This is a genomic window from Cyanobium sp. WAJ14-Wanaka, assembly GCF_024345375.1.
Lineage (GTDB): Bacteria > Cyanobacteriota > Cyanobacteriia > PCC-6307 > Cyanobiaceae > Cyanobium_A.
This window is the reverse complement of the sequence record NZ_JAGQAZ010000001.1, coordinates 106,398-160,971: the sequence shown is the minus strand read 5'-3', so window position 1 is coordinate 160,971 and position 54,574 is coordinate 106,398. Positions and strand designations below refer to the sequence as shown.

Annotated in this window: 61 protein-coding genes and 1 tRNA gene (2 of these 62 only partly in view); 31 read left to right on the top strand and 31 right to left on the bottom strand. The window is 63.7% G+C overall.

The window, feature by feature from the left end; all coding sequences use genetic code 11:
* Positions 1–442: the 3' portion of a twin-arginine translocase subunit TatC gene (tatC, locus tag KBY49_RS01000; RefSeq protein WP_396099137.1), read on the top strand. The gene continues 371 nt to the left of window position 1, outside the view; only the last 442 of its 813 coding nucleotides appear in the window; its start codon lies beyond the left edge, outside the window; the stop codon is at positions 440–442.
* A gap of 31 nt (positions 443–473) precedes the next feature.
* Here tatC and KBY49_RS00995 read toward each other — a convergent pair whose 3' ends face one another.
* Positions 474–884, bottom strand: coding sequence for a DUF3067 family protein (locus KBY49_RS00995; protein WP_254932916.1), 411 nt, complete (start codon positions 882–884; stop codon positions 474–476).
* Between the two features lie 98 nt (positions 885–982).
* Between KBY49_RS00995 and petC the strand changes: the two genes are divergently transcribed.
* From petC to cobM, 4 genes are read left to right on the top strand one after another with little or no spacing between them, the layout of a single operon-like run.
* Complete coding sequence (gene petC / locus KBY49_RS00990; RefSeq protein ID WP_254932915.1) at positions 983–1,531, top strand: cytochrome b6-f complex iron-sulfur subunit; 549 nt, start codon at positions 983–985, stop codon at positions 1,529–1,531.
* 38 nt (positions 1,532–1,569) lie between these two features.
* Complete coding sequence (gene petA / locus KBY49_RS00985; protein WP_254933963.1) at positions 1,570–2,502, top strand: cytochrome f; 933 nt, start codon at positions 1,570–1,572, stop codon at positions 2,500–2,502.
* Positions 2,502–3,359, top strand: coding sequence for a prolipoprotein diacylglyceryl transferase (gene lgt, locus KBY49_RS00980; protein WP_396099521.1), 858 nt, complete (start codon positions 2,502–2,504; stop codon positions 3,357–3,359). The genes petA and lgt overlap by 1 nt, the downstream gene beginning before the upstream one ends.
* Entirely contained in the window at positions 3,356–4,120 is a 765-nt protein-coding gene (gene cobM / locus KBY49_RS00975; RefSeq protein ID WP_254932913.1) for a precorrin-4 C(11)-methyltransferase, read from the top strand. Before lgt ends, cobM begins: the two co-directional genes overlap by 4 nt.
* Here cobM and KBY49_RS00970 read toward each other — a convergent pair.
* Positions 4,117–5,571: an FAD-dependent oxidoreductase gene (locus KBY49_RS00970; protein WP_254932912.1), complete on the bottom strand. Its 1,455-nt coding sequence runs from the start codon at positions 5,569–5,571 to the stop codon at positions 4,117–4,119. The two genes, cobM and KBY49_RS00970, sit on opposite strands and share 4 nt — an antisense overlap.
* 66 nt (positions 5,572–5,637) lie before the next feature.
* On the opposite strand from KBY49_RS00970, the gene KBY49_RS00965 reads away from it, so the two are divergent.
* Together KBY49_RS00965 and KBY49_RS00960 are read left to right on the top strand one after the other, a co-directional pair.
* Positions 5,638–5,709: transfer RNA gene (locus KBY49_RS00965), tRNA-Val, on the top strand.
* A gap of 119 nt (positions 5,710–5,828) precedes the next feature.
* Positions 5,829–6,686, top strand: coding sequence for a helix-turn-helix domain-containing protein (locus tag KBY49_RS00960; protein WP_254932911.1), 858 nt, complete (start codon positions 5,829–5,831; stop codon positions 6,684–6,686).
* On the opposite strand, the gene KBY49_RS00955 is transcribed toward KBY49_RS00960, so the two are convergent.
* Positions 6,667–8,301, bottom strand: a complete 1,635-nt coding sequence (locus tag KBY49_RS00955) for a Ppx/GppA phosphatase family protein (RefSeq protein WP_254932910.1) — start codon at positions 8,299–8,301, stop codon at positions 6,667–6,669. The genes KBY49_RS00960 and KBY49_RS00955 overlap by 20 nt on opposite strands.
* A gap of 95 nt (positions 8,302–8,396) precedes the next feature.
* Between KBY49_RS00955 and KBY49_RS00950 the strand changes: the two genes are divergently transcribed.
* Together KBY49_RS00950 and KBY49_RS00945 are read left to right on the top strand one after the other, a co-directional pair.
* Complete coding sequence (locus tag KBY49_RS00950; RefSeq protein WP_254932909.1) at positions 8,397–9,311, top strand: 4-hydroxybenzoate polyprenyltransferase; 915 nt, start codon at positions 8,397–8,399, stop codon at positions 9,309–9,311.
* Positions 9,311–10,231, top strand: coding sequence for an LD-carboxypeptidase (locus tag KBY49_RS00945; protein WP_254932908.1), 921 nt, complete (start codon positions 9,311–9,313; stop codon positions 10,229–10,231). Before KBY49_RS00950 ends, KBY49_RS00945 begins: the two co-directional genes overlap by 1 nt.
* A 3-nt stretch (positions 10,232–10,234) precedes the next feature.
* Here the strand turns inward: KBY49_RS00945 and ispD are convergent, their stop codons facing one another.
* Positions 10,235–10,915, bottom strand: a complete 681-nt coding sequence (ispD, locus tag KBY49_RS00940; protein ID WP_254933962.1) for a 2-C-methyl-D-erythritol 4-phosphate cytidylyltransferase — start codon at positions 10,913–10,915, stop codon at positions 10,235–10,237.
* A gap of 71 nt (positions 10,916–10,986) precedes the next feature.
* Here ispD and KBY49_RS00935 point away from each other — a divergent pair, with 71 nt between their 5' ends.
* Positions 10,987–11,826: a glycosyltransferase family 9 protein gene (locus tag KBY49_RS00935; RefSeq protein ID WP_254932907.1), complete on the top strand. Its 840-nt coding sequence runs from the start codon at positions 10,987–10,989 to the stop codon at positions 11,824–11,826.
* Between the two features lie 50 nt (positions 11,827–11,876).
* Positions 11,877–12,629, top strand: coding sequence for a 3-oxoacyl-[acyl-carrier-protein] reductase (gene fabG / locus KBY49_RS00930; protein WP_254932906.1), 753 nt, complete (start codon positions 11,877–11,879; stop codon positions 12,627–12,629).
* Positions 12,630–12,644: 15 nt separating this feature from the next.
* On the opposite strand, the gene KBY49_RS00925 is transcribed toward fabG, so the two are convergent.
* A complete protein-coding gene (locus tag KBY49_RS00925) occupies positions 12,645–12,923 on the bottom strand; it encodes a hypothetical protein (RefSeq protein WP_254934060.1) in 279 nt (92 codons plus the stop codon).
* Between the two features lie 105 nt (positions 12,924–13,028).
* On the opposite strand from KBY49_RS00925, the gene groL reads away from it, so the two are divergent.
* Positions 13,029–14,708, top strand: a complete 1,680-nt coding sequence (gene groL / locus KBY49_RS00920) for a chaperonin GroEL (RefSeq protein WP_254932905.1) — start codon at positions 13,029–13,031, stop codon at positions 14,706–14,708.
* Positions 14,709–14,720: 12 nt separating this feature from the next.
* Here the strand turns inward: groL and KBY49_RS00915 are convergent, their stop codons facing one another.
* The 5 genes from KBY49_RS00915 to KBY49_RS00895 are packed head-to-tail and all read right to left on the bottom strand — an operon-like array spanning position 14,721 to position 19,289.
* Positions 14,721–15,398: an N-acetylmannosamine-6-phosphate 2-epimerase gene (locus tag KBY49_RS00915; protein WP_254932904.1), complete on the bottom strand. Its 678-nt coding sequence runs from the start codon at positions 15,396–15,398 to the stop codon at positions 14,721–14,723.
* Between the two features lie 42 nt (positions 15,399–15,440).
* Positions 15,441–16,307, bottom strand: coding sequence for an ABC transporter permease (locus KBY49_RS00910; RefSeq protein ID WP_254932903.1), 867 nt, complete (start codon positions 16,305–16,307; stop codon positions 15,441–15,443).
* Positions 16,307–17,326, bottom strand: coding sequence for an ATP-binding cassette domain-containing protein (locus tag KBY49_RS00905; protein ID WP_254932902.1), 1,020 nt, complete (start codon positions 17,324–17,326; stop codon positions 16,307–16,309). The genes KBY49_RS00910 and KBY49_RS00905 overlap by 1 nt, the downstream gene beginning before the upstream one ends.
* A gap of 57 nt (positions 17,327–17,383) precedes the next feature.
* Positions 17,384–18,373, bottom strand: coding sequence for a heme o synthase (locus KBY49_RS00900; RefSeq protein ID WP_254932901.1), 990 nt, complete (start codon positions 18,371–18,373; stop codon positions 17,384–17,386).
* Positions 18,366–19,289, bottom strand: a complete 924-nt coding sequence (locus tag KBY49_RS00895) for a heme A synthase (RefSeq protein WP_254932900.1) — start codon at positions 19,287–19,289, stop codon at positions 18,366–18,368. The genes KBY49_RS00900 and KBY49_RS00895 overlap by 8 nt, the downstream gene beginning before the upstream one ends.
* Before the next feature lie 188 nt (positions 19,290–19,477).
* Between KBY49_RS00895 and KBY49_RS00890 the strand changes: the two genes are divergently transcribed.
* Complete coding sequence (locus KBY49_RS00890) at positions 19,478–19,837, top strand: AbrB family transcriptional regulator (protein ID WP_254932899.1); 360 nt, start codon at positions 19,478–19,480, stop codon at positions 19,835–19,837.
* Here KBY49_RS00890 and KBY49_RS00885 read toward each other — a convergent pair.
* Both KBY49_RS00885 and KBY49_RS00880 read right to left on the bottom strand, forming a co-directional pair.
* Entirely contained in the window at positions 19,834–20,409 is a 576-nt protein-coding gene (locus tag KBY49_RS00885; RefSeq protein WP_254932898.1) for an HdeD family acid-resistance protein, read from the bottom strand. The two genes, KBY49_RS00890 and KBY49_RS00885, sit on opposite strands and share 4 nt — an antisense overlap.
* A gap of 49 nt (positions 20,410–20,458) precedes the next feature.
* Positions 20,459–21,142, bottom strand: coding sequence for a riboflavin synthase (locus tag KBY49_RS00880; RefSeq protein WP_254932897.1), 684 nt, complete (start codon positions 21,140–21,142; stop codon positions 20,459–20,461).
* Between the two features lie 67 nt (positions 21,143–21,209).
* Between KBY49_RS00880 and KBY49_RS00875 the strand changes: the two genes are divergently transcribed.
* Positions 21,210–21,803, top strand: a complete 594-nt coding sequence (locus KBY49_RS00875) for a bifunctional nuclease family protein (protein WP_254932896.1) — start codon at positions 21,210–21,212, stop codon at positions 21,801–21,803.
* Between the two features lie 85 nt (positions 21,804–21,888).
* Positions 21,889–22,965: an aldo/keto reductase gene (locus KBY49_RS00870; RefSeq protein ID WP_254933961.1), complete on the top strand. Its 1,077-nt coding sequence runs from the start codon at positions 21,889–21,891 to the stop codon at positions 22,963–22,965.
* Positions 22,966–22,978: 13 nt separating this feature from the next.
* Here KBY49_RS00870 and KBY49_RS00865 read toward each other — a convergent pair whose 3' ends face one another.
* Genes KBY49_RS00865 through topA form a run of 5 tightly spaced genes read right to left on the bottom strand, consistent with a single transcriptional unit; the run spans position 22,979 to position 28,975 of the window.
* Positions 22,979–23,980, bottom strand: a complete 1,002-nt coding sequence (locus KBY49_RS00865) for a twin-arginine translocation pathway signal (RefSeq protein WP_254932895.1) — start codon at positions 23,978–23,980, stop codon at positions 22,979–22,981.
* Positions 23,981–23,990: 10 nt separating this feature from the next.
* Positions 23,991–25,130, bottom strand: a complete 1,140-nt coding sequence (locus KBY49_RS00860) for a nicotinate-nucleotide--dimethylbenzimidazole phosphoribosyltransferase (protein ID WP_254932894.1) — start codon at positions 25,128–25,130, stop codon at positions 23,991–23,993.
* 4 nt (positions 25,131–25,134) lie between these two features.
* The gene (locus KBY49_RS00855; protein ID WP_254932893.1) at positions 25,135–25,785 is read right to left on the bottom strand and encodes a DUF2232 domain-containing protein; all 651 of its coding nucleotides are present in this window, start codon (positions 25,783–25,785) and stop codon (positions 25,135–25,137) included.
* Positions 25,785–26,237 (bottom strand): hypothetical protein, encoded by a 453-nt coding sequence (locus KBY49_RS00850; RefSeq protein ID WP_254932892.1) that lies wholly within the window; start codon positions 26,235–26,237, stop codon positions 25,785–25,787. Before KBY49_RS00850 ends, KBY49_RS00855 begins: the two co-directional genes overlap by 1 nt.
* Positions 26,237–28,975 (bottom strand): type I DNA topoisomerase, encoded by a 2,739-nt coding sequence (gene topA / locus KBY49_RS00845; protein WP_254932891.1) that lies wholly within the window; start codon positions 28,973–28,975, stop codon positions 26,237–26,239. Before topA ends, KBY49_RS00850 begins: the two co-directional genes overlap by 1 nt.
* A gap of 124 nt (positions 28,976–29,099) precedes the next feature.
* Between topA and KBY49_RS00840 the strand changes: the two genes are divergently transcribed.
* Both KBY49_RS00840 and KBY49_RS00835 read left to right on the top strand, forming a co-directional pair.
* Positions 29,100–30,680 (top strand): NAD(P)H-quinone oxidoreductase subunit N, encoded by a 1,581-nt coding sequence (locus KBY49_RS00840; protein WP_261346237.1) that lies wholly within the window; start codon positions 29,100–29,102, stop codon positions 30,678–30,680.
* Positions 30,673–31,365 carry an ABC transporter ATP-binding protein gene (locus tag KBY49_RS00835; protein ID WP_261346078.1) on the top strand — a complete coding sequence of 231 codons (693 nt, stop codon included), beginning with the start codon at positions 30,673–30,675 and terminating at the stop codon, positions 31,363–31,365. Before KBY49_RS00840 ends, KBY49_RS00835 begins: the two co-directional genes overlap by 8 nt.
* Here KBY49_RS00835 and KBY49_RS00830 read toward each other — a convergent pair.
* Genes KBY49_RS00830 through KBY49_RS00810 form a run of 5 tightly spaced genes read right to left on the bottom strand, consistent with a single transcriptional unit; the run spans position 31,333 to position 35,517 of the window.
* The gene (locus tag KBY49_RS00830; RefSeq protein ID WP_396099126.1) at positions 31,333–32,385 is read right to left on the bottom strand and encodes a M23 family metallopeptidase; all 1,053 of its coding nucleotides are present in this window, start codon (positions 32,383–32,385) and stop codon (positions 31,333–31,335) included. The genes KBY49_RS00835 and KBY49_RS00830 overlap by 33 nt on opposite strands.
* 9 nt (positions 32,386–32,394) lie before the next feature.
* On the bottom strand, positions 32,395–33,210 hold the full coding sequence (locus tag KBY49_RS00825) for a biotin--[acetyl-CoA-carboxylase] ligase (protein ID WP_254932890.1): 816 nt from the start codon (positions 33,208–33,210) through the stop codon (positions 32,395–32,397).
* The gene (locus KBY49_RS00820; protein ID WP_254932889.1) at positions 33,192–34,397 is read right to left on the bottom strand and encodes an aminotransferase class I/II-fold pyridoxal phosphate-dependent enzyme; all 1,206 of its coding nucleotides are present in this window, start codon (positions 34,395–34,397) and stop codon (positions 33,192–33,194) included. The genes KBY49_RS00825 and KBY49_RS00820 overlap by 19 nt, the downstream gene beginning before the upstream one ends.
* Entirely contained in the window at positions 34,384–34,704 is a 321-nt protein-coding gene (locus KBY49_RS00815; RefSeq protein ID WP_254932888.1) for a thioredoxin domain-containing protein, read from the bottom strand. Before KBY49_RS00815 ends, KBY49_RS00820 begins: the two co-directional genes overlap by 14 nt.
* 33 nt (positions 34,705–34,737) lie before the next feature.
* Entirely contained in the window at positions 34,738–35,517 is a 780-nt protein-coding gene (locus KBY49_RS00810; protein ID WP_254932887.1) for a PspA/IM30 family protein, read from the bottom strand.
* 67 nt (positions 35,518–35,584) lie between these two features.
* Between KBY49_RS00810 and KBY49_RS00805 the strand changes: the two genes are divergently transcribed.
* Positions 35,585–36,142, top strand: a complete 558-nt coding sequence (locus tag KBY49_RS00805) for a DUF721 domain-containing protein (RefSeq protein ID WP_254932886.1) — start codon at positions 35,585–35,587, stop codon at positions 36,140–36,142.
* On the opposite strand, the gene KBY49_RS00800 is transcribed toward KBY49_RS00805, so the two are convergent.
* The 3 genes from KBY49_RS00800 to KBY49_RS00790 form a co-directional block, all read right to left on the bottom strand.
* On the bottom strand, positions 36,139–37,938 hold the full coding sequence (locus tag KBY49_RS00800; RefSeq protein ID WP_261346077.1) for a glycosyltransferase family 39 protein: 1,800 nt from the start codon (positions 37,936–37,938) through the stop codon (positions 36,139–36,141). The genes KBY49_RS00805 and KBY49_RS00800 overlap by 4 nt on opposite strands.
* Positions 37,939–38,020: 82 nt before the next feature.
* Positions 38,021–39,094 carry a glycosyltransferase gene (locus tag KBY49_RS00795; RefSeq protein ID WP_254932885.1) on the bottom strand — a complete coding sequence of 358 codons (1,074 nt, stop codon included), beginning with the start codon at positions 39,092–39,094 and terminating at the stop codon, positions 38,021–38,023.
* Positions 39,094–40,011, bottom strand: a complete 918-nt coding sequence (locus KBY49_RS00790) for a DMT family transporter (protein ID WP_254933956.1) — start codon at positions 40,009–40,011, stop codon at positions 39,094–39,096. The genes KBY49_RS00795 and KBY49_RS00790 overlap by 1 nt, the downstream gene beginning before the upstream one ends.
* 68 nt (positions 40,012–40,079) lie before the next feature.
* On the opposite strand from KBY49_RS00790, the gene sppA reads away from it, so the two are divergent.
* The 10 genes from sppA to KBY49_RS00740 all read left to right on the top strand — a co-directional run bounded on the left by sppA (position 40,080) and on the right by KBY49_RS00740 (position 46,425).
* Complete coding sequence (sppA, locus tag KBY49_RS00785; RefSeq protein ID WP_254932884.1) at positions 40,080–40,892, top strand: signal peptide peptidase SppA; 813 nt, start codon at positions 40,080–40,082, stop codon at positions 40,890–40,892.
* Positions 40,889–41,263: a chorismate mutase gene (aroH, locus tag KBY49_RS00780; protein ID WP_254932883.1), complete on the top strand. Its 375-nt coding sequence runs from the start codon at positions 40,889–40,891 to the stop codon at positions 41,261–41,263. Before sppA ends, aroH begins: the two co-directional genes overlap by 4 nt.
* Before the next feature lie 71 nt (positions 41,264–41,334).
* Complete coding sequence (locus KBY49_RS00775; protein ID WP_254932882.1) at positions 41,335–41,922, top strand: DUF2808 domain-containing protein; 588 nt, start codon at positions 41,335–41,337, stop codon at positions 41,920–41,922.
* Positions 41,923–42,004: 82 nt separating this feature from the next.
* A complete protein-coding gene (gene rpmH / locus KBY49_RS00770) occupies positions 42,005–42,142 on the top strand; it encodes a 50S ribosomal protein L34 (RefSeq protein WP_006170261.1) in 138 nt (45 codons plus the stop codon).
* 4 nt (positions 42,143–42,146) lie between these two features.
* Positions 42,147–42,530, top strand: coding sequence for a ribonuclease P protein component (gene rnpA, locus KBY49_RS00765; RefSeq protein ID WP_254932881.1), 384 nt, complete (start codon positions 42,147–42,149; stop codon positions 42,528–42,530).
* Complete coding sequence (locus tag KBY49_RS00760) at positions 42,527–42,925, top strand: PH domain-containing protein (RefSeq protein ID WP_254932880.1); 399 nt, start codon at positions 42,527–42,529, stop codon at positions 42,923–42,925. Before rnpA ends, KBY49_RS00760 begins: the two co-directional genes overlap by 4 nt.
* A 68-nt stretch (positions 42,926–42,993) precedes the next feature.
* A complete protein-coding gene (gene yidC / locus KBY49_RS00755) occupies positions 42,994–44,124 on the top strand; it encodes a membrane protein insertase YidC (RefSeq protein ID WP_254932879.1) in 1,131 nt (376 codons plus the stop codon).
* Between the two features lie 17 nt (positions 44,125–44,141).
* Positions 44,142–44,654 carry a DUF177 domain-containing protein gene (locus KBY49_RS00750; protein WP_254932878.1) on the top strand — a complete coding sequence of 171 codons (513 nt, stop codon included), beginning with the start codon at positions 44,142–44,144 and terminating at the stop codon, positions 44,652–44,654.
* A gap of 13 nt (positions 44,655–44,667) precedes the next feature.
* Entirely contained in the window at positions 44,668–46,155 is a 1,488-nt protein-coding gene (locus KBY49_RS00745) for an AAA family ATPase (RefSeq protein ID WP_254932877.1), read from the top strand.
* Positions 46,156–46,245: 90 nt separating this feature from the next.
* Positions 46,246–46,425, top strand: a complete 180-nt coding sequence (locus KBY49_RS00740; protein ID WP_254932876.1) for a hypothetical protein — start codon at positions 46,246–46,248, stop codon at positions 46,423–46,425.
* Here KBY49_RS00740 and KBY49_RS00735 read toward each other — a convergent pair.
* Positions 46,422–47,258: a mechanosensitive ion channel family protein gene (locus KBY49_RS00735; RefSeq protein ID WP_254932875.1), complete on the bottom strand. Its 837-nt coding sequence runs from the start codon at positions 47,256–47,258 to the stop codon at positions 46,422–46,424. The genes KBY49_RS00740 and KBY49_RS00735 overlap by 4 nt on opposite strands.
* Before the next feature lie 69 nt (positions 47,259–47,327).
* Here KBY49_RS00735 and KBY49_RS00730 point away from each other — a divergent pair, with 69 nt between their 5' ends.
* The gene (locus KBY49_RS00730) at positions 47,328–48,539 is read left to right on the top strand and encodes an aminotransferase class V-fold PLP-dependent enzyme (protein WP_254932874.1); all 1,212 of its coding nucleotides are present in this window, start codon (positions 47,328–47,330) and stop codon (positions 48,537–48,539) included.
* On the opposite strand, the gene aqpZ is transcribed toward KBY49_RS00730, so the two are convergent.
* The 4 genes from aqpZ to yidD all read right to left on the bottom strand — a co-directional run bounded on the left by aqpZ (position 48,506) and on the right by yidD (position 51,526).
* The gene (aqpZ, locus tag KBY49_RS00725) at positions 48,506–49,246 is read right to left on the bottom strand and encodes an aquaporin Z (RefSeq protein WP_254932873.1); all 741 of its coding nucleotides are present in this window, start codon (positions 49,244–49,246) and stop codon (positions 48,506–48,508) included. The genes KBY49_RS00730 and aqpZ overlap by 34 nt on opposite strands.
* 125 nt (positions 49,247–49,371) lie before the next feature.
* The gene (locus tag KBY49_RS00720) at positions 49,372–50,925 is read right to left on the bottom strand and encodes a UDP-N-acetylmuramoyl-L-alanyl-D-glutamate--2,6-diaminopimelate ligase (RefSeq protein WP_254932872.1); all 1,554 of its coding nucleotides are present in this window, start codon (positions 50,923–50,925) and stop codon (positions 49,372–49,374) included.
* Between the two features lie 26 nt (positions 50,926–50,951).
* Positions 50,952–51,245 carry a glutaredoxin family protein gene (locus KBY49_RS00715; RefSeq protein WP_254932871.1) on the bottom strand — a complete coding sequence of 98 codons (294 nt, stop codon included), beginning with the start codon at positions 51,243–51,245 and terminating at the stop codon, positions 50,952–50,954.
* Positions 51,246–51,259: 14 nt separating this feature from the next.
* Positions 51,260–51,526: a membrane protein insertion efficiency factor YidD gene (yidD, locus tag KBY49_RS00710; protein ID WP_254933955.1), complete on the bottom strand. Its 267-nt coding sequence runs from the start codon at positions 51,524–51,526 to the stop codon at positions 51,260–51,262.
* 92 nt (positions 51,527–51,618) lie between these two features.
* On the opposite strand from yidD, the gene rpsD reads away from it, so the two are divergent.
* Positions 51,619–52,227 (top strand): 30S ribosomal protein S4, encoded by a 609-nt coding sequence (rpsD, locus tag KBY49_RS00705; protein ID WP_254932870.1) that lies wholly within the window; start codon positions 51,619–51,621, stop codon positions 52,225–52,227.
* Between the two features lie 231 nt (positions 52,228–52,458).
* Here the strand turns inward: rpsD and KBY49_RS00700 are convergent, their stop codons facing one another.
* Positions 52,459–53,664, bottom strand: coding sequence for a hypothetical protein (locus KBY49_RS00700; RefSeq protein ID WP_254932869.1), 1,206 nt, complete (start codon positions 53,662–53,664; stop codon positions 52,459–52,461).
* A 47-nt stretch (positions 53,665–53,711) separates the two neighbouring features.
* Here KBY49_RS00700 and KBY49_RS00695 point away from each other — a divergent pair, with 47 nt between their 5' ends.
* Positions 53,712–54,574 carry the 5' end (the start) of a DUF4114 domain-containing protein gene (locus KBY49_RS00695; protein ID WP_254932868.1) on the top strand. Its footprint extends 3,208 nt past the window's final position, so only the first 863 of its 4,071 coding nucleotides appear in the window; its start codon is at positions 53,712–53,714; its stop codon lies off the right edge, out of view.

Genomic DNA, 54,574 nt, shown 5'->3' with positions numbered 1-54,574 from the left:
GGAGCGGCGCCTGGTGGCGCCAGCAGTGGCCGGCTCAGCCCTGCTCTTTGCGGCAGGCCTGGCCTTTGCCTGGTGGGCCCTTGTGCCCGCGGCCCTGGCCTTTTTAGTCGAGTACGGGGCCGATGTGGTGGAGCCCAGTTGGTCAATTGAGCGCTATCTAGATTTTGTGCTGCTGCTGATGGTGGCCACCGCCCTGGCCTTTCAGTTGCCGGTGTTGCAGCTTTTGCTTGGGGCCCTGGGCCTGATCAAGGCGCGGGCGATGCTGGCGGCCTGGCGCTGGGTGGTGGTGGTGGCAGCCATTGCCGGAGCCGTACTGACCCCCTCGACCGATCCAGTCACAATGCTGCTGCTCTCGGGGGCAATCACGGCCCTCTTCCTGATCGGGGTGGGCCTCGTGGCGATGGCCGAGAGGTTCAAATCAAGCGCCAGCACCAGCAGCTGAGGGCAGGAGCTCCAGCAGCTGAGGCCAGTCCCTAAAGCACAAATTCACTGGCCCGCCCCGGGTCAATTTCCAGGGGCAGGTTCATGGCGCGACCCAATCGCGGCTTGTCTGAAGTGGTGCAGAGCCAATGGCGCACCTGGTCGGCCACCCCCAGGCCATTGAGCAGACCCACCAGCTCCTCGAGCTTGGCCAGGTAGGCCGCCTCGGCCATCGGAAACGACTGCTGCTCGAGGTAGGCCCACATCACCTGGAAGTAGAAGCGCCCCCGGCGCTGCACCAGCTGGAGGTCGTAGCTGCGCTGCCAGCGCTGGCGCAAAACGGCGAGAAGGTCAGCCACCGAGAGGGGGCTTTCGGACCGCTCTTGCGAACCCTCAAAGGGGATGGCTGGGCCAAATGGGGGCAAGGGGCTAGGGGCAATCGCCCGGCAATTGCACAACAGCATGTTTCAGCCATCAGCCCAACAGCTGTTTCAGCCGCCGGGGCCGCTGGGGCAAGGTTCATAATGGATACCACGTTGCTGTGGCCCCCAAGCCGCCCCGTATGACCCAGATGCCAGCGAGCGCTTCGAACGGTGATGTGCCCGGAATGGGTCGTCGCCAGTTCATGAACCTGCTGACCTTCGGGTCGGTCACTGGCGTTGCCCTTGGGGCGCTCTACCCAGTGGTCAACTACTTCATCCCCCCCAAGGCTGCTGGGGGTGGCGGTGGCACCACCGCCAAGGACGAACTCGGCAACAGCGTTACGGCCACCGGTTGGCTGAGCACCCACAAGGAGGGCGACCGCAATCTGGTGCAGGGCCTCAAGGGTGATCCCACCTACCTGATCGTGGAAGGCTCCGATGCCATCGGCAGCTACGGGATCAACGCCATCTGCACGCACCTGGGCTGCGTGGTGCCCTGGAACAGTGGGGCCAACAAGTTCATGTGCCCCTGCCATGGATCCCAATACGACGCCACCGGCAAGGTGGTGAGGGGGCCAGCTCCCCTATCCCTGGCCCTGGCCCATGTCTCGGTTGAGAACGACAACGTCTTTTTGAGCCAGTGGACAGAAACCGACTTCCGGACCGGTGACAAGCCCTGGTGGGCCTGATCCCTAGCCAATCCCCATCCGCCCGCCTGACCACCGTGATACGTCGCAACCTCTCTTTCCTGCTCGGCTCCCTGCTCGGCTTGGCCGTGCTCCTGACCGGCGCCACCCCCAGCTGGGCATACCCCTTCTGGGCCCAGCAGAACTACGACAGCCCCAGGGAAGCCACCGGCAAACTGGTCTGCGCCAACTGCCACCTGGCCAAGAAAGCCACCCATGTGGAAGTTCCCCAGGCCGTCTTCCCCGATACGGTCTTCAAGGCTGTGGTGGAGATCCCCTATGACACCTCCGTCCAGCAGGTCTCCGGTGATGGCAGCCTCGCCGGCCTAAACGTGGGCGCGGTGGTGATGCTCCCCGACGGATTCACCCTTGCTCCCCAGGACCGCCTTAGCGACGAGCTGAAGGAAGAAACCGCTGGGGTTTATTACACCCAATACTCCGACGACCAGCCCAACATCCTGCTGGTGGGCCCCCTGCCTGGGGACCAGCACCAGGAAATTGTCTTCCCGATCCTCTCTCCCGATCCCTCCACCAACAGCGCCATCAGCTTTGGTAAGTACCAACTGCACGTAGGCGGTAACCGGGGCCGGGGCCAGGTGTATCCCACCGGCGAGAAGTCCAACAACGGCGTCTTCACCGCCACTGCTGCCGGCAAGGTTTCGGCAATCACCGCTAGCGACAACGGTGCATCGGTTGTTGAGATCACCGCCGATGACGGCAGCAAGGCAACCGAAACGGTGCCCGCTGGCCCCTCCATCACCGTCGCCATCGGCGATGTGGTGGCGGCAGGAGCTCCCCTAACCAACGATCCGAACGTGGGTGGCTTCGGCCAACTAGATGCCGAGATCGTCCTGCAAAACCCCGTGCGCATCTACGGCCTACTGGCCTTCTTCGCCGCGATTGCCCTGGCCCAAATCATGCTGGTGCTCAAGAAACGCCAGGTGGAGAAAGTTCAAGCCGCTGAGGGCATTTGATCCCAGTCCTGGCTTTTACTTCCCCGGGGCCCCTGGTTTTCCAGCTGGGCCCCTTTGCCTTGCGCTGGTATGGCCTGCTAATTGCCCTGGCGGTGCTGGTGGGATTGGCAGTCGCTAGCCGCCTAGCGAAGCAGAGATCAATTGATCCCGCCCAAATTGCCGACCTATTGCCCCTACTGGTGTTGGGGGCTGTTTTAGGGGCAAGGATCTACTACGTGCTGCTGGAGTGGCGGCTCTATAGCGGCGACTGGCTTTCTGCCCTGGCCATTTGGCGCGGGGGCATTGCCATCCACGGTGCCCTGATCGGCGGCAGCTTGGCCACGGTCCTGTTTTGTCGCTGGCGCAAGTTGCCCTTTTGGTCTTTGCTAGATGTCTTACTGCCGGCGGTGGTGTTGGGCCAGGCAATTGGCCGCTGGGGAAATTTCTTCAATTCAGAGGCGTTTGGTCTGCCCACAAACCTGCCCTGGAAGCTGACCATCGCCCCAGCCATTGCCCGCAATGCTGGCTTCTGGAATAACAGCACCTTCCACCCCACCTTCCTCTACGAATCGATCTGGAATATCGGCGTTTTCCTGCTGCTCCTCCAACTATTTCGCCTGGCAAAAAAGGACCGGATTCAATTGCCGGCTGGGGCGGTGAGCTGCGTTTATTTGATTGCCTACAGCGCCGGCCGGGTCTGGATTGAGGGATTGCGCATCGATCCCCTTTGCCTTTTTTCCACCCCCCCCTTTTGCACCGGTGGGGTAAGGATGGCCCAACTGGTGAGCCTGGCCTTGATCGCCCTGGGCAGCCTGGGGCTCTGGCGGCTCTATGGCCAGAAGAGGCCCTTACCCGATCCCAGTGGAGTAACGAATTGAGCTCTTCCAAGGTATGGATTGTGGGCGCCGGCCCTGGCGCACCCGACCTACTCACCCTGCGGGCAGCGGCCGCCATCGCCCAAGCCGATGTATTGGTCTGGACCGACTCCCTGGTGAATCCCCAAATTGCCGGCATGGCCCCGGCAGGTTGCGAGCAAATCCGAACCAGCACCCTCACCCTGGAAGAGGTGATGGCCGCCGTGCTGGAGCGGGCAGCCGCCGGCAAAAACGTGGTGCGCCTGCACGACGGTGATCCCTGCCTATACGGCGCCATGGCCGAGCAAATTTGCCGTCTTGCCGATGCCGATATCGGCGTTGAGGTGGTGCCAGGCATCAGCGCCTATCAGGCAACCGCCGCATCCCTGCAGAGCGAACTAACCATCCCGGGGCTGGTCCAAACGATCGTGCTCAGCCGGGCGGGGGGCCGCACCGGCGTACCGGAAAGCGAATCCCTGGCCAGGCTGGCGGCCCTGCGCGCTTCCCTTTGCCTCTACCTAAGCGCCCGCCATGTGGAGGAGGTGCAGGCCGAACTGCTGCGCCACTACCCCGCCGAAACGCCCGTAGCAATCGGCTATCGGGTGAGCTGGCCCGACCAATGGCTCACGGTGGTGCCCCTAGCTGAGATGGCCCGGGTGAGCCAGGAACGCCAACTAATTCGCACCACGCTCTACGTGGTTAGTCCCGCCCTTAATCCCCCTGGGGAGGCCCGCTCCAAGCTCTACTCCGCCAGCCACAACCACCTGTTTCGAGGCGGGGCCTAGGCCCCGTAGAGCTCCTGGGCCAGGGCCTGCTGGTCGAAGGAGCAGCCCAAGCGCTCCGCAATCGCCTCCACATCGGTAGCCGCATTGCCCAGGCAACAGGTGCCACCCGGCGAGGGGGTCACATTGAAGACCAGCCCTGGCAGGGGGCGAATGCTGGCTTCGCCCAACATCAGTTGGCGGCTGGTCTTATTGATCAGCTGGGGGCGCACCCCTCCGTAGCCCTCCGCAAAGCTGAGGTCAGCAAGGGCCATGCCCGGCACAATTTTGCGGGCATCGGCCAGGAACAAAAAGCGCCTGAGCCAGGGCACTTCAAACAGCAGATTTTTAAAGATGTAGTTGCGGATATCGGCAATGCGAAAAAGCTGCCAAAAAACGCTTAAAACAGCCCAATCCAGGCGCAGCACCTTTAAAAATTCCCAGAAGGAGGCCGCCTTGTAGCGCTCGAGCTGGGGAAGTAAAAGGGCCGTGGGCCCAAAGCGGGTCTTGCCGGGTGCCCGCACATCCGGGTCGCCGTGGATGGCGGCAAAGGGCAGCTTGTCGTTTTGAACGGTGTAAACCTTGCCCTTGAGGAGGTCGGGGGTGAAGTAAAAACTGCCCGCCACCGGCAGACAGGAATACTCCAGGCCGTAGCCCATCTGCTGGGCCATCAACAGGCTGTGGGCGCCGGCGTTGACCACCACATGGCGGGCCAAAAGTTGGCGGGATGCTCCCCCCTTGGTGGGCCGAATCTGGACCCGAAAACCCTCGCCCTCCTGCTCAATTAGCTCCACCTTCGTGCCCATTTGAATGCGAAGCTGGCGATCGGCTCCCCCCTCCACCGATTTGGCCCCCTCCACCGATTGGGACACGGCCGCCTGGGCCTGTTCCACAAAGGATTCCGAAAGGGCTTCGTAATCCACGGCGGTGTAGGTGCGTCGAATCCCAATGGCCACCAGGGGCTCAGGCCGCAGGGCCCCATTCACCAGGGCAACCTGGGGCTCCCATTCGGCAATTTCCCCCTTCTCCAGCAGCTCCATGGCTGGGAAGTGGGGGGAAAAGTGGTTGAAGCGCTCCCGCAGGAAGCCGCATTCCTGCTCGCCCACACCGAGCACCATCTTGGGGGTGCGAAACACGCAGCGATCCCGGATCTCGGGTTCGAGCAGATCGGCGTAGTGCACGATCATTTCGGCGGTGCGCTTAACCCGCAGGGCCTTTTCCAGGGTGTAGTTGGTCTCGATGTCGCCGCAGTGGATCGTCTGGCTGTTGTTAGTGGCCTTGGAATTCACCTGGGCCAGTTGGTCGTAGCGCTCCACCAGGGCAATGCGGCCCAGGTCGGTGTAGCGGGCCAGCTCAAATAACAGGGCCGTGCCGCAGACCCCACCCCCCACAATCAACACATCAACCTGGTCCCCATCCGCGAGGGAGGCGGCGGGCACCGGGTCAGGGGCAGGGGCTGCGACGCTCAAATCCATCCGAGAATCTGACCCCATGGTCGCCGATCGGGGGCAGGGGGGTGGTGCCTTAAGCTGCCTAGGCAAGGGCGATTAGCACAGCGGTAGCGCACTTCCTTCACACGGAAGGGGTCACTGGTTCGAGTCCAGTATCGCCCATTTTTGACAATCCCTGCTGCCACAAGCCTGCTCAAGGCCTGGGCAACTGCTCCCCCATGGGGCACAATTGGCCTCGATAAATTCCAGCGAAACCCTCGCTTCCCTTAGAAATTTCCCCTGTGGATAGCCCAGTAATCCCTGTGCTTCAAGCCCTTGGCCAGCGGCTGAGCCAAGCCCGGGAAGCCCGGGGCCTCAGCCAGGCAGCCCTGGCATCGCAGCTGAACATGGGGGTGGAGCAACTTGGGGCCCTGGAAGCCGGTGATCTGGAGCATCTTCCGGAAGCTGTTTTTGTGATCGCCCAGGCCCGCCGGCTGGCCAGTCGCCTAGAAATTTCTATTGACGAGGAAGTAACTTCCCTGCGCCAATTTACTGAATTTAGCGCTCCAAAAATCAATCTCAACCAACTCAAATTCCAAGCGCGGGGCATCGAACAGGAGGAGCCCCCAACCAGCCCAGCCGAACCTGGCCCCAAAGCAAAAAGCCAAACCAAATCCAGTGGGAGCCTTTGGCCTGGCCTTCGCCCCATCGCCAGCCTGGCCCTGATCGCAGGGCTGGCAACCGGTGGCACCTTGCTTTGGCAGCAATGGCAAACCCATCAACAACTGCTGCGCCAGCAGGCCATTGCCCAGGAAGCGTCGCTTAAAAAAGCCCGGCTCGAGCAAGCCAAGCGGGCAGCCGCCCTGGCCATCGAGACCAGCCAAGCCAAGCAACTGGTGTTGATCAGCACTGAGGGCAGCTGGCTGGAGGTGAAAACCACCACGGGCAAGCGGCTGTTTAGGGGGGCCTTCCAGGGCCGGCGAGCTTTTCCCCTGGCCGCAGGAATTCGGGTGCTGGCCGGCCGGCCGGATTTGGTGCTGGTTCAGCGGGGCAACGGCCCGGCCAAGCCCCTTGGCACGGTCAAACAAATCCGGTGGCAAACCTTTGCCCCAACCCAGGCCAAGCTTCAGGCCACTCCAGCTAAGCCCCCAACACCCTGAGTTCCAGGCCACAGGCCTCCTGGACCACGGCGTGGCAAGAGAGCAGGCTCCAGCACTCCAGGCTTAGGTCGCCCTGGGGATCTGCGGCCAACTCTGCGCTTTCCTCCAGGGAAATGGTGAAGCCAGTGGGTGGCTCCTTGGGGCCCGCATCCCTATCCGCAGCAACGGTTATCCGCTCAATTACCTCTGCGGGACGCCTGTCTAGGGCAGCGGCCAAACGGAGCAGCAGTCCCATCGCCGCCACGCAGCGACGTTGATCCCGGCCCTCAATCACCAGCCAAGACTCATGGCGCTTTTTGGGCAGGCCCCGGCGGTGGTATCGGGCGATGGCCGCCACCATCAAATGCTCCATCTCGCTGTAGCCCAAAAGCTCCCCATGGCGGATCAAGTACCAGGTGTGTTTGTGATAAGCGGCGATGTTGATGCTCTTGCCACAGGTGTGCAGTTGGGCCGCAGCCCAAAGCAGCTGGCGGCCTTCACCGCCGTCCTCGTGGAGGAGACCCCGGGTTTGGTCGTAGAGGCTGAGGGCAAAGGCGGCCACCCGGTCGGCCCGGCTGCGATCCACCCCAAAACTTTGGGCCAGGTGGATCACCGTGCGCTCGCGAATGGTGCTCTGGAAGGAAAAGCGATCCCCCAGCAGCTGATTGCGCAGCATCCAATCCACAATCAACCCCTCGCGCAGGGCCCGATCACACACCACCAGCTCCTGCACCTGCAGCATCTCCATGGCGGTTTGGAGGATCAGGGCCCCTGGCACGATGATTTCGGCCCGCCGTTCGTTGATGGCGGTAAGCGCCTTGCGTTGCTCCGGGCCCATCTGCAGCAACCTGGCAAGTAACTGGTCGATGCGGGCCTTGCCGAGCCGGTAGCCCTGGAGTTTCAGGGGGGGCCTTTCATCCTCAGCCGCCGCCAGGGCCGCCAGGGCCATTGCCGTGCCACTGGTGGCCACCATTTTGGGCCGCTCCCCAGGCTTAAGGGCAGCTCGGGCCTGGGCCACGGCCGGATCCAGGGACCCTTGGATGTAGGCCTTTAAGAAAGACTGCTGGGCAGGGGGCAGGGGATCCTGGCGGCAGAACTCCCTCTGCAGGCGCACCGCACCGATGCGGGTGCTGGTCAGAACCCTGGCATCGCCGCCGTCGGCCAAGACCAATTCCGTGGAACCGCCGCCGATATCAAGAATCAGGTGGGGCTGATCCCCCAGGGTCATGCCGGAAAGCACCCCGAGATAGATCAGGCGCGCCTCCTCCGGACCGCTGACCAGATCCACATCCAGGTCGAGCTTTTCCTGGAGGGCCACTAGGAAATCACGGCCATTGGGGGCTTCGCGCACCGCACTGGTGGCGGCCGTGACGATCTGCTCCACCCCATGGCTGAGGGCCAGGTCGCGGTCGTGGCGCAGGGTGCGGAAGGCCCGCTCAATTGCATCGGCGCTCAATTCGCCACTCACGGGATCCCGCTCCCCCAGGCGGGTGGTGGCCTTCTCCGCCAGCACCACGGAAAAGCTGCGCAGCTCCAGGTCGACCTCAGCCACCAACAGGTGAATCGAGTTGGTACCGATATCAATGGCCGCGACGCGCCGCCGACCTGGCCATGGCTTGGATAGGTCCTGAACCATGGGGACGTGGCAAACCACGGGCCGGGCCAGTTTGCCACCTGTAGAACCATCCCCGAGCTGATTTCAATCCCCCAACAGATTTAAGGTGCGCCCCAATGGCTGTCTCCACCTTCTCCGCCCGACTGAAGGCCTGTCTTGAGCTGCTGCGCTGGCATAAGCCCAGTGGGCGGCTGATTTTGCTGATTCCTGCCGGTTGGAGCCTCTGGCTCACCCCAAACGCGCCACCGTCTGCGGGGCTGATGCTGTTGATCGTGCTGGGGGGCTTGGCCGTTAGTGGGGCCGGCTGCATCGCCAACGATCTCTGGGATCGACGCATTGACCCCCTGGTGGAGCGCACCAAGGGGCGCCCCCTGGCGGATGGCCGCCTTAAAAGCTCCGAGGCGGCGGCCCTACTGGTGATAGCCCTGGCCCTGGCCCTACTGGTGGTGCTGCTGCTGCCGTCCCAGCACCGCTGGCCCTGCCTTTGGCTGGCGGTGGCCAGCCTGCCGCCGGTATTGCTTTACCCATCGGCAAAACGCTGGTTCCCCTACCCCCAGGCCGTGCTGGCCCTGTGCTGGGGCTTTGCGGTGCTGATCCCTTGGGCGGCCTCCACCGGCTCGATTACAAGCTCAATCGCCAGCTCGATCACAGGCAGCTGGGTGTTGGCGCTCACCTGGCTTGCTGCAGCCCTATGGACCTTTGGCTTTGACACCGTCTATGCAATGGCCGACCGCCAAGACGACCAACGTCTGGGGGTGCGCAGCAGTGCCTTGAGCCTGGGGAGCCGGGCGCCCGGGGCCGTGGCCGCCTGCTACCTGCTTGCCTGCCTGGGCCTCGCCCTTGCCGCCTGGCTTGCCGGCGTGGGTTGGCCGTTCTGGCCCCTGTGGCTGCTGGCCACTGGGGCGATGCAAAAAGAGGCCTGGGCCCTGCGGCCAGCAGAGCTGCCGAGGAGCATTTACGGCCAGCATTTCAGCCGCCAGGTGCAGCTCGGCGGGCTACTGCTGCTAGCCCTGGTTGTAGGGAGGGCCTGATGCAAAACCTTGCCCTGCCAAAGCCCCTGCAGGCCGGCGATCGGGTCGACCTGGTGGCTGCCAGCTCCTGCCTGGAGGGGCAAGGGCCCATCGAGCGCCTCGAGGCCGGCATTGCCATCTTGGAAAGCTGGGGGCTCCTGGTAGAGCGCCGGCCCCTGCGGAGCTGGGGATACCTGGCGGGCCGCGATGACGAGCGCGCCAGCGACCTAAAAATTCCCTCTGCAAATGGGGCATCCCTGCTTGCCTGCATCCGGGGCGGCTGGGGTTCGGCCAGGCTGCTGGAGCAGCCCCTGGACCTTCCCCAAGCCTGGCTACTGGGCTTTTCAGATGTCACCTCCCTGCTCTGGGCCCAACTGTCCCAAGAACGCCGGGGCGCAATCCATGGCCCCCTGCTCACCACCCTGGCCGCGGAGCCAAGCTGGAGCCAGGAGCGGCTACGCCGCCTGCTCTTCGGTGAACCGCTCGAGGATCTGCAGGGGCAGGGCTGGCGGGGCGGCTGCGCCGCAGGCCCCCTCCTGGTGGCAAACCTGACGGTGGCCACCCACCTGCTTGGCACCGCCCACCTCCCCGAACTAAGGGGCGCAATCCTGGTGCTGGAGGACGTGGGCGAGGCCCCCTATCGGATCGATCGAATGCTGACCCACTGGCGCCTTACGGGAGCCCTGCATCAATTGGCCGGCATGGGCCTGGGCAGCTTTAGGGGCTGCGACGGGGAGGGAGATAGCGACGGTGCCGCCGTCTCCAGCTTCAGCCTGGAGGAGGTGTTGCGAGAACGCACCGCAGACCTGGCAATCCCAGTGGTGGCGGGCTTAAAGGTGGGCCATGGCGATGCCAACGCAGCCCTACCCCTGGGGGTACGGGCGGTTTTAGATGGCGACAGGGGCCTGCTGCAGCTGCCTGATTTTCAGCAGCACCCCTGAACCTCAGGGGCGCTCTGCCAACACGGCTTCGGCAATGGTTAGATCGAAGGGAGTGGTGAGTTTGATGTTGGAAGGGGGTGCCTCCAACACCTGCACCGGCAGGCCCAGGCGTTCAAATAGGGCCGCATCGTCGGTGACACTCCAGCCCTGGGCCGTTGCGGTGGCGTGGGCCTGGCGCAGTTCCTGCACCGGAAACCCCTGGGGCGTCTGGGCCGCCCAGAGCTGGCTGCGATCGGGGGTGGCCGTGATCGCGCCCTTCCCATCCACCTGCTTGATCGTGTCGGTGACGGGCGTAGCCGCAATCACCGAGAGGCCCTGCTGCACTGCCGCAGCGCAACGGGCCAGCAGCTCCGGATCCACCAGGCAGCGGGCCCCATCGTGGATAAGCACCCCCCCAGCCTCTGCGGGGAGGGCAGCCAAACCCCTGCTCACCGATTCCTGGCGGGTTGCACCGCCGACAATCCAGCGCACCGGTATGGCCGGCTCGGCCAGCTCCAAGATCGCCGTGATTTCAGCGGCATCGGCCGGTTGACCCACCAGGCCGATCCAACTAATCGCTGCGCAGGCCAGGGCCGCCTCCAGGGTCCAGGCCAGCACCGGTCGGCCCGCAACCGGCAGCAAAAGCTTGTTGCCGGCGGCCCCCATGCGGCGTCCACTCCCTGCGGCAACGATCAGCAAATGCACAAGCAACTCCGAGCTACGGGCTAAATCGAATGGCCTCCATACAATCAGGCCGCCGTGCCAATGCCACGACAATGCGTGCCCTGTTTCTAATTCCCGGGGGCAACGCCCAGCAACTGCAGGCCTTTGCCGCTGTTGCGGCCGTTGCCGAACAACTCAAGGCCCAGGTCCATGTGGTTTGTCAGGCGGCAAGCCTGGCCCTCTGGAAACTGCAGCCGGCGGTGGAAAAGGTCGTCGCCTTCCCGTTTGAAGAGGCCACCCTCGCCGACTGGGCCAACCTGCTGGGTACGGTGCGGGAGCCCGATTTTCAGCTCTGCGTTAACCGTGCCCAGGGCCGCCAGGTTGACTTGATGCTGTCGATGAGCCACATCCCCACCCGGGTGGCGCTCAAGGGTTTCTCAGCTACGGCCCAGGTCAAGCCCAGCGCCAACCCCTGGCCAAACCAGGCCTGGGAGGCCTTCCTCAAGCCAGTGGGGGTGCATCTGGATGCCCAGAGCTATCGACTAGCCCTGCCCAAGGCCGAGCTCCAAGCGGCTGCCAAAGCCCTGCCAGCCGGGGATGGCCCCGCCCTGCTGCTGGCCCCCGCCGGAGATGGCCAGGATTGGCCCCTGGACCAATGGCAAGCCTTGCCCCAACAGATCCGGGCCAAATTGGCGAACCTGCGGGTGCTCGAACCCACTGCCGCTGGCACCGGTGCCTTGCAGCGGGCCGCCCTGATGGCCAATGCGGATGTGGTGCTAGCCAGCGATCCAGCGGTGATCGAGTGGGCCCTGCTGCTCGGCCTACCCCTGGTCGCCCTGGGCCGGGCCGCCGAAACCCTGCCCCAACGGCCTGGGCTCCAGGCCCTGGGCCTGCCGGGCCAGCTCAAGGAGCTCGGGATCGCCGAGGTGATGGCGGCCCTGGGCTTGGGCTAGGGGCCAAATACGATCAGGCCATACCGCCAGGCCTGCGCCGAACCGCTTCGATGGGCACCTCCAACTCCCTTAACGGCCAAGTCGCCCTAGTAACCGGTGCCAGCCGCGGCATCGGCCGGGCCATTGCCATTGCCCTGGCCGCCGAGGGGGCCGAGGTGGTGGTCAACTACGCCAACTCGCCGGAGGCCGCCGATGCCGTGGTCGAGGCCATCGTTGGGGCCGGCGGCAAGGCCTGGAGTCACCGGGCCAATGTGGCCGACGAAGCCCAGGTGGAAGACCTGATCAAAACCTTGCTGGATCGGTCAGGCAGGCTCGATGTGTTGGTCAATAACGCCGGCATCACCCGAGACGGCCTGCTGATGCGCATGAAAACCGCGGACTGGCAGAGCGTGCTCGACCTTAATCTCACCGGCGTTTTCCTCTGCACCCGCGCCGTTAGCCGCTCGATGCTGAAGGCCCGTTCTGGCCGAATCATCAACATCACCTCCGTGGTGGCCTTGATGGGCAACCCTGGCCAGGCCAACTACAGCGCCAGCAAGGCCGGCCTAATCGGCTTCACCCGCAGTTGCGCTGCCGAGTTTTCCGGTCGTGGGGTAACCGTCAACGCCGTGGCACCGGGCTTCATCGAAAGCGACATGACCGCTGAACTCGATCGGGAACCCATCCTCAAGGCAATCCCGTTGGGCCGGATGGGCACGCCGCAAGAGGTGGCGAGCGCGGTGCGCTTCCTGGCCGCCGATCCAGCCGCCGCCTACATGACTGGCCAAGTGCTCCAGGTCGATGGCGGGATGGTGATGCGCTGATCAGGGGATCGGATCTCAGCTCGGGGCGGATTCACCTTTCACCGCCGGTTGGGCCAGGTCATCGCGCAGCCGCCTGATCCGCTGAAGCAATTTCAACCGCCGGCTTCTAGCCGTGATCGTGAGGAAGAGCCTGAGGGGCAGATAGACCAGGGCCATCACCGCGCCCAAGCCCGCAATCAATACGAATACAAAGGCGTTGGCGCCCGAAACCGTTGCCAAGCCAGCGGTTTCATCCGCACTTTGGATGGCGGTTTCCAAGGCCGACTCGAAGGCTGTTTGGAGCATGTCATCCATTGCCAGACCCTACCTTGATTCGGCTATCACCACCGGCTAAAGGATGCCTGGCAGCAGCCATTTGTGGGAGCCTGGAGAGATCGATCAGACCCTTTCGAATTCGTCATGGCCAAGTTGATCAGCTTCTCGGATGCCTCCCGCGCAGCCCTGGAGCGTGGCGTCAATGCCCTCGCCGACGCCGTGAAGGTCACCATTGGTCCGAAGGGCCGCAACGTGGTGCTGGAAAAAAAATTTGGCGCCCCTGAAATTGTCAATGACGGGGTGACGATCGCCAAGGAGATCGAGCTGGAGGATCCCTTTGAAAACCTCGGCGCCAAGTTGATCCAGCAGGTGGCCAGCCGCACCAAGGACAAGGCCGGGGACGGCACCACCACCGCCACCGTTTTGGCCCAGGCCCTGGTGCATGAGGGCATGAAAAACATTGCCGCCGGCGCCAACCCCGTAGGCGTGAAGCGGGGCATGGAAAAGGCCCTGGCCCAGGTGGTGGCTGGCATTGCTGAGCGCTCCCAGGCCGTGGCTGGCGACGCGATTCGCCAGGTGGCCTCGGTGAGCTCCGGCAACGATGAAGAAATTGGCCGGATGATCGCCGAGGCGATGGCCAAGGTGAGCGCCGACGGCGTAATCACTGTCGAGGAATCCAATTCCCTTGCCACCGAGCTGGAAATCACCGAGGGCATGGCCTTCGATCGGGGCTACAGCTCCCCCTATTTCGTGACGGACCAGGAGCGGCGCGAATGCATTTTTGACAATGCCCTACTGCTGTTAACCGATCGCAAGATCAGTGCGGTGGCTGATTTGGTGCCCGTTCTCGAAGCGGTCTCAAAGACCGGCAAACCATTACTGATCCTCTCGGAGGATGTGGAGGGCGAAGCCCTGGCCACCTTGGTGGTGAACAAGAACCGGGGGGTGTTGCAGGTTGCTGCTGTGCGGGCCCCAGGCTTTGGTGAGCGCCGCAAGGCCATGTTGGCCGACATCGCCATCCTCACCGGCGCCACCCTGGTCAGCGAAGACAAGGCGATGACCCTCGACAAAGTCGACCTAAACGACCTCGGCAAAGCCCGCCGGATCACGATCACCAAGGACAGCACCACCATCGTGGCCACCGGTGAACACCAGGCGGCCGTGGCTGATCGGGTGGCAGCGGTTCGCCGCGAACTCGAAAACACAGATTCCGACTACGACCGCGAAAAGTTGCAGGAGCGGATCGCCAAAATGGCCGGCGGTGTGGCCGTGATCAAGGTCGGTGCCCCCACCGAAACGGAACTAAAAAACCGCAAACTGCGCATCGATGATGCCCTCAATGCCACCCGGGCGGCGGTGGAGGAGGGAATCATTGCCGGCGGTGGCTGCACCCTGCTGGAACTGGCGGCGGGCCTGGAAACCCTCAAATCCGAGTGCCACGGCGATGAGCGCACTGGGGTGGAAATCCTGCAGAGTGCCCTCGCAGCTCCGGTGCGTCAAATTGCCGCCAATGCCGGTGCCGATGGCGCCGTGGTGGCCGCGGAAATCCAGCGCCTGGGCAAGGGCTTCAACGCCCTCACTGGCGCCTACGAAGACCTACTCGCTGCTGGCATCCTCGATGCGGCCAAGGTGGTGCGGCTTGCCCTGCAGGATGCTGTTTCGATTGCCTCACTGCTGATCACCACCGAAGCGGTGATCGCCGACAAGCCCGAACCCCCAGCCCCCGCCGGCGGCCCTGGTGGTGACATGGGCGGTATGGGCGGAATGGGAGGTATGGGCGGAATGGGTGGCATGGGTGGCATGGGCATGCCCGGGATGATGTGATCCCCTAGGCAGCTAGGCAGCGTCCGCTAGCCGGGCCAGATAGGCCCTTACCTGCAGGTCGACGCCGGTGATGGCCGTACCCACCACCACCGCATCGGCCCCCAGGCTTAACGCTTGTTTTGCCTGGTCTGCTGAGGCGATGCCGCCTTCACAGATCAAACCGACATCAGCGGGCAGCCGGGAACGCAGTTCACCGATCAAATCCCAGCCGGGTGGTTTCTGGCCCGCGGTGGCTTCGGTGTAGCCAAACAGGGTGGTACCCACCCACTGGCAACCCAGCTCTGCGGCCCGTAAACCATTGGCCACGCTATCTACATCAGCCATCACCACCGCCCCCAACTCCCGGGTGGCGCGGCCCACCAGGGAGGCCAGGCCTTCGCCACCTGGACGGTCCCGGTCGGTGGCATCGATGGCAATCACATCCGCCCCAGCAGCCCAGACCGCCTGAATCTCCTGCCAGCTGGGCGTGATGTAGACAGAGCTTTGCGGGTAGGTCCGTTTCCAGAGGCCCACGATCAGGGCCTGGGGGCAGCGGCGCCGTACGGCCCCGATGTGCTCCGGGCTCTCCAACCGCACACCCGAAGCGCCATGGCGCAGGCTCGCCTCTGCCATGGCGGCAATCACGTGGGGATCGCGCATGGGCGAACCCTCGGGTGCCTGCACCGAAACAATCAATCCTTTGGGCTTCATTGCTTTTTTAGGAGAGCTTGGCTTGTTGCTGAGCTTGAAATATCAGCTGAGCTTGCGATCCAGAAGGGGACGAATCAAGAGGAAAAGCCCTGCCGACAAAATCGCTAGAACTGCCAAGCAGGTGCCGGCCGTTAGGGATCCATAGGGTGCTTCGAGCACCACCGCACCCAGGCAGAAATTTCCCGCATAGGCGGCCCGAATCGGTTCAATGGCAAAGGTGAGGGGGTTGAGCGAGGCGAGCCAGGCCAGCCAGCTGGGCATGAACGAAAGGGGCGCCAGGGCGGTGCTGGCAAACAGCAGGGGCAGGTTTGCCACAAAGATCACCGCAATCATTTCGATGTGGCCTGGCAGGGCAAAGGCCAAACCCAAACTCAAGGCCGTGAAGGTGAAAACCAGAAGGAGCAGGGTGACCACCACCAAAAGCAAACCGATCCCCCCGGGCCAGCCGTAGCCCAAAACAGCGGCGGTGCCCATGATTGCCAGGCTCTGCACCAGGCTTAGGGAAGTGATGTAGAGCACCGAAGCGAGCACGATCGAGCTGCGGGAGCGCAGGGGCGCCACCAGGAGCCGGTTGAGAAAACCAAACTCGCGATCGAACATCACTGGCAGGCCGGCGTTGAGGGCCCCGCTAAAGGCCGTAAACACAATCACCCCGGCCCCAAGGAAGCGGCCATAGCTAACCCCCCCAGGCAAAAGTCCCTGGGGCGCCTTGGCAAAGAGGGCACCAAAAAGTATCAACCAAATCAGGGGCTGCAAAACCCCGGCCACCAGAGTTGAGGGGCGGCGCTGGAGTTGGACAAACAGCCGTTTTGTCAGCGCCAAGGTTTCCTGGCTGATCTCCGCAAAGGCGGAGGGCTCGGCAACGGGAGCCGGAGCGCTGGCGGTAATGGGAGGGGTGGCGCTGGTCATCACATGCTCGCTTTGCGTTCGGCCTTGGGATCGCGAATCCCGGCGACGGCCAATTCCGCATCCATCAAGGTGCGGCCCGTGGCCTGAAGATAGACATCATCCAGACTCGGCCGACTCTGGGCCAGGGCAAAGATCGGCAAGTTGGCGGCTTCTAATTGGCGACGCAGTTGGTCAACCACGCTGTCGTGCTCAATCACCAGGTTTAGGGAGTAGCCCTGGGACTGGTTGACAACCACCTGGCGCACTCCGGAGCAGCCCTGCAGCAGCACCTGCACCTGGGCCGCCTCCCCGGCATCGCTGAATTCCCTCACCCGCAGGGTAAGGCGATCGCCGCCCAGGGCCGCCTTAAGGGTCGCGGGCGCCCCCTCGGCAATCACCCGGCCCGCTTCGATAATGGCCAGGTGGTCGGCGAGGGCATCCACCTCCTCGAGGTAGTGGCTGCTCAAGACCACGGTGGTGCCGCCATCACGCAGCTGCCTAAGCACCTGCCAAATCGCCGCGCGACTCTCGATATCAAGGCCCACTGTGGGCTCATCCAGCACCAGCACCTTGGGGCTGTGCAGCAAGCCGGCCGCCAGGTCGAGGCGCCGGCGCATGCCGCCGGAATAGGTGCCGCAACGGCGATCAATCCAGTCGCCCATGGTCAAAAGCTCAATCAGCTCTGCCATGCGGCGATCGCGCTGGGCCGCGTTCAGGTGATACAGGTCACCCTGGAGTTGCAGCAGTTCCCTACCGGTAAGGATCTTGTCGATCGCCACCTCCTGGGCCACATAGCCAAGCAAACGGCGCACGGCCCGGGGCTGGGCAAGGGCATCAATCCCTGCCACCCGAACCTGGCCGCTATCTGGGGCCAGCAGGGTGCAGAGGATCCGGATGGCGGTGGTTTTGCCCGCCCCATTCGGACCCAACAGGCCAAACAAACTGCCGGCTGGCACCTCAAGCGAGAGGCCATCTAGGGCCCGAACCTTCGCCCCCTTTGCGGCGGCGTAATGCCTGGTGAGCTGCTGCAGTTCAATCACCGGGCCACCCCCTCAAGCAGCATCTGATCTATGGACATCTGGACGATCAAAACTGCTTCAGCCGCCCAATGTAGGAAGGCCCAACAGGGCCGGGGTGATGCCCTGCCAGCTGACTAGGGCCGCCTGGGGGGAATGGGCCATCAGCAGCAGCAGGCAGATCCCAAAGAGGTAAAAGATCGACCAGCGGAACATCGCCTTAGCCCTCTGGGGATCGGTTGGCTCCTGCCGCAGGCTGGCCGCAAGCTGAAGCAGGCGACCATTAAATGGAAGCACCAGCAGGCCATAGAGAATTTCTCCGCCAGGAACGGCCCAAATCCCCAGCAGGCTCAAAACCACGGTGGCGATCGAGTAATGCCAAATCGCCCGGGTCGTGACCACCACCCCTTTGACCACAGGCAACATCGGAATGCCCACTGAGCGGTAGTCCTCCTTGAGTAGGAGGGCCAAGGACCAAAAGTGGGCCGGAGTCCAAACCATGATTAGGGCAAACAGCCACCAACTGGCCCAACCCAGGTGGCCGGTGGCTGCCGCCGCCCCCACCAGGGGCGGGATTGCCCCGGCAACTCCCCCCACCACGATGTTTTGGCGGGTGCGGGGCTTAAGCAGGGCGGTGTAGAGCAGCACATAGCTGCAAAGGCCCAGCAGGGCAAGGCTGGCCGCCAGGGCATTTACGCCAAGCACCAGCACCACTACGGAGAGAACCGTCAGGGCGATGGCCAGGCCAAAGGCCTGCCTTTGGGCCAGGCGCCCCGAGGGCAGGGCCCGGCGACTGGTGCGCTGCATGCGCCCATCGAGGTCCTGTTCCCAGAGGCAATTGAGAACTCCCGCGGCGGCAGAGGCGAGGGCCCCGCCCACGAGGGTGCAGAAAATTGTGCTGGCATCGAGCCAACCCTCCCCACTGACCGCCATACCCCCCAGGGTGCTGGCCAGCAGCAGGGGGATTAGGCGCGGCTTAGCCACCTCAAGCCAGGCGGGCAGCTTGACCGAGGGGCGAATGGCCGGGACAGGGCTTACCCCGGGAACTGCAGCGATGTTGGCGCTAACCATGGGCCCACTCCAAATTTGCTTGGGGCCGGCCATAGCTGCGGGCCAGGGCCGAAGCCAGCAGCGCCACCAACAGGGCAGCCACCAGCTGGTGGGCGATGGTGATCCCGGGCAGCATCAGCTGGTGGCGCAGCACGGCCACCCCCAAAGCCACCTGGGCCACAACCAGGGCCAGGGCCCCAAGGGCAAGACCCCTTCCCTGGCTCTGGTGGGCGGGCAGGAGCAGGGAGCTGAGGGCCAAGGTGGCCACAGCAGCTGCTGCAGGTGCGGCCCCCTGGCGATGGGCCAGCAACCACCGACAGCCGTCGCCACTGCTGAGGCACTGCTGGGCCGCCCACTGGCTAGCCATCGAGCCACCCAGCACGCATTGGCCCACCACTAATAAGAGCGAGCCAAAGGCCAGGGCCTGCCACCAGCGCGGCGCCGGGCCGGAATTGCTTTCCGTTTCGGCTCCAGCCAGGGCGAGGCGCTGGTAGAGGCCGCTGACCAGGGCCACCAGCAACAGGGCCGTTGCCAGATGGGCGGTGACCAGAGGAGCCGCCAGCAGCTGGCTGACCGTGAGGGCTCCAAGGGCCCCCTGGACCGCCACCAATAGAAGGGAGCCTGCGGCCACCCAGGGCAACCAGCGGGGTAAGGATTGGCGCCAAAAGGCACTGACTCCAGTCAGCACCAGCAGGGCAACACCCACCACAAAGGCATCGAGGCGGTGGAACCACTCCAGGAACACCTGGAGGTTCATCTGCTGACCCGGCAAAAAGCGGCCGTAGCAGAGGGGCCAATCGGGGCATGCCAACCCGGCTTCCATCACCCGGGTGGCTCCACCAATAACTACCAGGGCAACCAGGGCGACCACTAGGTGGGCGGCCATCAAGGCAAGGCGTTCCTGGAGCCTGAGATCGGGACGGGTGGACCCGACCATGGCAGTTGCCTTCCAGAAGTTGGCGACAGGCTAAGCAGATAAAACCAAATCATGGATGGGCATTTGCGCACAATTCACTGCTGATGAATGTTTTAGCAAAACAACAACTCAAGCCCTTGCAGATCACGAGTTCAGCTGGGCACAATCTGCCTATCTCCAGCATCGCCATTGAGGACGATCTAGAAGTCATGCTTGAAGGTCAAGCCCTACTGGATCGAGCCCGCTCCCTGAGCAATCGCCCGGAGGATCAAATTGCCCGCGGATGTGGATACGTAGGGCCCAGTGGAAGGGTGTTGAAAAAAAGTTTTTATCGAGCCCTGGTGGCGGCCAAGGGCTATGCCCTGCCGGCCAGCCATGGGGCCCAGGGGTTAGGCAAAGGGCGCCAAGCCGATTTCCACACCAGGGTTCACGGCAATGGCAACTTGATGATTGGCAATGCCTACACCCGCCGCATGGGCCTGGAGCCGGGCATGGAATTCAAAATCGAACTGCACAAAGAAACTGGTGCGATTTGGTTGCTGCCCCTCGAAGAAGGCGAGGCCAATTAATCCTCGGGGTGAAAACTGGCGCTGAAGCTCAGCAGGTCAATGCCGCTGAACAGAAAGCTCACCCCCACCAGGATGCCCAGCACACTCAAGATGCCAGGCAGCGGCAGGCTCAAGATCAATGCGCCCAGGATCAGGGTGACCAGGCCATTGACCAGTCCCCAGCCCCAACCCTTTATTTCCCGATGGGTTAGGGAAACGACCGCAGCCACGCCCCCCTCCACCAGGAAGACAATGCCCACGGCCAGGGCCAGGGAGATCACCGGTATGGCGGCATCCTGCTGGCCCCCACTGAGCTGCTGAAACATCGAGACACCCGCCACCAAAAACACCGTTGAAACCACCAGGCGCCAAAAGGTGACCCAACGGCGCAGGGATTTGGCCCGCAGCAGGTTGTTAATCCAGCCGACAATTCCACCCACCAAAAAGGCCACCGCAATTACCGCCGTGGCCCAGAGCGAGGCCACCATCGGAAAAATCAGGGCAAGCACCCCCAACACCACCATCAAAACCCCCTCAAAAAGGGTGAAGGCCCTCAGGGTGTTGGCGTTGGGATTCCAGAAGCTGGAGGTCATGGTGGATTACTCGCTGGCGGATGCCAGCTGGGGTTGATCTGGCTGCAAATTAGGCAGTCCAGCCGTGTTCTGCCATCCAGTGGGAATCCAGCTGGTTTGGCCCTGATCCGCTGGCAGCGCCTGCGTTCAGCAGCCTCTCGGTGTACTTGGCCAGGAGATCGGCCTCCAGGTTCACCCAGGAACCCGGACGCAACTGCTGGAGGGTGGTTGTCCCCCAGGTGTGGGGAATGACCGCGATCCAGAAACAACTGCCACCCGGCTCACAACCGGCCACGGTGAGGCTGATGCCGTCGACCGCCACACTGGCCTTCTCGCAGATGTAGCGGCCGTAGGCGGGGTCTTGCCACTGCAGCTCGAGGCGCCAGGCATTGTCCTCGGGGCGAATCGCCCGCACCTGAGCGAGGCCGTCGACATGGCCGCTTACCAGGTGGCCCCCCAGCCGATCCACCAGGCGCAGGGCCGGCTCCAAATTCACCCAATCCCCGGCTGCCGCCTTGGCGGCCAAGGTGGAGCGGCCAAGGGTTTCGGGGCTCACATCGGCCCGAAAGCCATCGACCAGGCATTCCGCCACGGTGAGGCACACCCCATCCACGGCCACGCTGTCGCCCAGGGCCAGGTTTTGGGGCATCCATGGCGTAACCCCAGCCAGGCTGGGATCCGCAGACCAGCGCAGGCGCACCCCCGAGGGGGCCTGCTCAATGCGGCCAGTGGCCTGGACCAACCCGGTAAACATCCGCTCCCGGTGTACAGCCACCACAGAGTAGGGATCGCCATAATCAAGGAAAGGGCAGCGCCAGACCATGGTCGAAATGCGCGTCGCCGGAATTGCACTTGATGCGGCAAGCCGCAGCCCGATCGTGCTGTTGCGGGATCCGGCCGGCCGCCGCCAGGTGCCGATCTGGATCGACCAGGCCCAGGCCCAAAACATCCTGGCCGGTCTGGCCGATGAAACGCCGCCCAGGCCCCTAAGCCACGACCTGATGGCCACCCTGCTCGAGGCAGGCGGGCTGCAACTGGATCGGGTGATCATCCACGCCATTGAGGAGAGCACCTTTCGGGCCGTGCTCAAGCTGAGCCCGTGCCCCCCCGCCGAAGGCGAGTCCGCCCAGCCCCTGGCCGAGGAGGAAAGCCTTGAAATCGATGCCCGGCCCAGTGATGCCATTGCCCTGGCCCTACGCACCGGCAGCAGCATCTGGATGCTGGAGGAGGTGGTTGCCGATGCCTCGATTCCCGTCGATGCCGAGGCCGATGCCGAAGACCGAGAGGACTTTCGCCGTTTTCTCGACAGCACCTCCCCCGCCGATCTGGTGCGCCATCTGAGCAGGGCCCAGCCGGATGTAATTCCAAAGGATGGCCCCCCTGAGGAGAAACCGGGTGAAACAGGCGGGGATTAGGGCCCAGGCGGGGATAGGGGCAAAGCCCGGGCCGCTCAGGCAATTTGGGCCCGGTGCTGCCGTTTCAGCATTCACCTTGGGCACGATGCGGGCCCTGGGCAGTGCCGCCCAGATGGGGGCCGTGCTGCGCGCCGCCCTAGATGCCGGCATTAACCACCTGGAAACGGCCCCCGCCTATGGGCCCGCCGAAAGCTTTGTAGGCGAGGCCCTGGCCCAGCTGGACAGGGAGCAGGCGGAGCCCCATGGCGGCTGGCTGATCACCAGCAAGGTGCTTCCGGGCTGTGATCTGGCCAGTGGCCAGCAGCAGTTGCGCGCCAGCCTGGGCCGGCTGGGGATTGGCCAACTGACCAACCTGGCGGTGCATGGCCTGAACTTGCCGGAGCACCTGGAATGGGCCCTAAATGGCGATGGTGCCCTGCTGCTGCGCTGGGCCCTGCAGGAGGGTCTGGTGGCGCAGGTGGGCTTTTCAAGCCACGGCTCCGCCGACCTAATTGGGGCGGCCCTGGCCTCAGGCAGCTTCCAGTTCTGCAGCCTGCATCTGCACCTATTCGACCAAAGCCGGCTGCCCCTTGCCCGCCAAGCCCTGGCCTCCGGCCTTGGGGTGATGGCCATTTCGCCAGCCGATAAGGGCGGCAGGCTGTTCGATCCACCCGCGGAGCTGCTGGCCGACTGCAGCCCCTTCCATCCCCTGGAATTGGCCTACCGCTTTTTGCTGGCGGAGGGCATCACCACCCTCACCCTGGGGGCGGCCCAGCCGAGCGATTTGGCCTGGGCTAGGGCCATCCAAAGCCCCGATGGGTCCTGGCTGAGTGCCGACCAACTCGCAGCCCTGGGACGCCTGGCCGCCGCCGGCCGAGAGCGCCTAGGGGCGGAGCGCTGCGGCCAATGCCAGGCATGTCTGCCCTGCCCCAATGGAGTGCCGATCCCCGAGCTGCTGCGCCTGCGCAACCTGGCCGTGGGCCATGGCATGGGGGCCTTCGCGGGGGAGCGATACAACCTGATCGGACGGGCCGGCCACTGGTGGGAAAGCCGCAATGCGGAGGCCTGCGAGCGCTGTGGCCACTGCCTGCCCCTCTGCCCCCAGCAGCTCGACATCCCAGAGCTACTGGCCGATACCCACAGGCGCCTTGCCGCAGCCCCTAGGCGGCGGCTCTGGGATTAGCAGGCCGGGGTTTTCAGGCTGGTGGGGCAGCCGCATCCCACATGGTCTGCAGATCAAGCCTGGCCTGGGCATCCAGGGGCGGCAGGCTCCAGCAACGCTGGAGTAGTTGCTCGGAGGGCAACAGCAAACGGGCCACCGCTGTAGGGAATCCCCGCAGGGCCTGCCCAAGCTGGGGCAGGGGCAGGGGGGGCACCCAGCCCTGCAAAAGCAGCTTTTCCAGCAGGGGTGCCTGGCCCAATTGCTTCAGCCAGGCCTCCGGCGGCAGAGTTGCACCCCGGGGGCGGAGCAGCAGCTGCCAGGTGAGGGGAGAGCCGGAAGCGGGCCAAATCACCGCCAACCTGGGGTCCCGGCGCAGCAGGGGGATCACCCTTTGCAGGGGAGCTACCGCCACCTCGGCCGCACCGCTGAGCAGCAGGTTGAGGCCATCGCGCTCGTCGTAGGCCAGGGCCTGACGCCGCAGCGATTCCACCCGGTCCAGCGAATTCCCCACCAGGGCCATCGCCACTCGAGGGCTGGAGGGCAGCACCAACTTGCCCTTGAGGCTGGGATCTAGCAGCAAGTCCCAACCCTCCTGGCTCCTTGCTACCAAATCGGGGCGGCTGCGCAGCAGCAAAACCCAGGGGCTGTAGGCCCAAGGAAAGCCGTAAACGGCCCCATCTGCCGGGCCGTAAAGACGGCTGACGGGAGCTGCCCAGGGGGCTAGTTCAGCCAGGGCCCCAGGCAACGAAAAGGGCTCCAACTGCTGGCGGGGGATGGCCGCAGCCCAACCATCACTGAGCGACCAAAGGGCCGCCGTCCGCTGGTTGATCTGCGCCAGATCGGCCACGCCCTGCAGCTGCCAACCCTGCGGTAACTGGCGCGCCCAAGCCTGGGGGAAGCCCCCCTCGGCGGCCAACAGCCGCTGGGGCGCATTGGTTCCACAGGAACTCAGCAGCCCCGGCAGGGCGGCGGATACCCCAGCGCCCAGTCCGAGACGCAGCAGTTGGCGACGGGAAAGCGCAAGATCAAAACCCATGGCCCAAACCCTAGGCACCAAGCCATTTCAGGGCCAGGTCATCACAGGCGGCGGCGAGGGTCTCAGGGGCATGGCCACAGCGCTCCCAGAGCAGGGCCAGGCCGCCAGCCCCCACCCCCTCCTTGACAAAACCCCGCTCATAATCGAGCAGGGCCTGGCAGCTGCAGCCACCAAAACGCAGGCCCGCCACCTGGAGGTTCAAGGCTTGGGCCAAGCCCCAGTGCTGGCCAATTCGCTCGAGCAGGAGCCCCAGGTTGCTGCTTGCTTCCTCGACCACCCAGGCGGTGGTGGCCACCTCAACTCCTTGGGCGATGGCGGGCCGCAGATCCCCTGGGGCCAGGGCCAGGGCCAGGGCCAACACCGCCGCCATTTGACTACCCCCCGCCAGCAGCACGGGTACCCCCTCGGCAATGGCCCCCAGCACCAAGCCAGCCGCCAGGGGCTGCATCGGATCGCCCACCGCCGCCATTACTGCCACTGCATCTACCGAGTAAAAATCCACTGGGCAAGCACCCACTCTGCAAACATCCATGTAATTGGCCAGGCCGGCGGCCTGCAGTCCCCTGGCCACCAGGTTTGCCTTGAGCCCATGGGCCGCCTGATGGAGGCTGCCGCTGACCAGCCCATCGGCCGCGATCCCCAGGCCGCAAAGCACCGCCTGGGCAGTGGTGGTGCCACCGGGCACACATTCGGCCACCAGCAGCGGGCGCTCCAACGGCTGGCCCGACCTATCCAGGCTGGAGCCCCAGGCCCTACCCCGGGCGATCAGGGCCTCCACCCGGCCCCGCCCCATCGCCTGGCCCCCACTGAGACAGCTGGCCGGGCCGGCGGCCTCTGGGGCCGGCAGGCGCAGGTGGGGAATCGCGGGGGCCATCGGACAGCCCAGGTCAATCACCTCGAGTTGGCCCAGCAAATCCAATTCCTTTAAGACCACATGGCCGATCAGGGCTGGGCTGACGCCGGCGTCTAGGGGCGGCAGGGCATGGGGCCGGGCCGCCAGGGGGCCCAGCAGGAGCAATTCGGCATCGGCCGCAGCTGTTTGCCGCCGCGACTCCGGGGTGGCACCGGCGGCCGAGATGCCCGCCACCGCCGCCGTGTCGGTGGCGGCGAGTAGCAGCAGTATGCGGCATGCGGGCCAGTTGGCGCCCATCGGACTAGGGCGAATCGAGGGCCACGAGGGCCTGTAGCAGCCGAGGTGGCTCGGGAATCGCCGCCTTCAGCTTTGGAAAAATCCAATAGGCAACGGCGTGCAAAGCAAACACCACCACCAGGTTTTGCAGCCACACCAGGGCTAGGGCCATGGCCTGCACCTGAACCAATTCGATGGAGGCAGCCAGGCCAAACCAGCCGGCCAGCTTCTCCAACAGGCCAGCTGCAGCGGTAGTCAGGACCACCCAGAGGTTCTCGCCGACCAGTACCGAAAGCACGGCCACCCGCACCAGAAAGCCAGCGGTGCCAATCAAACTGCCAATCCCCCAGCTCCACCACCAACTGGTGCGCCGGTTCCAGCACCAACCCAGCCAAAGGGCCAGGGCCCCATAGGGGAAAAGCACCAGGGGTCCGCGGATCGGACCCATCAACACCACCAACAACAGGGCGGTGACCGCCACACCCTCGAGGGCACAGCGCCAGCCATGGCGCAATTGCAACAGGGCCAAGGGGAGGGGCAAGGCCAGCCGAAACAGGGGACTACCCACCGGCAGGTAGTAGAGCGCCAGCCATAGCAGGGCCATGGCCGCAGACAGGTAGGCCGTATCCATCAACTGGCGGGCCTGGCGGCGGTTCAGCTGGCGAGACGGCGCCATCAGCGCGGCGCAGGAGCCGGAGCCGCCGTAGCCCCCGTAGCCCCCGGAGCCCCAGGGCGCACCCGCTCGATCGTTTCCACCTCAAAAGACACCCCTGCTGAGCGCAGGGCCCTGGTAACGATCTCAGCTGGCGCGGAGGGATCGGCGGAGGGCAGCTTGATCGTGACCCGGTAGGGGGCGGGGGCCAGCGGCGCAGTGGCCGGCAGATTGGCCTTCACCGGCACCGGCAAGGGCGGCTTGACGGTGGTAGCGGGGGCGGTTGGGATGGCAGCAGGCTTGGGCTTTTCGGGCAGCTCCTTGGCTGCCCCAGGGGGCTTTAGGTCTGGTGTGGTGGGAGTGGCTGGGCTGGTGGGGGCAGAAAAACTGCGGGAGAGCTGCTCGCCAAAGCGACTGCCGCTGCAGCCACTGAGTAGCAAAAGACCAGTGATCACAGCCAATGGTCGGGCAGCCATCAACGGTCGGCCGCCTTGATCACCCGCACGGCACTGGCCCGGAGCCGGCCGGTCTTGGTGGTGGCCGGGGGCTTCTTGGCTGCTGGAGGCTTCTTCGCTGCTGCCGGCTTGGCGGCCTTGGCCTTGGCAGTGGTGGATTTGGCAGCAGAGGATTTGGCCCGGCTTGTCTTGGCGGTGCTCGCCTTCGCAGCCAGTAATTCCACCGCCTGCTCCAGGCTGATCGTCTCCGCCGTGGTGCCCTCGGGCAGGGAGGCGTTCACCTTGCCCTGCTTTACGTAGAGGCCGTAGGGGCCATCAAACAGCTGGATGGCTTCATCGCCCCCCTCAGGCGTGCCCAAATCCTTGAGGGCCGTGCGACCGCCGCGGCCCTTCTTGGGCATCGCCAGCAGCTCAACCGCCCTGCTGAGGCCAATGGCCAGCACATCGTCCTCGGCCTTGATCGAGCGGTAATCCTTCTCACCTTTGCCCTTGTCGTGCATCACATAGGGGCCAAAACGCCCCAGACCAGCCTGGATCTTGCCGCCATCGGGATGTTCCCCCAGCAGGCGGGGCAGGCGCAGTAAACCCAGGGCGTCTTCAAGGTTCATCGCCTCCGGATTCACCCCCTTAGGCAGGGAAGCCCGTTTCGGCTTGGGATTTTCATCGCTGACCTGGCCGCGCTGCAGGTAGGGGCCGTACTGGCCAAACAACAGATAGATCTGCTCGCCCGTTTCGGGGTCTTCACCTATCGATTCGGGCCCATCGGCCTTTTGCTTGAGGATCAGATCCGCCTTGTCGGCGTCTAGATCGGCAGGGGTGATCTCCTGCGGCAGGGTGGCCTTGAGCAGTTCCTCGGTGCCATCCTCCGCGACCCGCTTGGTCTCCAGGTAGGCCCCAAAGCGGCCGATGCGCACCACACAGGGCAGGCCCTCCAGGGCAATGGTGCGGGATACGCCTGGATCAATATCGCCTTCCCGCTGCTGCACCTGGGTTTCCAGGCCGCTATCACCTTTGAAAAATTGGGTGAGATAGGGCAGCCACTGCTCCTTGCCGGTGGAAATTTCATCCAGGCTGGATTCCATCCGGGCGGTGAAGCTGGTGTCCACCAGATCGGGGAAATGCTCCTCCAGCAGGGCAGTCACCGCAAAGGCGGTGAAGCTGGGGGTAAGGGAATTGTTTTGGAGCGTGGCGTAGCCGCGATCGGCAATCGTGCCGATGATGCTGGCGTAGGTGGAAGGGCGGCCAATCCCCTCCTTTTCCAGCATCTTCACCAGGGCCGCTTCGCTGTAGCGGGCCGGGGGCTGGGTTTGGTGCCCGAGGGCCTCCACCCCCCTACAACTGGGCTTGTCTCCCACGGTCAGGGCAGGCAGCAGCACCTCCTGACCCTCTAGGGCCGCATCGGGGTCATCGCTGCCCTCCACGTAGGCCCTAAAGAAACCAGGAAAATCAATCCGCTTCCCGGAGGCCCGGAAGCTGGCGGGGCCCTGGGCACCGCCGTCGACCTGCAATTCCACGCTCAGCATCGTGAGCTTGGCCTCGGCCATCTGGCTGGCAACGGTGCGCTTCCAGATCAGCTCATAGAGGGCAAGGTCCTTGCCATCAAGGCCGGAGTCATTGGGGGTGCGGAAGCTCTCGCCGGCGGGTCGAATCGCCTCGTGGGCCTCCTGGGCATTACGGGCCTTGGTGGTGAATTGGCGGGGGCTGGGGCTCAGGTACTCCTTGCCATACATGGCCGCCACACAACTGCGGGCCGCCTGGAGCGCCTGCTCCGAGAGGTTCACCGAATCGGTGCGCATGTAGGTGATGAAGCCCCGCTCGTAGAGCCCCTGGGCCGTGCGCATGGTTTCCCGCGCCGACAACCGCAGCTTGCGGTTGGCCTCCTGCTGGAGGGTGCTGGTGGTGAAGGGGGGCACGGGCTTGCGCACCGTGGGCTTGGCCTCAACCCCAGCCACGCTCCAACTGGCGGAGGCCAGCGAGGCCTGCAGGGTCCTGGCCTCTGCCTCAGCCAAAAGCTTCACCGTTGCCGAGCCCTTGAGGCCTCCGGTGCTCTCGTCGAAATCGGAGCCATTGGCGATGCGCTCGCCCGCCAGGTGGCTGAGCTTGGCTTCGAAGTTGGTGCCGCCGTGCTGGAGCTGGGCCTTGAGATCCCAATAACTGCCACTGCGGAAGGCCCGCCGGGCCCGCTCCCTCTGGACCAGGAGCCGCACCGCCACGGATTGCACCCGGCCCGCAGACAGGCCCCAGGCCACCTTCTTCCAAAGCAGGGGGGAGAGGGTGTAGCCCACCAGGCGATCAAGGATCCGCCGCGTTTCCTGGGCGTGCACCAGCTCCATGTCGAGCTCGCGGGTCTGGTCTAGGGCCCTGCCAATCGCCTCCTTGGTGATCTCGTGGAAGACCATCCGCTTGACGGGCACCTTCGGGCTGAGCAGCTGCAGAAGGTGCCAACTGATACTTTCCCCCTCCCGGTCTTCGTCAGTCGCTAGCAGCAGCTTGTCGGCGCCCTTTAGGGCGTCCTTGAGTTCCTTGACGGTCTTTTTCTTGTCCTTCGGCACCACGTAGAGGGGCTCGAAGTCCTGGTTGGTGTTGACGCCGAGATTTGCCCACTTTTCCCCCTTGTAGGCAGCGGGGATCTCACTGGCGTTGTTGGGCAAATCCCGCACGTGGCCCATCGAGGCCTCCACCCGAAAGTCCTTTGGCAGGAAGCTCCGGATGGTGCGCGCCTTGGTAGGGCTTTCAACAATTACGAGGGTATGACCCACAGACAGGCTTACAACCGCTCCCCTCTTTATCGCATCCTGGGACCGTTCGCCTGCCAGACATGGTGGCCAGCGCCGCTACAGTCCGATGCATCAGACCTTGGTTAACCCAGTCGCTGTGACAGTTCTGCTCGGCTCCCTCTCGTCCGTGGCCGAAGCAATCGGCAGTGGAGCGGGCACGATTGGCGTCGATCTCCAGCTCAACGCCTCCGCCATAGCGCCGGAAGCGGCCGTATTGATAGCCCTGCTGGCCTGCCTATTGGTGGACCTGGCCGGTGAAAAAGCAGCCACCCGCTGGGTGCCACCCCTTTGTTACGCCGGCCTGGGCTCGGCCCTGGTGCTGCTGGCCCTGCAGTGGAACAGCTCCCTAAGCCCATCCTTCGTGGGCACATTTCTGGCCGACAACCTGGCCATTGCCTTCCGCGCCGTGGTGGCCGCCTCCACCTTGATCTCCCTGTTGATGAGCTGGCGCTATGTGGAGCGCAGCGGCTCACCGGTGGGGGAATACGCCGCGATTTTGTTGGCAGCCACCCTCGGGGGGATGTTCCTCTGTGGCGCCACCGACCTGGTGAGCATTTTTGTCTCCCTAGAAACCCTTTCGGTTTCCAGCTACCTGCTCTCGGGCTACATGAAGCGGGATGCCCGCAGCTCCGAGGCAGCCCTTAAATACCTATTGGTGGGCTCGGCAGCCGCCGCCGTCTTTCTCTACGGAGCTTCGCTTCTCTACGGCCTTACCGGCGGTGAAACCAGCCTGGAGGCCGTGGGTCTAGCCCTGCAAACCAGTGCTTCACCGGTGAGCGCCCTGGCCCTGGTCTTTGTGCTGGCCACCGTGGCCTTCAAGATCGCCGCCGTGCCCTTCCACCAGTGGACGCCCGATGTCTACGAGGGTTCACCAACCCCAGTGGTGGCATTCCTCTCGGTGGGCTCTAAAGCTGCAGGCTTTGCCTTGGCCCTGCGCATCCTGGTGGGCTGCTTTGAACCTTTTGAAGCCCAGTGGAAGCTGCTTTTCACCGTGCTCGCGATCCTCAGCATGGTGCTGGGGAACGTGGTCGCCCTGGCCCAAACCTCGATGAAGCGGATGCTGGCCTACAGCTCGATTGGTCAAGCCGGCTTCGTGATGATTGGCCTGGTCTGTGGCACTGCCGACGGCTTCGCGGCGATGGTGCTCTACATGGCCGTCTACCTATTTATGAACCTGGGGGCCTTCGCCTGCATCATCCTGTTCTCCCTGCGCACGGGCAGTGATCGGATTGCCGATTACGCAGGGCTCTATCAAAAGGATCCCCTGATCACCCTGGGGCTGAGTCTTTGCCTGCTTTCCCTGGGGGGCATTCCGCCGATGCTGGGCTTTTTCGGCAAGATTTATCTCTTCTTTGCCGGCTGGGCAGACCACCAATACCTATTGGTGGTGGTGGGCCTGATCACCTCGGTGGTTTCGATCTACTACTACATATCCGTAATCAAGATGATGGTGGTGAAAGAGCCCCAGGAAGCTTCCGACGTGGTCAAGGCCTATCCCCAAATCAGCTGGTCGGTGGCCGGCCTACCGGCCCTGCGCACCGCCCTGGTGGGCTGCGTGATTGTTACCGCCGTTGGCGGAATTCTTTCCAACCCCCTATTCACCTGGGCCAGTGATGCCGTCACCGGCACCCCGATCCTGCAGCAGGCCATCGCCAGCGCCAGCGAAGCTTCCCTAGCCCTTGGCTGACAATTCCCAGGCCCTGCCGGTGGCCGAACTAAATGATGTTTGCAAGGTCTACGGCAGTGGGGACACTGAGGTAAGGGCCCTTAACGGACTCAGCCTGATGGTCAACAGGGGCGACTACCTGGCCGTGATGGGTGCCTCTGGCTCGGGCAAGAGCACGGCCATGAACATCCTGGGCTGCCTCGATCGCCCCACCAGAGGCAGTTACCGGTTGAGTGGCACCCCGATTGAGCAATTAAACGACGATCAATTGGCCGATCTGCGCAACCGGGAATTGGGTTTTGTATTCCAACAATTTCATCTTTTGGCCCAGCTAAGTGCCATCGAGAATGTGATTTTGCCGATGGTCTATGCGGGTGTGCCCAACCAGGAGCGGCGCGAAAGGGCAAAGCAGGCCCTCGAGCGGGTGGGCCTGGGGCACCGGCTCGATAACAAGCCCAACCAACTTTCTGGCGGCCAACAGCAACGGGTGGCGGTGGCCCGAGCGATCATCAACAACCCATCCCTACTGCTGGCCGACGAACCCACCGGCGCCCTGGATTCCACCACCACCGCCGAGGTGCTCGACCTATTTGGCGAGCTCCATGCGGGCGGCATGACCGTGGTGATCGTCACCCATGAAGACGAGGTGGCAGAGCGGGCCCAAAAGGTGGTGCTATTTCGCGATGGCCGCATTGCCGCCGGCTGAGCGGGTCCGCTGCAGGCTCTGAACCAGCTGCCCCATCAACAGGGCGATGGCATCACTGCCCGCTCCGGCCTGACCGGGATCCAAATCACCGGGATCGACAGCAACCCAGCCTCCATCGCCCGGCAAGCGCAGCTCAAAGTGCAGGTGGGGCCCCGTGCTCAAACCCGTGCTGCCCACCCGGCCAATCACCTCGCCCTGGCGCACCCGGTCTCCGGCTTTCACATAGAGCTCACTGAGGTGGCCATAGAGGGTGCGGCGGCGGGGGCTGCCGTGCTCCAGCTCAACGGCCAGGCCATAGCCACCCGCCAGGCCACTGCTCAGCACCCGCCCCGCCAGGGCGGCCACCACCGGCGTTCCCTCAGGGGCCGCCAGGTCGCGGCCGGCATGCATCAGCCAATTGCCCAACAGGGGATGGAGCCGCCAACCAAAGCCACTGGTGGTCGCGGCCGATCCCACCAGGGGGAACAGCAGGCGCCGGTTGCCATTGCCGCCAATCGGTGCCGGGCGAGGGGTGACCCCAAAAACATCGGCCAAACGAAAGGTGCCCCCCTCCCCGGAAAGCAGGGCCGACACCGGAACGGTCAGGGGCGAAAGGGGCCTGCCATCTGCCCCCAAGCGCTCGGTGCCATCGGCGCCCATGCCGGGCCTACCGGAGCGCACACCCCAGCGCAGCACCAGGCCGGTGCGGCACTCCTGGGCGGAAAGGGCGCCACTGCGGCAGGCCTGCTGATGGGCCGGCACGTTGAAGGGGGCCATGCCCTGGCCACTGCGAATCAAGGACCGCTCAGCCGGCGTCACCACCCCATCCCGCACCAGGGCATCCAGGGAACTATCAAAACGGGCTGGGGGTTGGCTGCGCAGCTCGCCCGGGGCAGGCCTCAAGGGTTCAGGCAGGGAAGCCGGTGGCATCTGGGCAGGTTCAAGGGCCTGCGACCAGGCCCAGCCGGCACCCAGCAGGGGCACGGACCAGATCAGCGCCGCCAGGGCGGTGGGCCAACGCAGCTGACGGTTCCCATTCATCGCCGCACTCTAAAAATCGGCCCGCCTGGCAGCCGAGGGTTCTCCTTGGGCCGGCAGTTCTTGGGCAAAGCGCTGTTGCAGGGTCGTGCGAATGCCAGAGCGCTCCAGGATTAGCCCTCCCGAGCTCTCCAATCCCACCACCTGCCAGAGGTTGCCCCCATGCCACAGCCCGCCACTGGGGCGGAGCAGCAGGGCTTCAGCCCGGTCCAGCAGCAGTTCGGGGCTGAGGCAGAGGCCAGGGGCCCGGGCAATCGCCTCCAGCACAGGTGCCAGCAGTCGCCCGGGGCAGGCCTTGGGGTGCACTCGACGGGCACCGAGGGCCTGGGCCAGGGAAATCGCCCCCGGCGGCACCCTGTTCACCCCATTGATGCCCACCCCCACCTGGGCCCAGCGCAGCTGGGACCCGCGCCAGCGCAGGCGGGGCAGGATCCCCGCCAACTTGCACCCAGCCACCAGGAGGTCGTTGGGCCACTTCAGCTGCACGGCCACCCCCAGCTCCAGCAGGGGTTCGGCCAGGCTCACGGCCACGGCCAGCGCCAGGCCCGATGCACTGGCACTCGCCTCAGGCCAGGGCACTGCCGCACTCAACCAAAGCCCACCGGGGGGTGAATGCCAAAGGCGGCCCTGCTGGCCCTGGCCGTGGCGCTGCCTGCGGGAAACCACCGCCAATCCCTTCAAACCTGAGGCTGGGGCCAGGGGCAAATCCAAGGCCAGGCCTGCCCCATCCCTCTGGGCCAGCCAGCGGGCCAGCTCCCGCTCGGTGCTGGCGCAGACAGCCAGGCGCCTTATTTGCCAACCCTGGGGGCTCAAAGCCTCGCCAACCAACTGCCAATGCGGCCAGCCGCGGCCTCCAACTCCTCCACCGGATGGACGAGGGCAACCCTCACCCAACCCTCACCGCCCGGGCCAAAGCCATTGCCTGGGGTAATTGCCACTCCAGTGGCCTCAAGCAGGGCCGCGCAAAATTCCTCCGAACTCCAGCCCAGGCGCGTGGCCTGGGGAGGCAACTCCAGCCACAGGTAGAGGGCCATCGATGGCAGCCGCACAGGCCAGCCATGGCTTTCCAGGGCCTGGGCCATGCGGTCGCGCCGCTCCCGATAGGTGGCTTTCAACTGCTCGGGCCACTCAGAAGCCTGCTCCAGGGCAGCAATCGCCCCGGCCTGGAGGGCCAGGGATTGGTTGAAATCGACCACCCCCTTCAGTTGGCGCAGGGCCGTGATCAGCCATTCCGCCCCGATCGCAAAGGCCAGGCGATAGCCCCCCAGGCACCAACTCTTAGAAAAAGAGAAAAACTCAATGCCGCATTCACGCCAATGGGGATTGCGCAACAGGGCCGGGGCCTCGCCATCTAGGGCCAGGTCGACATAGGGGTTGTCGTGGGCCAGCACGATCGAATGGTTGAGGGCCTTGGCCACGGCGGCATCTAACCAGGCCTGGTCACCGGTGGTGGCGGTGGGGTTGTGGGGGAATCCCAGCACCATCAAGGAAATGTCATCCCACTGGCTGGGGCTGAGCGCCTCAAAATTCGGCCGCCAGCCGGCGCTCGCCTCTAGGGGCAAGAGCACGGGTTCGGCGGAGGCCAAATGCAAGCCCCCCATGTGGGATGGGTAGTAGGGATCGAGCAACAGGGCCCGATCACCGGGGTTGAGCACCGCCAGGGGCAGGTGGGCCGTGCCCTCCTGGGAACCCACCAAGAGCAACACCTCCGTTTGGGGATTCACAATCACCCCAAAACGGCGGCCAGCCCAGGCCGCCACCGCCTGCCTAAACGGCAGGGTGCCGCCATGCATGCAGTAGGCCGCACTGCTGGGTTGGGCTAGGGATGCCTCCATGGCCGCGATGGCAGCGGCTGGGGGCTGTAAATCCGTCGATCCCAGGGAGAGATCCAACAGGGGCGCCATCGAGCATTCACCCGCTGCGCCAGCAAACCGCTGCCGATAGCGAAGCTTGCCCTGGTCGTTTCTTGCGAAAACTCCGCTGCCTAGCCGGGAAAGCCGATCAGATATGGGCATCCAGGAAAGCCCCTAGCTGGGGCTTGGCCATCGCCCCTTCATGGCGCGCCACCTCGACGCCTTCCTTGAACAGGATCAGGGTGGGCAGGCCCTGGATTTTTTGGCCATCTCTTGAGGTGGGATTGCCATCGGCCTCGAGTTTGCCGACCTTCAAGCGACCGTCGTACTCCTTGGCGGCCCAGTCCATCAATGGCGCCATCAAGCGGCAGGGGCCACACCAGGTGGCCCACACGTCAACCAGCACCGTGCCGGAGGCATCGAGCACCTCGGCTTGGAAGTTGGCATCGTTGAACTCGGCTACGGCCACGGGATTAGGTCTTTGCTCAGTCGATTGTATGGATCAGTTCTCGCTGATCGAGCGCTTGAGGGCCTCGAGCTCCATGTCCACCTCGCTGACCTTGACCTTTTGAACCCCATCCGCCAAGGGGGCAGAAGCGGCGGGCAAGGACACCTGGTGGCTGCCGCCGGAGAGGCGCTGCTTCATGGCCGCCAGTTCCGAATCCACTTCGGGTGCCCCCTCCAGGGCCGCAAATTGGCTTTCGAGGTCGGCCCCGGCCAGTTCGCCGGCGGCGGCACTGCTGGCCTCCAGCATCTCCACCTTTTCCTCCATGCGCTCAAAGGCCGCCATGGCGCCGGTGGTACCCAACTGGCCCACGGCGCTCTGGAGTTGCACCTGGGCCTGGGCCGCCTGGGCCCGGGCCTTGAGCATGTCTTTTTTGGTCTTGGCCTCGGAGATCTTGCCCTCAAGGGCGAGCAGGCTTTTCTTCAGGCTCTCAACCTGGCCGGCCTGGCTGTTGAGCTGGCCGGTTAGGGCCAGGGCTGTGTCCTGGCAGGTCTTGCGACGGGCCAACGCTTCGCGGGCGAGGTCCTCCTCCCCTTTTTGGAGGGCCAACTCCGCCCTGGCATACCAGGTCTGGCTCTGTTCCTGGGCCTGTTCAGCCTGGTTGCCAATGCGCTTTTGGCTGGCAATTGCCGTCGCCACCGCCTGGCGCAACTTCACCAGGTCGGCCTGCATGTCGGCCACCGACTGGTCGAGGATTTTGGAGGGATCCTCAGCGGCCCCCAGGACCGCATTGGCATTCGAGCGGATCAGCCGGCTCAGACGTTCAAAAAAACCCATGGATGCAACTGCGCCAAAAGGTGATTGCAGACCATGAGGCTAACCAAAACGGGCCTAGCCTCCAGAAATGGCCAAGGCGCCCCGCGAACAAACCCGCCAGGTGGGCAATCTCTCCTACCTAATGGCACCGCCCAGGGCGCCCGCCAGTGGCCTGGCCAACTGCCTGGAAAGCCTGCAAAAACGCTGGCAACAGGCCGACCACCTCGGTGCCCTTTGGAAAGCCTGGCCCGCGATTGCTGGCCCCCAACTGGCTCCCCACTGCCGGCCCCTAAGGCTCCAGGGGGGCCTCCTCACCGTGGGGGCGGGCCCAGGGCCCTGGCTCCAGGCCCTCCAATACAACCGCCACCAGCTGCTGGGGTCCCTGCGGGCTAAGGGCTTTTCGGTGCGGGACCTGCGCTTTGAGCAACACCACAGCCAGGGGCCAGGCACCCCAGGGGGCGAGGAGGAAGCCCAGGTATGGGCCCAGCACCCCAGCCGGGTGGACGTGCATGGGATGGGCAGCTGCCCGCAATGCGGCAGCCCGGCACCGGCGGGCGAAATGGCCCTCTGGGGCCACTGCAGTTTTTGCCGCCGCTCTCACCTCCAGGAAACAGCTGACCTGCCAGGCATGGCTGATTTGACCTAGTAGCGCTCAGGCCTGGGCAGGTCCCAATCGGGGCGTTGGCCGCCCTGGAGCAGCAGCTCGGCCTGGCCCTGGAGATCGGTCCGTTGGATCCGCCAGAGCCGATAGAGGCCCTGGCTGGCCAATTGCTGGTGGGGAACGGCCCGCCATGGCAACAGGGCGGCGGTGCCCTGGTCAATCACCAGCAGCACCGTTGAGCCAGTCGTGGCAGCGCTGGGCCGCAGCCCCTGGCGCCCCTCCCTGGCCAAGCGGTCGGCCAGGTTTATCAAGCCCACCGGCTCGGCCCCCTCGTAGAGCACCACCTGGCGCCCGTAGTAGTGGAGCGAGGGCTTCATGATCCCAACCATCGCCAGGGGTTCCTGGGGCCCGCGCTGACGCAGCACCTGTTGGGCCATTTGGCGCACGGGCAGACCCCGCAGCTGATCCCCCACCTGCCAGGCAGGCATAAGCGCCAGGGGCACAAAGGCCACCAGGGGGAGCTGCAGACCCAGCAGGGCGATGGCGCCATCGCGGCGGAGGCCCAGCAAAGCCAACCCAACAGCCAGGCCATAGAGCCCAGAGGCCCAGGGCAACCATCCAGCCGCCAGCAGCTCCTGGGCCAGGGCTGGCATTTCCGGTTCGTGGATTAGGGGAAGCCAGCTCGGTGCGGCAGCCCAGGCCAGGCAAAACACCCCAGCCAGGGCCACGGTCGCCCCCCAGGCCCAACGCCTGGCTTTGGGGGCGGTGAGGGCCACCAACAGGCCGGCCGCAGGCGTGGCAGGGATCCAGTAGCTGGGGAGCTTGGTCGCCGCCAAGGTGAAAAACAACAGCACCGCCAGCAGCCAGCAGGCGGCAAAGCGCTGCAGGGAAAGGGCTGGGGGGCCAGCCTGAACGGGCCGTCGCCAGCCGGCCAGGGCCTGGGCCAGCCCAAGCAGCAATAGGGGCGTGAAGGGCAAGCTGGCGATCACCAGCACGGGGCCAAAAAACCACCAGGGCTGCAGGTGGTGGTTCACCACCACCGTGAAGCGCTGGAGGTTGTGGTAGCCGAAAAAGCTAGCCACGAAGGCTTCACCTTCCACCAAAACGGCCAGCCCGTACCAGGGCAGGGCCACCAGGGCAGTTATCAGCAGGCCGCGTAGGGGCTTGAGCTTTCTGACCAGGCCCCGCCAATCGCGCTGCAGGCCGCCAAATAGGGCCAGGGTCAGGCCAAAAAGGATCAACGCCACCGGCCCCTTTGCCAGCACCGCCAAACCCAGCACCAACCAACAGGCCCACCAGCGGCGAGCACCGGCATAGGCCCGCCAGCTGAGCAACAAGCTCCAGGCCAGGCAGCCTGAAAACAGGGCATCACTGACGGCAATGCGGCCCCAGAGCAGCACCAGGGGCGAGAGGGCAAAGGCCAGGGCCGCAGCCAGGGCGGTAAGGGCCTGCCGCTGGCCCTGCTGGGGCCAGCGCAATAGCGTCTGGGCCAGGCCCAGCATCACGCTGATGCTGGCAAGGGCGGAGGGCAGCCGGGCCGCCCAGGTGCCCAGGGGATTCCAGTGTTCTTGGCCCGGGAGGGCATAGAAAAAGCCCATGGCCCAATAGACCAGGGGCGGCTTGTCGTAGCGGGGCAAGCCATTGACCCGGGGGATCAGCCAATCACCGGATTCGGCCATGGCGCGGGCCGCAGCGGCAAACAGCGGTGGGGTTTCGTCCACCAGGCCGCTACTGCCCAATCGCCACAAAAAAATGACAACCCCAAGCAGGGTTGTGGCCGCCAACACCCAAAGCCGCAGGGGCCGGACTACGGGCGATGGGGCCTCGGGGGCCTGACTCAAACCAGATGCTGGGGGCAAAACCAGTGGACTGGGCTCAAAACAGCTAGCCACCCAACCTATGGCGCCCCGTAGTTGGGGCAGGTCAGTCGCGGCAGGCCAGCCCCTCCAGCCAGGCCTCGATGCGGGCCGCAAAAGCGGCCTGGGAGGCATGCTGCTCCACCCAGGCCCTGCAGCTGGCCCTATCCACCGCCATCGCCCGCCGGGCAGCAGCCACCAGGGCTTGGCGATCGTCGGGCGGGCAGAGGGCCCCGTTTAAACCCTCCTGCACAAGTTCGGCGGGGCCGCCACGGGCGTAGGCAGCCACGGGCACCCCACAGGCCATCGCCTCCACCAGCACATTGCCGAAGGCCTCGTTCCATTTCGGGGTGTTGAGCAGCACCAGGCAGCGGCCCAGCTCGGCCTGGAGCAACTCCGTGGCCAGAAAACCACGCCAGCAGATGGTTCCTGGCGGCACCGATGCCTCCACGGCATCTGCATAGGCCCCATCTTCCCGGTAGCCCCACACGTGCAGCGGCAGCCCCAGCTGGGCCGCCACCCAGGCCCCATCCTCCAGGCCCTTTTCCGGGGCAATCCGGCCGGCCCAACCCAGCTGCTGCAGGGGCTTGGCCACAAAGTTGTAGCGCGTCAGATCAAAGCCGTTTCCCACCAATCGCGGTGGCTGGGCCAAATCAAAATCCGCCGCCTGGCTGGCGGTATGGAAGGCCAGGTGCTCCGGACAAAGGCGACTGATTTCAGCGATCTGGCTGTCGATCGCCTTGCCCACCGAACCCATGCTCACCAGGTGGGCCAGTGGCGTTTGGGTGTGGGGGGTGAGCCAGAGGGGAAGCCAGTCGTAGGCAAGGTTGAGGATCACCTCAAAGCCGGCCTGCTCCGCCAGGGCTCTACGCCAAAGATGTGCCAAGACCCCATTGGCGGGGATCACGATTTGGTCATTTTGCTCCTGGTGTTGGCAACTGGGTTGGAATTCGCCGGCAACGCACCAGAGCCGGGCCCCGGCGCAAGCAACGGCCAGCTGGGAGCCCTCGGGTGCCAGCACCGTGACCTGGTGACCCCGCCCCAGCAGACCAGCCACCAATGCCGTAGCTGTGAGCTCCACACCGCCGCCGCGGCCACTGCCCAGGGGGCCCACCGGGGTGCTCACCACCAGGATCCTCATCAGGGCTGCCCCTCCGCTGGGCTGCCCTGCCAAAGCTGCTGGCGCCGATTGATCAACAGCACCGAAACCAGGGCCAGGGCCACACCGAGCCACTGGAAGGGCAGCAGGCTTTCATCCAGCAGCCAGACCCCGCACAGCAGGGCAAATACGGGCGTCAAAAAAGTGAGGGCGGTGAAGCCGGTGAGGTCACCGCTGCTGGCAAACCAAAAAAACAGGCCGTAGGCCAGGGCACTGCCAAAAACTGCCGCATAGGCCATCAGGCCCCATTGGAGCCCAGTCCAGGCGGGCAAAAACCCCTGGGCCGGGGGCAGGGCAATGGTGCCGATCAAAAGGGGAATGGCCCCCAGCACCATGTGCCAGCCCGTAATCGCCACAGGATCACTGCGGCGGGCGGCATAGCGGCTCAACACCGTGCCCAGCGCCATGGCGGCCGCCGCCCCCAGCATCCAAAGTTCTCCGTGGCTCCAGGCCTGGGCACCAACCGCCACCGGACCATCCAGCCACCAGTGGCGCAGCAGCGGAGCCGGCAGCCCCAGGCAAAGGATGGCCAGCAGGCCCAGCATCAGGCCAATCCAACCCACCGGATTGATCGCTTCTCCAAACAGGCTGCGGGCCAATAGGGCCACGAGCAAGGGCTGGGAATCGATCAATACCGAGCCCAACCCAGCTCCGGTTTGGCCCAGGCCCCGGGCCAGCAAGCCCTGAAAAATGCTGCCATCCACCAGGGCAAAGGCAATCAGCCAGGGCCAATCAAGGGGATCAATGCGCCAGGAACGGCCCAGGGCCAGGGCCGCCAGCAGCACCAGCACGCCGGCCGGCAGCAGCCTCAAACTGGCCAGCATCAAAGGGCTGGTGCCCTCGAGCAAGGGTCTCATCGCCGCCATTGCCGTGCCCCAGAGGGCAAAGGGCAAAAGCATGGCAATGGCGCGCAGCAAGGGCCCGAGGGGGGGTTCTTTTTAAGATCCAACCACTTCATCCTGACGCAATGCTCTGGCCCTGGCGCCGCAAAACCCGTCGCGCCATGGCGCGGATAGCGATCGAGGGGCCCATTGCAGGTGCCACCCGCACCCGGGTTCTGAAGGCAATCAAACAAGTGCAGGAAAGGGAATGCCCCGCCCTGCTCCTGCGCATCGACAGCCCCGGCGGCACCGTGGGAGATAGCCAGGAAATCCACAGCGCCCTGCTGCGCCTGAAGGAAAAGGGCTGCAAGGTGGTGGCCAGCTTTGGCAACATCTCGGCCTCCGGCGGGGTCTACGTGGGCGTTGCCGCCGACCAGATCGTGGCCAACCCGGGCACCATCACCGGTTCCATCGGGGTGATCCTGCGGGGCAACAACCTCTCCAAATTGCTGGAGAGGTTGGGAGTGAGCTTTGAAACTGTCAAAAGCGGCATTTTCAAAGACATCCTTTCGCCGGATCGGGCCCTGACCGGCGCCGAGCGCGACCTGCTCCAGGGCCTGATCGATTCCAGCTACAACCAATTTGTGGAGGCGGTGGCAACGGGCCGGGGCTTGGACCAGCAGCTGGTGCGGAGCTTTGCCGATGGCAGGGTCTTCACCGGTGCCCAGGCCAAGGAGCTGGGCCTGGTCGACCAACTGGGCGACGAGGAAACCGCCAGGTGCCTGGCCGCTGAATTGGCCGGGCTGGACCCTGAAAAGAGCAAACCGATCACCTTTGGGGCTCCGCCAAAACGCTTTGGCGGGCTGATACCGGGCCGTAGCCAACTGAGGGCGATCGGCCAGGCCCTCAGCCTGGAAATGGCCTGGAGCGGCCAACCCCTTTGGCTTTACCGGCCATGAATTCAGCTTCCCAACTGCGGGCCCTGCGCGGTGCCACCACGGCCGCTGCCAATAGCGCTGAAGCCATCGAAGTGGCCGTAACCGAGCTTGTGGAGGCCCTGGTGGAGCGCAACCGGCTCAACGGCCCCGAGCTGCTCTCGGTCACCTTTTCCGTGACCGCAGATCTGGATGCCTGCTTCCCTGCCGCCATCGCCCGGCGCAGGCCGGGCTGGGAAGGGGTTGCCCTGTTGGATTGCCAGCAAATGGCCGTTAAAGGCGACTTGCCCCGCTGCATTCGCCTGCTGGCCCATGCCTGGATGGATGGCAAGCAACCGGCGATTCACCCCTACCTGCGCGGGGCAGCCCAGCTCAGGCCAGACCGCGCCAGCTAAGGCGCCGACCACCGGCCGCGCCTTGGGGCACGGGAGCTGATGAGAATCTGGTTACTTCTCGGGCTTGCCCCATGGGTTTACGTAATCGCCTTTTGGCCATTGGTGCCTCTGCCCTGGGTGCCGGCGCCATGCCGGCTACGGGCCTGGCCCCCCTGCTGCTGCCAGCCGCCCAGGCCCAGACCACCCCGAGCGTGATGGAATTCCGCTGGGACGCCGACAAGGACTACAAAAAGCTCTACTACTTCGTCAGCAATGCCAGGCCGCTGGCTCGGGCTGACTACTACTTCATCCTCAAACCGAAGGATCGCAAGACGGCAATCCTCAAGCTCAGCATCACTATACCCAAATATTTCGACGCCAAGATTGATCCCAAGCAAATCAAGCTTTGCAAGATGAGTGAGGGGGGCATGCTCAAGCGCACCCGCTGCGAGAAGGACATCCCCGCCACCATTGAGCTGGCCGATAAGGGCAATGCGATCGAGGTGTTCCCCAACACCCCCGTCTCCGACGAAGGCACGATTGGGGTCTACATGCAGATCTTCAACCCCTTCAATCCGGGCATGTATCAGTTCAATGCCCTAGCCCAGGCACCGGGTGACATTCCGATCGCTGGCTACCTGGGCAGCTGGTTGATCCAGCTGGAGCCCCCCAGCAACTAGGCCCCACAAGTCAGCAGGGGCAGCCTGATAGGTTGGCCCCTACGCCCATTCAAGCCGCGACAAGAGGAGCGAGTTAGAGACCATGACCAAGCGCACCCTGGAAGGCACTAGCCGCAAACGCAAGCGCGTATCAGGTTTTCGTGTGCGGATGCGCAGCCACACCGGCCGCCGAGTGATCCGCACCCGCCGCCGCCGCGGCCGCGCCCGCCTGGCCGTTTAGGGCCTTGGCCCTGCCCCAACGCCACCGGCTAAAGGGACAAAAGGTTTTCGATTGCTTGTATCAAAAGGGCCGCAAATACAACGGCCCTTTTTTGATGCTCAGGTTGCTCGAAGCCAGGCCCGCCCTGCTGCCCCTCAGCCAGCGCCAGGCACCAGCCAGTCCGTGGCGTTGCGGCGTGGTGGTGAGCAGCAAGGTCCACAAGCGCTCTGTGCAGCGCAACCGGCTACGGCGGCTGCTCCACAGCCACCTCCTGGGGCTGGTCGGCCAAGAGCAGCAAAAGGCCCTATGGCTGCTGATCAGCCTCAAACCCGGAAGTGCCGAGCGCGAAAGCGCAGACCTCCTGGGAGAATGCAACCAACTTCTGCAGCAAGCCGGCCTAATCCCATGAGCGCAGAGATCCAAGAATCGGTCTTCTACGAAGGTGGACCAGCCAAGGGAGACCTGATCTTCAACCTGCTGCTGGGCCTGACCCTGGTCGGCATTCCCTTTGCGGTGGGTGCGATCGTGCGGGCCCTATGGCTGCGCTATCGGATCACCAGTCGCCGCATTGAGGTCAACGGTGGCTGGCTAGGTCGCGACCGCAGCCAGGTGGTCTATAGCCAAATCCGCGAACTCCGCAGCGTCAGCCGGGGCTTCGGCTTTTGGGGCGACATGGTCGTGGTGCTCAACGATGGCTCCAAGCTGGAAATGCGTTCAGTGCCCAACTTCCGGGGCCTGGAGGAGTTCATCGAGCAGCAGCGGGCCGCCAAAAAAGCTGCTGCCCCCAAGGGCATGGCCGCCTAAACCGCATTTCAACCCCCTGGTCGGGCACACTGGCCACACCGCCTCCTTACCCCAAGCCCCCACTCGCCGTGATCGGCTACATCTCCGACAACCTGCTGCTGCCAATCCTCGATTTCTTCTATGGATTGGTGCCCAGCTACGGGCTGGCGATCATTGCCCTCACGGTGGTGATTCGCCTGGCGCTGTTCCCCCTCAGTGCCGGCTCGATTCGCAATGCAAGGCGCATGCGCATTGCCCAGCCGGTGATGCAGAAGCGCCAGGCTGAGATCAAGGCCAAATACGCCAGCAACCCCCAGAAACAGCAGGAGGAGCTGGGGGGTTTGATGAAGGAATTCGGCAGCCCCCTGGCCGGCTGCCTGCCCCTGGTGGTGCAGATGCCGATCCTGTTTGCCCTATTCGCCACCCTGAGGGGATCACCGTTTGCCGATGTGCCCTACACCTTGAACCTCAAGGTGCTGCCGGCCGAGCAAATCGCAGCGGTGGAGCCCAAGCCGTTCAACAGCGCCAGCCACTCGATTTTTGTCACCGAAACAAACCACGTGCCGGTGATCGCCAGCCTCGAGCAGGGCACCAAGATCGGAGTGGGAGACAAGGTTCAGGTGCAGCTGCACACCAAAACGGGCGACAGCTTCAGCTCCGTGCTGAAGGGGATTGAAGGCGCTGATGCCTTCGAGCCCACCTGGAGCATCACCAAGGGCGAAGGCGTGGTGAGTGTGGACCAAAACGGCAGCATTACCGCCCTGGGCACGGGTGATGCCACGGTGGAAGCCAAGATTCCAGGCCTGGCGGCCCGCAGCGGCTTCCTGTTTATCAAGGCCCTCGGCCAGGTCGGCTTCATGACCGATGGGGCCGTCAACTGGGATATCGCAATCCTGGTGGCCGGCTTTGGCGCCAGCCTGTTTGCATCCCAGATCCTTTCTGGCATGGGCATGCCCGCCAACCCCCAGCAGTCCACGGCCAACAAGATCACGCCGGTAATGATCACGGGCATGTTCCTGTTTTTCCCCCTACCAGCGGGGGTGCTGCTCTACATGGTGATCGCCAACATCTTCCAGGCGCTGCAAACCTTCCTGCTCTCCCGGGAGGCCCTGCCCGACAACCTGCAGGCAATCCTCGACCAACAGCTCACCCAGCAAACCGTCACGGTCACAGCAGGCGGGGCAAATCGCCTGCCTTTTGAACCAAAGGGCAAGAAGTAACTCGGCCCCGAAGCAAGATGAGCGCCTCTGCCATCCCCCCCCTGCGGCCCATGCCAATCCAGGAGCTGAAGCTCCTAGATCAAAGCCACCATTGGCAGATCGACCAGCCCATCGATGGCCTGGACAGCCTCAGGCCGGTGCGGGGCAAGCTCAGCGCTAGGCACCGGGGCAATCTGCTGGAGGTGGAAGGGGAAATGGCCACGGTGATCAGCCTTTGCTGCGACCGCTGCCTCCAGCAGTACAACCAGCCGCTGCGGGCCAAGGCCAGCGAAGTTATTTCCCTAGAAGAGCCCCCCCTCGATGGGGGCGAGGTATTTGAGCTGGAGGGGGCATCGATTGATGCGGCGGTGAGCGAACACCTGGATCCCCGCGGAAATTTTGATCCCGAGCAATGGGTTTATGAGCAGCTCAGCCTGCAGATTCCCCTGGTAAGCAACTGCGGCGCCGCCTGCCCCGGACCCGGCGCCTGGGAAAGTGTGGGCCCAAGCCAAGATCCGCGCTGGGCCGCCCTGGGGCAACTAAAACCATGAGCCCCCTGCAACCGTGAGCTTGGCCTGGGCCGACCAGCTGGACCTATTGATTAGGTCGCGCACGCCGATCCTCTGGATTCGCAGCCTGGAGGAGGAGCGGGTGGAGCGGTTGCTTGAGGCGGCTGCCCAACGGCTGGGGGGCCGCACCCTGCTGCGCTGGGATTTCATCGACGGCCTGGGCGGTGCCCCCAATCGCCAGGGGGAGGCAGCCCGCAATCCGATGGCGGCCCTTTCCTGCATCGACGCCATGGCCCCCGAGCAGGGGGCGATCCTGCTGCTGCGCGATTTCCATCGCTACTGCGATGACGTCGGCATTTGCCGGCGCCTGCGCAACCTGGCCACCAGCCTGCGCCAGGTGCCCCACACCCTGGTCATCAGCGCCCCCGACTGGCAGCTGCCCAGGGAACTGGAGGATTGCATCAGCGTCCTGGAGCTGCCGCTGCCCGATGCGGCAGAAATTGGCCAGCTGCTCAGTGCAATTGCCTCAGCTGGCGGCACACCCCTGGCAGAGGAAATCCTCAGCCAGCTGACGGCCGCCTGCCATGGCCTCAGTGAGCAAAGGGTGCGCCAATTGGCCGCCCGGGCCCTGGCCCGCCATGGCCAGCTGGGCATCGGCGACCTGGCGGAGGTGCTGGAGGAAAAACGCCAGGCGATTGCCCAAAGCGACCTGCTCGAGTACTGCCCCAGCAGCGCCAGCACCGCCGACATGGGTGGGCTGGCGGCCCTGAAGCAATGGCTTGCCCAACGGCACATGGCCTTCAGCGAGGAGGCCCAGCGGTTTGGCCTGCCCCTGCCCCGGGGCGTCCTGCTGGTGGGTCCCCAGGGCACGGGTAAATCGCTCACCGCCAAGGCCATTGCCCACAGCTGGGCGATGCCCCTGTTGAGACTTGATGTGGGCCGCCTATTTGCCGGGCTGGTGGGCGCCAGCGAAGCCCGCACCCGCGACATGATTCAACGGGCCGAGGCCATGGCCCCCTGCGTGCTCTGGATCGACGAAATCGACAAGGGTTTCGGCGGCGACTCCCGCAGCGATGGCGGCACCAGCCAAAGGGTGCTGGCCAGCCTGCTCACCTGGATGGCGGAGAAAACCAGTGCGGTGTTTGTGGTGGCAACAGCCAACGGGGTTGAACGCCTGCCGGGCGAACTACTGCGCAAGGGCCGCTTCGACGAAATCTTCCTGCTGGAGTTACCAAGCACCGCCGAACGCAAGGCAATCCTCGATCTCCAGCTGAGGCGACGGCGACCAGCACACGCGATCCCGCTGGAGGTGCTGGCTGATCGCACGATCGGTTTTTCCGGCGCCGAACTGGAGCAAACCGTGATCGAAGCGATGCACCTGGCCTTTGCCGAACGGCGCGACTTCGGGGAAGCCGACTTGATTGCAGCCGCCAGCCAACTGGTGCCGCTTTCGCGCACGGCCAAGGAACAACTCGATGTTCTGCACCAATGGGCCAGTGGCGGCAGGGCCCGGCCGGCCAGCGGCCCAGATTGCGCTGAGTAACGAACTCAAACTCCAGGTAACAAGAACCCATCGCGGCGATGGCAGACCTGGCCAACGCCCCTACGGTCGATCCAACTCGCTCGCCCTGCCGTGACCCCCACCCCCAGCCCCCGGTCGCACCAAGAGATCACCAGCCAATTGGCGGTGGCCTGCCTCGGCGCCGGAATTGTGACCTCGGTGGCGGTGGCCCAGGGGCAGAACCCCCTTACGGCCCTGGGAATCACCCTGTTTTCAGCTGTTGCCGCAGTAGGGGTCGGCCAAATCCTCTAACTGGCGTTCTCTGCTTCAGCCACCATTGCCAGCTGCAGCTTCGGGATTGGGAAGCCATTGCGGCCCAACACCTCCACCAGCATCCGATTGGTGTCAAATAAAACCTGGACGTAGTGGGCGTTGGGGGTAAAGGGGCGCACCACCAACTTTGGGCCCCGATCGTTTAGCTCAAATACGGCCACTTCCGGCTCCAGGCCTGGTATCTGGTTGGCAACCTGACCTAGGCCCTCGCGGATCAGCAAGATTGCCCGATCTAGATCAGCGCTGTGATCAAGCTGGGCAAAAACCTCCACACGCCGGTAGGGATGCGCTGAAAAATTTTGAATCGTATCGCCAAATAGCTTGCCGTTAGGAACAATGTTGCGGACGTGATCGGGGCCCAGAATTGAGGTGGAAAACATGGCAATTTCCTCAACGGTGCCGGTTACACCAGCCGCACAAATCACATCTCCGACACTGAAGGGCCGAAACAACTGCAGGAAAACACCCGCCGCAAAATTGCCCAACATGCCGCTCCAGGCGGCACCAATTGCCACGCCAGCGCCGGCCAGGAGGGCCGCAAAACTGGCGGTGGGAATGCCAAAGAAGCCCAATATCGCCACCACCAGGATCACCCTCAGCACCGCCGAGAGGATGGCCACCAGGTAGCCGGCCACGGTTAGGTCGAGGCTGCTATGGCGCAGGCCCTTGCGCAGCACCCGCACCGCCAGGTGAATCAACCAACCGCCCACAACCCAAAGGGCCACGGCCCCCAGGAGCTTGAACAGAAAAGGCACCAGCGCATTGGCCACCAGCAGCACCAGATCGGGCAGGGCAAGCGAGCCTGGAATCACGGAAGCAAGGGCGACAAAGCACCCCCAGCATGGATGGGCCATGCTGAAGGCAGCTGGTTTTGGTCTGCCTTGTCGGAATCCTTTGGGCAGAAGCAAGCGCCCCCAAAGGGGGCCTTTGCGGAGCGCTTTCGCCAGCAGCTCCCCGCCCTAGCCAACAAGACCTACTTCAACTACGGCGGCCAGGGGCCCCTGCCGGAAGCCTCCCTAGAAGCGATCACCGCCAGCTGGCGCAGGATCCAGGAGCTGGGGCCCTTCACCGGTGATGTGTGGCCCTTCATCGAGGCCACCAGCGCCCGCCTTCGGCAGCGGTTGGCCCAGGAGTTTGGGGTGCCAAGCCAGCGGGTGGCCTTTACTGAAAATGTGACCTCCGGCTGCGTGCTGCCCCTCTGGGGCTTGCCCTGGCAGCGCGGCGATGAGCTGTTGATCAGTGATTGCGAACACCCAGGGGTGGTGGCCGCCTGCCGGGAATTGGCCCGCCGCGAGGGTCTCCAGATCGCCAGCCTGCCGGTGGCCGATCTGCGCCAGACCCCAGCCGATGCCGAGGCCAGGGTGCTTGAGCGGCTCGAGCAGGCCCTAGGCCCTGCCACCCGCTTGGTGGTGCTCTCCCACCTGCTATGGAACACCGGCCAATTGATGCCGATTGCGGCGGTGGCAAAACAATTGCAGCACCATCCGCGCCAGCCCTGGCTGCTGGTGGATGCGGCCCAATCGCTTGGGGCAATGCCGGTGGCGGAGGCTGCCGCCGCCGCCGACATCTATGCCTGCACCGGCCACAAGTGGTGCTGCGGCCCCGAAGGCCTCGGGGCAATGGCCCTTTCCGAACGGGTCGTTAGGGAGGCCCAACCCACCTTGATCGGCTGGCGCAGCCTCAGCCACGAAAGCAACGGCCAAAGCGGCTTCCACGCCGATAGCCGCCGCTTCGAGGTTGCCACCTCCTGCCTGCCCTTATTTGCGGGGCTCCAAACCTCCCTGGCACTGCTCGATGCGGAGGGCAGCGCCCAGGAGCGGCTAGCCGTAATTCAAGGCCTAAGCCACAGGCTCTGGAGCGGCCTGCAGGCCATTGATGGCATCAGCACCCTGCTGGAAAGTGCCCCCCCAGCTGGGCTCGTGAGCTTCCAGGTGGAGGGGCACAACCCAGAGGAGCTGGTGAAGCAGCTGGGGGCAAAGGGGATCTGGATCCGCAGCCTGGATGATCCCCATTGCCTAAGGGCCTGCACCCACATCAGCACAACTGAAACCGAGATCGATCAGTTGGTCTCGGAACTCAGCACATTGCGGTAAAACCAACCAGCCAAAAGGGCACCAGCGATAGGAGCCAACCAGAACAGCCACAGCTGACCAACTGCCTCACCGCCAACCCATAGGGCCACTCCGGTGCTGCGGGCGGGATTCACTGAGGTATTGGTAACTGGAATACTGATCATGTGGATCAGGGCTAGGGCTAGGCCAATGGCGGCACCGGCAAAACCGACAGGCGCCAGACGATCAGTAGCCCCAATGATCACCAGCAGGAAAAAGAAGGTAAGCACCAGCTCCACGACCAGGGCAGCCCAGAAGCCATAGCCACCAGGGGAATGGGCACCCCAACCATTGGTAGCCAAGGGGTTACTACCTGCCATTACCAATTGGAAGGCCGGGCCACCCGCCACTACCAATTTAATAAAACCGCCAGCCAGAACTCCGCCCGCCACCTGGGCCCCGATGTAGGGAAGCAGATCGGAACCCTTCATGCGACCACTGGCCCAGAGGCCGAAGCTCACCGCGGGATTCAAATGACATCCGGAAATATGGCCGATCGCGTAGGCCATGGTCACCACCGTGAGACCAAAGGCCAAGGCCACACCTAGAAAACCCAGACCAAAGGGGTTTCCTGGCGCGATATCTGCACCCGTCTGATAGGGGAAATTGGCGGCGATTGCAGCACTACCGCAACCTCCAAACACCAACCAAAATGTACCAAAAGCCTCTGCTAATAGCTTTTTGGCCATGGGAACTGGAGATGACACTGGTACTTGAAAAACAACTCTAAAAACGTATCTCCCTATCCCAAAAAAGCCAGAACCTAGGGCTTAGCCTTCGCATTGTTCAACACGCCCACCTGGATCGGCGGGGTTTAGCCGTGTGGTCGTGCCCGCAGACCCTTCTCCGCCTCTTCGCGATCGTCGAAATGAACCTTGCTGGTACCAAGGATTTGGTAGTCCTCATGGCCCTTACCGGCGATTAGCACCAGATCCTCAGGAGCTGCAGCGGCAATCGCCAGCCTGATCGCAGCGGCCCGATCCGCCTCCACCTGCAGGGCCGTGCCGGCGGGAATGCCAGCCACCACATCCGCCAGGATCTGGGCCGGCTCCTCGGTGCGGGGGTTGTCGGAGGTGAGCACGAGCTGGTCGGCCAACCGGGCAGCAATCGCCCCCATCAGCGGCCGCTTGCTGCGGTCGCGGTCACCACCACAGCCAAAAACGCAAATCAAACGGCCCGAGGTGAAGGGGCGGCAGGCGCCGAGGGCACTCTCCAGGCCATCTGGGGTGTGGGCGTAATCCACCAACACGGCGGGCAAGGGGCCCTGGGCTGCCCCCAGGCTGACCCGCTCCATCCGGCCCGGCACCCCCTTGAAGCTGCCAAGCGCCCCCAACAACAGGGGCAAGGGCACCCCTTGCTGCACCAGGGAACCCACCGCCTGCAGCAGATTCATCAGGTTGAAACGACCCACCAAAGGCGACTGAAATTGGCCTGAACCATGGGGTGTCACCAGGGTGCCGGCCATGCCGCCAGAGCCGAGCTGGAGGTCACGCACGTGCAGCTCGGCGGTGGGATCCTCCAGGGAGCTGCGCCAACAGCAATCCCCCAGCTGGCTGGCCAGCCGATCAATCAGGCGCCGGCCCCAGGCGTCGTCGCCATTGATCACCACTCCCTTGGCACAGCCCTGGCCGCCCACCTGGCCGCCCGCCTGGCCGCCCAACTGGAGATAGGGGGCTGCAAACAGGCGGGCCTTGGCCTCGAAATAGGCCTCCATTGAAAGGTGGTAATCGAGGTGGTCCTGGCTGAGGTTGCTGAACACCGCTCCGGCGAATTGGCAGCCGGCCACCCTTTGCTGATCGAGGGCATGGGAACTCACCTCCATCGCCCCCACCATCGCTCCGGCCTCCACCGCCTGGGCCAATTGGGCCTGCAGCACATCGGCAAAGGCCGTGGTGTGTTGGGCCGTGACGCTATGGCCCGGCCAGCGGTTCACCAAGGTGCCAAATAGGGCCGTGGGACGGCCCGTTTCCGCGGCCAAATGTTCAATCAGGTGGGTGATGGTGGTTTTGCCATTGGTGCCCGTCACCCCGATCAGGGCCAAACGCTGGCTGGGCCGGCCCCAAAACTCCGCCGCCAATTCCCCAGCCCAACGGGCCACCGGACCATCCACCACCAGCACCGGATCCGCAGGGCCCGGTGGATTTGCAGCTGCTGCTGCTGCCCCAATCAGGGCCACCTCCGCGCCGGCCTGCAGGGCCTGGGGCCAAAACTGACCCCCATCCACCTGGTTGCCAGGCAGCCCCACAAACAGGGTGCCCGGCCCAACCCGGCGCGAATCACAGCTAAGCCCCGTCAGGTCGGCATTCGGCAAGCCTTCTGGCACCTCCAATCCCAGCTGACGCAGGAGCGGATGGAGCAGCAGGGCCATGGCGGGGCAACCGTCTTAGTGCCTATCTAAGCGCCTTGGCCAGGGAAACCGTTTTTAAGCAGCCAATCGGCCAGGCTTTTACCCATCAGGCGGGGCGGCACCCGGGGCAATTCCCGCCAGGGGCGGGTCCCGGCCACCTCCCCCTGCGGAGCGGGTATCGCCAGCACCGGCACCTCCAACCCATAGCGCGCCTGGAGGGCCGGATCACCATCCACATCAACCAAGCTGAGGGCCACAACTGGCGTAAGGGCCCGTAATTTTTCCTCCAGGCCCTCACATAGGCAGCAGCCGGCCCTGGTGAACAGCAACAGCTCGCCCATGGCTGATCCCTCCATTAATCGGGCACTGGATCGCAACCGCAGGGTGTCCAGGGGTGGCAACGCAACAGGCGCCGCAGGGTCAGCCAGCTACCCCGCAGGGCCCCATGGCGGGCAATTGCCTCCAACCCGTAGGCGCTACAGCTGGGAATGAAGCGGCAGCGGGGGCCGAGTAGGGGCGAAAACCACTGGCGATAGAAGCCAATCAGGGCAAGCAGCACGGCACCCACAACCCCCTGGGCCTCGGCATTGGGGCCAACCGATAGGATCGATCGTTGGCGCAGCACGACTCAAGCCTGTAGGGATTTATCCAGCATGCTTGATCCGGCCTCGCCACGGGCCTTTCGGGCCCAATTTTGTCCCTTGATTTCTTTTCATGTCTCGCTACCGCGGCCCTCGCTTGAGGATCACGCGGCGCTTGGGAGACCTTCCCGGTCTCACCCGTAAGTCCGCCAAGCGGTCTTATCCCCCCGGTCAGCACGGCCAAGCCCGTCGCAAGCGCTCCGAATACGCCATCCGCCTCGAAGAGAAGCAAAAACTTCGCTTCAACTACGGCATTTCCGAACGTCAGCTGGTTCGCTACGTGAAGAAAGCCCGTGCCCAGGAGGGTTCCACCGGAACCAACCTGCTCAAGCTTTTGGAAAACAGGCTCGACAACGTCTGCTTCCGCCTTGGCTTTGGCCCCACCGTTCCCGGTGCCCGCCAGTTGGTGAACCATGGCCACGTGACCGTGAACGGCCGCGTGGTGGACATCGCCAGCTTCCAGTGCAAGGCCGGCGACCAGGTCGCCATCCGCGAGCGCAAGCAAAGCAAGTTGTTGGCTGAAGGCAACCTGGCATTCCCAGGCCTGGCCAACATCCCGCCCCACCTTGAGCTCGACAAGAACAAACTCACCGCCAAGGTGATCAGCAAGTGCGAACGCGAATGGGTCGCCCTTGAGATCAACGAACTCCTGGTGGTGGAGTTCTACAGCCGCAAGGTCTGATTCTCGACCGTTGTTATCGTCTATGCCCCTGGTCAGTCAAAGCGACCGGCCAGGGGCTTTTTGTGGTTTTCCTAGGCCAATCTTCCGCAAAGCGCCCTCCCCAAACGACTACCCCACGCCGGGAATTAGGCCCGACTTGAGTGGAGCGCACATCCAATTCAAACTCCAATCAAGATTTGCCAGGGGCGCAATAAATGGGTGTGGATCTAACTATCAGCGAGCCAGCAAGATTCAGGCATGCCAACCGAGAACGGCAACACATACATAACCAACCACAATGGAGACCTGGACAATCAATTCGAACCTATCCTGCTGCATTAAATAATTACCCCCATCCCCAACGCGATTACCACGAGAATGGGCATTAGACGACAAAACGAAAAGAATGTAGATCAAAATGCAGACGCAATAGCTGTATGCATAGAGTTGATCAAGGTAAGTAAGATAAGGCACCTCAGGGAAGCTTGCCTTATAGCCAAGATGCAGGAATATTAATGTCAGCAAGGCAGCTGTTGGGATCGCCAGGCGCGAGTCGCCCAACTTCCCATCCAGGGAAGGAGCCATTACCACGATGCCCATAACCACCACGAGCGGCAATATCCACTGAACGAAAACAGCCCAGAAGCCTGGGTCATAAGTAAAAAGAGCAGTTGCCCTGCTGTACCTTGTCTGGCTTCCCGTTGGAGCATCAGGACTAGACAGATAGCTAGCAACAGCCCGTTGCCAGCTGGTTTTGATAAGGCGAAAGCCACTTATATTTGAAAATTCACCGGCTATCGGGTCGGCGGTGGTATTCAATTCTGGGCTCAGAGATACAAATCTCGATTCACTGCTGAGCTCACTATCATCTACTTCGATGATGATTGGCAAGATCAGCCGATCAAAGGGAGAGTTCTCGAGATTAACATTAGGGATGAAGAACTTACCTGAATAAAACACTGACAACGAATACACCTTCCTGCCACCAATCTGCCTGCTAAATATTGCAGTGCGCTCGATTACAGTTGAATCACGATCAACAAGATTGACAATCTCGACGATCCCATCTAAAGCGATTTTGTGACGGGCAATCATATCCTGAACCTCCTGGCCCCATTGGAGCCAATAGAAGCCTTCAGCGCTAAAGCTTTGTTCAGGAAGGTTGATATTTTGAATTGTTCTGACTCTGACCGTCAAATTGATATCAAGATCGGCAGGCTTTCCTTTTTCGTTGATGGTCTCAACTGAGACGTAGCTTCTAGTACTTGGGGTATCATGGGGCTGGGGATTGTGCGGCAACAGCCTTGGAGCGCTGAACTGAAAGAACCCAATGATCAGTAGTGAAGTGAACAGCGCGAGATACAGCTGTGCCAGCCTAGGTTTGAGCTGCATGTGAGCACCTAGAAGATTGCCTGAATTATGGATGCTTGATGCGAGGTGCGCAATCAATTGGGGCATACCCCCTAGTAAATCTTGACATCACGTCGGTCCATTTGTATACTTTATTGAGTTTTAAACCTTTCAACAATATGGCCACAGATCAAATGTTTAAGCCCCTTGGTCCCGCACCGATTCAGGATCCCTTCAGAGCACGTTTAAGCATAGGAAATCCTTGGGGCAGCGGCATTGCAACTGGTGCTGTTAGTAGCCTTTTCATGGTGCAGGATAACAACACTAAAGATGGCATCCTCTACGCTGGCGCCGCTGGGGGAGGTGTGTGGGGAAGGCCGTACACAGGGGCAACAGATGCATGGGGCCAATGGACTTGGCTAAGCGGCTCTAATGGATACGAAGGAGCTCAATCAATTTCCAAGATAAAGGTTTCTGATGATAACAAGTGGCTAATTTCAGGCCAAGGAGCCACAAGTAGCTTTGGAGATTTGTCCGGCTTGATAGACAAACCCCTGCAGGTTGCAGAAAGGCTTGCCGGCGGCTCCCTAAAATGGATTGCGAATGTTGGAAATAGCCAAGAAAATCTAAAAGGAAAAGCCATCACCTCCCTAGAGATTGCTGATGACATTGTTGTTGCAGGAACTAAAACGGGTCTCTTCATTGGCTCAATTGATTTAGAAGGCAAGCTCACAACCCTGGGAGCAGCAGCGAACCTGAGCGGATCCACCAGTAGTAATATATCATCGATTGCTAAATCAAGTTCCGGTCGCCTTTATGCGGCTGTAATTGGCAAGGGTATATACACATCAACAATTTCTGAACTCAGCCAAGCTCCCTTAAGGGAATGGAAGCTGATAGACAGCTCAGAGACGCTATGCCGTGACAAATCAATGTTACGAGTAGCAACATCAAAAGATCCAGCGACGGGCAAAGATATTCTCTTCCTGGCGACAGCTAGTGCTAGCGAGCTCTATGA

Coding starts and splice junctions, on each gene's coding strand:
- KBY49_RS00995 (WP_254932916.1), bottom strand. CDS start 884: ATGCTGTTGTGCAATTGCCGGGCGATTGCCCCTAGCCCCTTGCCCCCA.
- petC (WP_254932915.1), top strand. CDS start 983: ATGACCCAGATGCCAGCGAGCGCTTCGAACGGTGATGTGCCCGGAATG.
- KBY49_RS00970 (WP_254932912.1), bottom strand. CDS start 5,571: ATGGATTTGAGCGTCGCAGCCCCTGCCCCTGACCCGGTGCCCGCCGCC.
- KBY49_RS00955 (WP_254932910.1), bottom strand. CDS start 8,301: ATGGTTCAGGACCTATCCAAGCCATGGCCAGGTCGGCGGCGCGTCGCG.
- KBY49_RS00950 (WP_254932909.1), top strand. CDS start 8,397: ATGGCTGTCTCCACCTTCTCCGCCCGACTGAAGGCCTGTCTTGAGCTG.
- KBY49_RS00945 (WP_254932908.1), top strand. CDS start 9,311: ATGCAAAACCTTGCCCTGCCAAAGCCCCTGCAGGCCGGCGATCGGGTC.
- KBY49_RS00935 (WP_254932907.1), top strand. CDS start 10,987: ATGCGTGCCCTGTTTCTAATTCCCGGGGGCAACGCCCAGCAACTGCAG.
- fabG (WP_254932906.1), top strand. CDS start 11,877: ATGGGCACCTCCAACTCCCTTAACGGCCAAGTCGCCCTAGTAACCGGT.
- KBY49_RS00925 (WP_254934060.1), bottom strand. CDS start 12,923: ATGGATGACATGCTCCAAACAGCCTTCGAGTCGGCCTTGGAAACCGCC.
- groL (WP_254932905.1), top strand. CDS start 13,029: ATGGCCAAGTTGATCAGCTTCTCGGATGCCTCCCGCGCAGCCCTGGAG.
- KBY49_RS00915 (WP_254932904.1), bottom strand. CDS start 15,398: ATGAAGCCCAAAGGATTGATTGTTTCGGTGCAGGCACCCGAGGGTTCG.
- KBY49_RS00910 (WP_254932903.1), bottom strand. CDS start 16,307: ATGACCAGCGCCACCCCTCCCATTACCGCCAGCGCTCCGGCTCCCGTT.
- KBY49_RS00900 (WP_254932901.1), bottom strand. CDS start 18,373: ATGGTTAGCGCCAACATCGCTGCAGTTCCCGGGGTAAGCCCTGTCCCG.
- KBY49_RS00895 (WP_254932900.1), bottom strand. CDS start 19,289: ATGGTCGGGTCCACCCGTCCCGATCTCAGGCTCCAGGAACGCCTTGCC.
- KBY49_RS00890 (WP_254932899.1), top strand. CDS start 19,478: ATGCTTGAAGGTCAAGCCCTACTGGATCGAGCCCGCTCCCTGAGCAAT.
- KBY49_RS00885 (WP_254932898.1), bottom strand. CDS start 20,409: ATGACCTCCAGCTTCTGGAATCCCAACGCCAACACCCTGAGGGCCTTC.
- KBY49_RS00880 (WP_254932897.1), bottom strand. CDS start 21,142: ATGTTTACCGGGTTGGTCCAGGCCACTGGCCGCATTGAGCAGGCCCCC.
- KBY49_RS00875 (WP_254932896.1), top strand. CDS start 21,210: ATGGTCGAAATGCGCGTCGCCGGAATTGCACTTGATGCGGCAAGCCGC.
- KBY49_RS00870 (WP_254933961.1), top strand. CDS start 21,889: ATGCGGGCCCTGGGCAGTGCCGCCCAGATGGGGGCCGTGCTGCGCGCC.
- KBY49_RS00865 (WP_254932895.1), bottom strand. CDS start 23,980: ATGGGTTTTGATCTTGCGCTTTCCCGTCGCCAACTGCTGCGTCTCGGA.
- KBY49_RS00860 (WP_254932894.1), bottom strand. CDS start 25,130: ATGGGCGCCAACTGGCCCGCATGCCGCATACTGCTGCTACTCGCCGCC.
- KBY49_RS00855 (WP_254932893.1), bottom strand. CDS start 25,785: ATGGCGCCGTCTCGCCAGCTGAACCGCCGCCAGGCCCGCCAGTTGATG.
- KBY49_RS00850 (WP_254932892.1), bottom strand. CDS start 26,237: ATGGCTGCCCGACCATTGGCTGTGATCACTGGTCTTTTGCTACTCAGT.
- KBY49_RS00830 (WP_396099126.1), bottom strand. CDS start 32,385: ATGAATGGGAACCGTCAGCTGCGTTGGCCCACCGCCCTGGCGGCGCTG.
- KBY49_RS00820 (WP_254932889.1), bottom strand. CDS start 34,397: ATGCCCATATCTGATCGGCTTTCCCGGCTAGGCAGCGGAGTTTTCGCA.
- KBY49_RS00810 (WP_254932887.1), bottom strand. CDS start 35,517: ATGGGTTTTTTTGAACGTCTGAGCCGGCTGATCCGCTCGAATGCCAAT.
- KBY49_RS00805 (WP_254932886.1), top strand. CDS start 35,585: ATGGCCAAGGCGCCCCGCGAACAAACCCGCCAGGTGGGCAATCTCTCC.
- KBY49_RS00795 (WP_254932885.1), bottom strand. CDS start 39,094: ATGAGGATCCTGGTGGTGAGCACCCCGGTGGGCCCCCTGGGCAGTGGC.
- KBY49_RS00790 (WP_254933956.1), bottom strand. CDS start 40,011: ATGCTTTTGCCCTTTGCCCTCTGGGGCACGGCAATGGCGGCGATGAGA.
- sppA (WP_254932884.1), top strand. CDS start 40,080: ATGCTCTGGCCCTGGCGCCGCAAAACCCGTCGCGCCATGGCGCGGATA.
- aroH (WP_254932883.1), top strand. CDS start 40,889: ATGAATTCAGCTTCCCAACTGCGGGCCCTGCGCGGTGCCACCACGGCC.
- KBY49_RS00775 (WP_254932882.1), top strand. CDS start 41,335: ATGGGTTTACGTAATCGCCTTTTGGCCATTGGTGCCTCTGCCCTGGGT.
- rpmH (WP_006170261.1), top strand. CDS start 42,005: ATGACCAAGCGCACCCTGGAAGGCACTAGCCGCAAACGCAAGCGCGTA.
- KBY49_RS00760 (WP_254932880.1), top strand. CDS start 42,527: ATGAGCGCAGAGATCCAAGAATCGGTCTTCTACGAAGGTGGACCAGCC.
- KBY49_RS00750 (WP_254932878.1), top strand. CDS start 44,142: ATGAGCGCCTCTGCCATCCCCCCCCTGCGGCCCATGCCAATCCAGGAG.
- aqpZ (WP_254932873.1), bottom strand. CDS start 49,246: ATGGCCAAAAAGCTATTAGCAGAGGCTTTTGGTACATTTTGGTTGGTG.
- KBY49_RS00720 (WP_254932872.1), bottom strand. CDS start 50,925: ATGGCCCTGCTGCTCCATCCGCTCCTGCGTCAGCTGGGATTGGAGGTG.
- KBY49_RS00715 (WP_254932871.1), bottom strand. CDS start 51,245: ATGGGCGAGCTGTTGCTGTTCACCAGGGCCGGCTGCTGCCTATGTGAG.
- rpsD (WP_254932870.1), top strand. CDS start 51,619: ATGTCTCGCTACCGCGGCCCTCGCTTGAGGATCACGCGGCGCTTGGGA.
- KBY49_RS00700 (WP_254932869.1), bottom strand. CDS start 53,664: ATGCCCCAATTGATTGCGCACCTCGCATCAAGCATCCATAATTCAGGC.